Here is a 55951-nt window from a genome sequence, read left to right as displayed (position 1 = left end):
TCAAGGCCGGCACGCAAAACGTCTTCACGCTGGACGACGACCGCACCGGCTCGCTGCTGGACCGCGCCGCGCACTGCAGCGACAAGCATGAAGCCGTGGCGCGCAAGGCCGACGACCTGGCCGCCATCCTCTACACCAGCGGCACGACGGGCCGCAGCAAGGGTGCGATGCTGACGCACGGCAACATGCTGAGCAATGCGCTGGTGCTGAAGGACTACTGGGGCTGGAAGAAAGGCGACGTGCTGATCCACGCCTTGCCGATCTTTCACGTGCACGGCCTCTTCGTCGCCATCCACGGCGCGCTGATCAACGGCAGCAAGATGATCTGGCTCTCGAAATTCGACCCAAAGCTGGTGGTGCGGAAATTGCCCGAGGCCACGGTGTTCATGGGCGTGCCCACGCTGTACGTGCGCCTGCTGGCCGAGGCGGGCCTGACCCGCGAGGCCTGCCGCAACATGCGCCTCTTCGTTGCGGGTTCGGCCCCCTTGCTGATCGAAACCTTCAACGAATGGCAGGAACGCACCGGCCACACGATCCTGGAGCGCTACGGCATGTCCGAAACCGTGATGCTGACCTCCAACCCGTACGAGGGCGCAGAGCGGCGCGGCGGCACCGTGGGCTTTGCGCTGCCCGGCGTCAGCCTGCGTGTGCAGGGCGATGACGGCCAATCCCTGCCTGCCGGCGAGATAGGCGGCATCCAGGTCAAGGGGCCGAATGTCTTCAAGGGCTACTGGCGCATGCCGGAAAAAACGAAAGAAGAATTCACGGCGGACGGCTACTTCAAGACCGGCGACGTCGGCAAGATCGACGAGCGCGGCTACATCGTCATCGTGGGCCGCAGCAAGGACCTGATCATCAGCGGCGGCTACAACGTCTACCCTGCGGAGATCGAGGGCTACATCAACGACATGCCGGGCGTGGCTGAAAGCGCGCTGGTCGGCGTGCCGCACCCGGATTTCGGCGAGGTTGGCGTGGCCGTGGTGATCGCCAAACCCGGCGCCTCGCTGGAAGCCGGCCAGATTGTGGGTGAGCTGAAATCCAAACTGGCCAACTTCAAGATTCCCAAGCAATGCTTTGTGGTCGGCGAACTGCCGCGCAACACCATGGGCAAGGTGCAGAAAAATCTGCTGCGCGAACAGTACAAGGGCCTGTTCGCCTGAGAGCAGCTTTTACGGCGCGAAGTCGTCGACCTGGATCACCCGGTCGGCCGCGCGCAGGTAAGCCAGCGCCAACTCGGGCCGGCTGGAGGCCTGCGCGGCGCGCTCCATGGACTGGCTGCGGCGCACGGCCTTGTTGAGGGTCACCGTTTCTTCACCCAGTTGCGCAGCCAGGGCCAGCGCATCCATCAGGTCGCGCAAGCCGCCGCCGGCCGGCGTCGCCAGGTCGGGGCACAGGCGCTTCACAAGCGCGTTGTTGGTGCGCAGCAGTTTGGCCAGTTCCAGCAATTGCACGTCGCGCACCGGCGCCAGCCGCGTGCTGCGGTTGAGTACCAGCGAACCCACCACCCGGCGCAGCGGCGAGGGAAAGTTGGCATACAGCGCTTCCAGCGCATTGCCGGCTTCGTCGAGCTGCATGCGGATGGCGGCCCTTGCCACCGGCAGCATGTCCGCGTCCTTTTCCATCGTGTAGCGCCACACGCAGGCGCTGGCCATGTAGAGGTGGGCCAGCACGTCGCCCAGCCGGGCCGACAGCAGTTCCATGCGCTTGAGCTTGCCGCCCAGCAGGCCCATGGCCAAGTCGCAGGTGAGTGCGTACTGGCTGCTCAGGCGGGCAATCAGCCGGGCTTCCTTTTCCAGGCCCTCGGGCGGCGTGCCCAACAGCGGTGCGCCCGCGATGCTGTGCCAGAAATTGCGCAGCAGGTGCCCGCCGTGGCCTATCAGCGCCTGGCCCAGCGCTTCGGCGTCCTTGTCCTGCACGGCCTGCATTTCCTTCATGACGTAGGGGTGGCAGCGCACCGCGCCCTGGCCGAAGATGATCAGCGAGCGTGTCAGGATGTTGGCGCCTTCCACGGTAATGGCGATGGGCGCGCCGCGGTAGGCCACGGACAGCAGGTTGGACGGCCCCTGGATGATGCCCTTGCCGCCCAGGATGTCCATGCCGTGATTGACGGCGCGCCGGCCGGCTTCGGTCAGATGCACCTTCAGGATGGCGCTGGCCACGCTGGGCTGCTCGCCGTGGTCGAGCGCGGCGGCCGTATAGCGGCGCGCGGCGTCCGTGGCGTAAAGCTCGCAGGCCATCCCGGCGATCACGCCGGCAATCGCGTCAAAGCGGCCTATGGGAAGGCCGAACTGCTCGCGCACCTGGCCGTAGCCGTTGGCCACGAAGAGCGAGGTTTGCTGCATGGCCGCGCCCAGTGCCGGCAGCGAAATCGCGCGGCCGGCAGCCAGGCACTCCATCAGCATGCGCCAGCCATGGCCGACGCGGGGCTCACCGCCTATGACCCAGTCCATGGGGATAAAGACTTCGCGCCCCTCGATCGGGCCGTTCATGAAGGCGGCGTCCATGGGGCGGTGCCGTCTGCCGATCTCCATGCCGGGCTGCGGCACCGGAATCAGCGCGCAGGTGATGCCCAGGTTGCGCTGACCTTCGGGGAGGCTTTCGTCAATCGCGTTGAAAGCCAGGCCGACGACGGTGGCCACCGGCGCCAGGGTGATGTAGCGCTTGGAGAAATTCACGCTGAAGCCGCGCACCGTGGCGCCGTCGATCTCGCGCTCGACCAGCACGCCGCTGTCGGGGATGGAGGCCGCGTCGGAGCCCGCATACGGTGAGGTCAGCCCGAAGCAGGGCAGGTCGCGGCCGTCGGCCAGGCGCGGCAGGTAGTGTTGCTTCTGCGCAGGCGTGCCGTAGCGCAGCAGCAGTTCGGCCGGGCCCAGGGAGTTGGGCACCATGACGGTCACGGCCGCGGAGATGTTGAGCGTGGCGATGCGTGTCACCACGGTGGCATGGGCGTAATGGCTGAAGCCCAGCCCGCCGTGCTCTTCGGGAATGATCATCCCGAAGAAGCGGTGCTCTCGCAGGTAAGCCCACACCTCGGCGGGCAGGTCGCCGGCCTGATCGATAGCGAAATCGTCCAGCATGGCGCACAGTGCGGTGACTTCCGTGTCGAGAAAGGCCTGCTCCTTGCTTGTCAGCACATTGGGCCCGGCGGCGAGCAGGGCGTCAAAGTCGGGGCGGCCGGAAAACAGCCGGCCTTCAAAACCGACGGTGCCCGCTTCCAGTGCGGCCCGTTCGGTGTCGCCCATCACAGGCAAGGCCTGGGCAAAGGGTTTCATGGCGGCTTGGCCTAGCCAGTGGGCAAATCCCATGTTGTCTCCGAAGGGGAAGTAAAGATGGTTCCAGCGTACGCAGTGCCCAGCCCGGCGCCTAGTGCCGCCCGGCCCGTCTGGCTGTAGGCGAATTTGCCAGCCGGGGGTGGCAGGCCTCATGCAAAGGCAGCATAAGAAAGGTTCCCGCACTTTCAGCCCTCTTATACAATTGCTCCGGTCTGATTTTTGCTAGTGTTTCCTGGTTTTTACTTCCAAGTTTTATAAGAGGAGTTGAGGACATTATGAAAAAGCATCTTGGGTATTGGGCGTTTTCGGCCATGCTGGTCGCGGCACTGACGGCCTGCGGTAAAAAAGAAGAGGCGCCTGCCGCTGCGGCCCCGGCCGCCGCCGCAAGCGCACCGGCCCCGGTGGCCGCCGAAGAAAAGGTTCTCAATGTCTATAACTGGCCCGACTACGTCGCCAAGGACATGATTGCCAATTTCGAGAAGGAAACTGGCATCAAGGTCAACTACCAGACCTTTGAAAACAACGAAGCCCTGCACGCCAAGCTGGTGGCCGGAAACACGGGCTACGACATCGTCGTGCCCGGCGCCGTGTTCGCCAAGCCGCAGATCGACGGCGGCCTGCTCGCCAAGCTCGACAAGACCAAGATCGCCAACTACGGCAACCTGGACCCGGCCATCATGGAAAAGCTGGGCACCATTGACCCGGGCAACGCCTACCTCGTGCCCTGGGCCTGGAGCTTCACCACGGTCGGCATCAACAAGGCCAAGGTCACCAAGGCCCTGGGCTCCACTCCCATGCCTGCGAACGCCTGGGAACTGGTGTTCAACCCGGTCTACACCGCCAAGCTCAAGTCCTGCGGCATCGCCTACCTCGACTCTCCCACCGAAGTGCTGCCGCCGGCCATGCACTACCTGGGCAAGAACGCGTACTCCAACGACCCTGCCGACCACAAGGCGGCCGCCGAAATGCTCGCCAAGGTGCGCCCGCACATCCGCATGTTCTCCAGCACCATGATTGACGACCTGGCCGGCGGCAAAGCCTGCGTGGCGCTCGCCTGGGCCGGCGACATCAACATCGCCCGCGGCCGCGCCATTGAAAACAAGAGCGGCAACGACGTCGAAGCCCTGCTGCCCAGCACCGGCGGCCTGATCTTCTTCGACACCCTGGCCATCCCCAAAGATGCCAAGCACCCGAACAATGCGCTGGCCTTCATCAACTACTCGCTGCGCCCCGAGGTGTCGGCATCGCTGACCAACGAACTGGGTTACGCCACGGCCAACAAGGCCAGCCTGGCCAACGTCAAGCCTGAAATTGCCCAGGACAAAGCCGTGTTCCCCGACGCCGACAACCTGAAGAAAATGGTCTCCCCGGCCAGCTTCAGCAACGAAGCGCGCGAGTCCATGAGCAATGTCTTCACCGCCTTCAAAAAAGGCAAGTGAGTTTTTTGCTGTCTTGAACCGACGTTAGTGAGTTCGAACCCGGCTGTGCATGCAATGCGTTGCGTGCGCAGCTTTTTTTCATCTTGGTGAGACGACGGGAAGCGCTGTTCATGAACCTGCCCCTATCGCCCGGTGATGGCTATTTGCGGACCGACCAGCTGGTCAAGCGCTTTGACGGCGTGGCGGCGGTCGACGATGTGTCGCTGTCCATCCACAAGGGCGAAATCTTTGCTCTGCTCGGCAGCTCCGGCTGCGGCAAATCAACCCTGCTGCGCATGCTGGCGGGTTTTGAAAAACCGACCTCCGGCGCGGTCATCCTCGACGGCGTGGACATCGCGTCCTTTCCACCTTACGAGCGGCCCATCAACATGATGTTCCAGTCGTATGCGCTGTTCCCGCACCTGACGGTCTGGGACAACATTGCCTTCGGCCTCAAGCGCGAAGGCATGCCCAAGGCCGAAATAGCGGCGCGCGTGCAGGAGATGCTCAAGCTGGTGCAACTCGAGGCCTTTGCCAAACGCAAGCCGCACCAGCTTTCGGGCGGGCAGCAGCAACGCGTGGCCCTGGCGCGTAGCCTGGCCAAGCGGCCCCAGCTGTTGCTGCTCGACGAACCGCTGGGTGCGCTCGACAAAAAACTGCGCGAACGCACGCAGTTCGAACTCGTCAACATCCTGGAATCCGTGGGCGTGACCTGCGTCATGGTGACGCACGACCAGGAAGAGGCCATGGCCATGGCTTCGCGCATCGCGGTGATGAGCCACGGCCGCGTGCTGCAGGTCGGAACGCCCAAGGAAATCTACGAGCACCCCAACTGCCGTTTTGTGGCCGACTTCATCGGCAACGTCAACATGCTCGAAGGCGAGCTCACGCTGGACGAAGCCGATCGCTGCGAAGTCACCACCGACCAGGGCGTGGTGAGCGTGGGCCACGGCATCAGCGGCACGCAAGGCATGTCGGTCGCCGTCGCGGTGCGGCCCGAGAAAATTCACATCGCCAAGGCACGGCCGCCCGGGGTCGGCGTCAACCTGTTCACCGGCAAGGTGCGTGAGATCGCCTATTTCGGCAGCTACAACACCTTCATCGTCGAGGCGGCCGGCGGGCGCAGGCTCAAGATTACCGAGACCAACACGACGCGCCATGAAAGCGACACCATCACCTGGGAAGACCCGGTGTTCTTCTGGTGGGACAACTCGGCGCCGGTGGTGCTGACGCAGTGAGCGGCCCGGCATGAACATTCCCTCCTGGCTTCAACTCAACCTGGGGCGGCGTTTCGTCATCGCCGTGCCTTACGTCTGGCTGCTGCTGTTTTTTGTCGCGCCTTTCCTGATCCTGCTGCGTATCAGCGTGACGGACATGGGCAACGGCGTCGACCCGTTCGCGCCGCTGATCGAGACGGTGCAGGGCTCGTGGCACGTCCTGCTGCGCTACAACAACTATGCCTCCATCTTCATCGACAACGCGCAGGACGCCGCGGGCGGCTTCGGCAACACGATTTACATGGAGGCCTACAAGACCTCGCTGAAATACGCCTTGCTGACCACGCTTTTCTGCCTGGTCATCGGCTATCCCTTCGCGTACTTCATCGCCCGTTCGCGGCCCGCGATCCGGCCGGCTTTGCTGATGCTGGTCATGCTGCCGTTCTGGACTTCCTTCCTGCTGCGGGTCTACGCCTGGAAGGGCATCCTGGCCGATCAGGGCGTGCTCAACAACCTGTTGCTGTCGCTGGGCATCATCCAGGAGCCCATGGTGATGCTGTACACCGACGTCTCAATGCTGGTGGGCATGACCTATGTCTACTGCCCTTTCATGATCCTTCCGCTCTACGCCAACTTGGTGAAGATGGACTTCCGCCTGCTGGAGGCCGCGCACGACCTGGGGGCCAGTGCCTGGAAAGCCTTCTGGCTGATCACCGTGCCGCTCAGCAAATCGGGCATCGTGGCCGGCTCCATGCTGGTGTTCATTCCCAGCGTCGGTGAGTTCGTGATTCCCTCGCTGCTGGGCGGCGCCGAAAACATCATGATAGGCCGCGTGGTGTGGGACGAGATGTTCAGCAGCAACAACTGGCCGCGCGCCTCCGCGCTGGCGGTGGTGATGATCTTGCTGATCCTGGTGCCGCTGGCCTTCTACTACCGCTCCAGCAGCGACCGCGATGCGCAGGGAGGCCACTGACATGAACGCCGGCGTGAGAGGCTTTCTGCGCTTTGCGGAAAACAATGTGGGCAAGCTCTGGATGGGGCTGGTCTACCTGTTCCTGTACATCCCGCTGTTTTTCCTGATCGTCTTCTCGTTCAACAGCACGCGACAGGACGGTGTCTTCACCGGCTTTTCGATGCGCTGGTATGAAGCCTTGCTGGCGGATTCGCGCCTGGTCGAGGGTTTCTTCCTGTCGCTCAAGGTGGCGCTGATCACCGGCACGCTGTCGGTGGTGCTGGGCAGCTTTGCCGCCTTCGTGCTGGTGCGCTACCTGCGCTTCACCGGACGCACGCTGTTTTACGGGCTGGTAAACGCCCCGCTGGTCATGCCCGAGGTCATCATCGGGTTGTCCTTGCTCTTGTTCATGGTGGCGGTGCAGCGAACCGTGGGCTGGCCGGACCGCGGCTTCATCACCATCGTGACCGGCCACACCTTGCTGGGCATGGCCTACGCCACGGTGGTGATCCAGTCGCGACTGAGCGAAATGGACCGGACGATAGAAGAGGCCGCCATGGACCTGGGTTGCCGTCCGATGCAGGTGTTCTTCCTGGTCACGCTGCCCAACATCGCACCGGCCCTGGTATCGGCCTGGTTGCTGACCTTCACCTTGTCGTTTGACGACGTGGTGATTTCGGAGTTCTTGTCGGGCCCGGGCGTGACGACCCTGCCACAGGTGATCTTCAGCTACGCCCGCCGCGGCGTGAACCCGTCGATTTACGCGGCGGCGACGATCCTGATCGCGGTAGTGTCGCTGGGCATCATCAGCTACAGCCTCTACGTGATGCGCCGGCAAAAGCGGCTGGACCGCGAAATCAGTGCGGCGGCTCGACCAGAGCAGGCTTTTCCAGACCCCGCCCCGGGAAAGTAGCCAGTACCACGCCGGCCAGCGCGATGCCGAAGGCGCCAACCTGCGTGGGGCTCAGCGTTTCACCCAGCACAAGGACGCCCACGGCGGCGGCGCTGATGGGCAACAGCACCGCGAATACGCCGGCCTCGTTGGCCGGGATGGTCTTGAGGCCGGTCATCCAGAGCCAGACCGTCCAGACACTGGCGGCCAGCGAATAAAACACCAGCAGCAGCCAGACAGAGGCCGGGACCTGGCCGAAGTCAAAACTCCAGGCCATCCACAGGCCCAGCGGGGTGACAAGCACAAAACCCCAGAGGTTGATCAAGGCCGAGATGCGTTTGGGGCTCAGCACCCCGGTCAGCTTCTTGCCTATCACCGCATAGGCGGCTTCGCACAGGACCGCGCCGACCAGCAGCAGGTTGCCCAGCCAGGCGTAGCTCGTGCCCGTTTCCGGCCCTGCGGCTTGCACGGACGGCTGGCTTTTGGACAGTGACACCAGAGCGATACCGACCACGGCGCAGGCCACCGCACCCCATACCCGCAGACCGATGCGCTCCCGCAGAAAGGCCCAGCTCATGAGCGCGACAGCCGCCGGGATGGACGCCATGATGACGCCGGCCGCGACGGCGCTGGTCATGCTGACGCCGAACAGCATGCAGATGGAAAACAGGAAGTTGCCGAGGAAGGATTCGAGAAACAGCAGCCTGCGGGTCGGCCCGCTCATCGGAATTTCGTCGGCGGGCTTTTTCAGCCAGCGCACCATCGCCGCACCGCCTATGCCAAAGCGCAGCCAGGCGAGCAGAAAGACGGGCAGGGCCGCGGCCAGGGGTTTGGACAAGGCCACATAGCTGCCCACCAAAGACATGCTGAGTGCGAGGCAGGCATAAGCCGTGATGCGATTCATTAAACTGGGAGTTCCTGATGCTGAAGGCCCTGCGGCCCGCCGGTGGATTGGACCGGCAGCGCGCGCCGGCGCAGGCCGGAATCATGCCTTAATTTGCAGTACAGGATTGAAGCCCCACAGTTCCCGACACCCAGGATTTCCAAGCGATGCTGTCACCTTCCACCCGCCATGTTTTTGTCTACGGCACCCTGCGCAAGGGGGAAGAGCGCGACATCAACCGTCTGCAACCCACACCCCAATGGGTGGGCCGGGCAAGCGTGGAAGGCGTCATGCATCACCTGGGAAGCTACCCGGGGCTTGTACTGGGCGCGCCGGGCACGGTGCACGGTGAGGTGTACGCCGTCACCGCCGAACTGGAACGGGTGCTTGACGAGATCGAAGAGGTCTGGCCGCAGCAAACCGGTGAATATGCCAAGCGGGAAGTGATGGTGCGGCTGGAGCAAGGCGGGGCTGCTTCCGCCCCTGCAGGGTCGCACGGCGCGGATCGGGAACTGCTGTGCGTTCTCTACGAAATCGCACCGGAGCGCATTGATGGCAAGCCTGTCATCGCCGGCGGCGATTGGGTGCTGCACCGAACCGGCCACGAGCGCTGAGCCTAAGCCCCTCGACCACCCGCACGCGCCTGCGCGCCCGATTTTCTGAGAGCGCTCCCTTGACGGCCGCCACTTGGCAGCGAGCGGCGTGCGCGCAGTCCGGGGTAGCGCTTTATTTCACGATCCAATAAATCCGTTTCACTATGCAAAAATAGCTAATGGTGCGCTGCCGCAATATTTCTCAATATGAGAGATTGAATTTTATATTGTGGTAGTTATTGAAAATGTAGTTGATTTAATTGGATTTAATTTTTGTCTTATATAAGACATAAGAGCTTCCAATGGTCTTGTAGAAGACTTAAAGTGAGTCCATCGCATTCACTTTTTATCTTCTTCATTCACCTCAACCCACGGAGCGCACCATGCCACAAACCCTCACTGAACAACTGAGCCGCGACCAGCAGATTTCCGCCCTGGAAAAAGACTGGGCCACCAACCCCCGCTGGAAGGGCATCAAGCGCGGCTACAGCGCCGCCGACGTGGTCCGCCTGCGCGGCTCCTTCCCGATCGAGCACACGCTGGCACGCCGCGGCGCCGAAAAACTCTGGGACCTGGTCAACAACGAGCCCTACGTGAACTGCTTGGGCGCGCTCACCGGCGGCCAGGCCATGCAGCAGGTCAAGGCCGGCGTCAAAGCGATTTACCTGTCAGGCTGGCAAGTCGCCGCCGACAACAACAGCTACGCTTCGATGTACCCCGACCAGTCGCTGTACCCGGTCGACTCGGTGCCCACCGTGGTCGAGCGCATCAACAACACCTTCCGCCGTGCCGACGAGATCCAGCACGCCAAGGGCATAGACGCCGGCGACAAGGGCTACATCGACAACTTCGCGCCCATTGTGGCGGATGCCGAAGCCGGTTTTGGGGGCGTGCTCAATGCCTTCGAACTGATGAAGGCCATGATCAAGTCCGGTGCCGCCGGCGTGCACTGGGAAGACCAGCTCGCATCGGTCAAGAAATGCGGCCACATGGGCGGCAAGGTGCTGGTGCCTACCGCTGAAGCGATACAAAAACTGGTGGCCGCACGCATGGCGGCCGACGTCTGCGGCGTGCCGACGCTGGTGATTGCCCGCACCGACGCCGAAGCGGCCGACCTGCTGACCAGCGACTACGACGAAAACGACAAGCCCTTCATCACCGGCGAGCGCACGTCAGAAGGTTTCTACAAGACCAAAAAAGGCATTGACCAGGCCATTAGCCGCGCCATCGCTTACGCCCACTACGCCGACCTGGTGTGGTGCGAAACCGGCACGCCCGACCTGGAGTTCGCCAAAAAGTTTGCCGACGCCGTGCACAAGGTGCACCCCGGCAAGATGCTGGCCTACAACTGCTCGCCGTCCTTCAACTGGAAGAAAAACCTCGACGACGCCACCATTGCCAAGTTCCAGAAAGAACTGGGCGCGATGGGCTACAAGTACCAGTTCATCACCCTCGCAGGTATCCATTCCATGTGGTACAACATGTTCGACTTGGCGCAGGACTACGTGAAGCGCGGCATGACGGCCTATATTGAAAAGGTTCAGGAGCCCGAATTCGCAGCCCGCGACCGCGGCTACACCTTTGTGTCGCACCAGCAGGAAGTCGGCACCGGCTACTTCGACGAAGTCACCACCGTGATCCAGGGCGGCAAGTCCAGCGTGACCGCGCTCACCGGCTCCACCGAAGAAGAACAGTTCCACTGAACTGACTCCATTCCAGCGATTACCCAGACGCTTGTGCCTTCAAGGGCGCGGCTTTAGCCCGGACAGGAACATAGGGCCTGTCCGGGCTTTTTTGAGGCTGCTTTTTCGCGTAGAGTGCGGTTTGTTACAAAAACAGGCTTTAAACATCAACAGGAGGAGGTTGCCGTGTCGGATTCAACCGTGGGTTTCAAGCGTATTCCTTGCCCCGATTGCGAGGGGTCCGGCGAACTGCGCATTGAAAGCGAGAACATCAACGAGCACTTTGAAGTTGAAAAGCAGACCGTCATCACCGAATGCCCGCGTTGCCTGGGCCTGGGATTTTTACCGCCGGGTTCGTCGTAGCCGAGCTTTTGCGGCCTCCGTCAGGCCCTTCTATATAGTCGGCCGCAACCTGCCGTAAAATACGCACATGCAATCAATCAAACTGGAAACAGGAAGGATCGTTCGGGTTATGACACCGCGAACTACGCCCTCGTCCGTTTTCTGGAGTCATCCAGGGCGCTAGTCCGCACCCCTTGGTGATTGTTAGCTACACAATTCATAGCTTAAATCCAAATTCCCCATCAAAGCGCGGCATGTTCCGCGCTTTTTTGTTTTGTTTTTCCATTTTTGCCCCTAAAAACTCATCCCCATGATTCAGATCACGCTCCCCGACGCTTCCAAGCGCGAATTCCCCCAGGCCGTCACGGTGGCCGAAGTCGCCGCCTCGATAGGCGCCGGCCTGGCCAAAGCCGCCTTGGGCGGCAAGGTTGACGGCAAGGTCGTCGACACCAGCTACGTGATAGACAAGGACAGCGCACTGTCCATCATCACGGCCAAGGATGCCGATGGGTTGGACATGATCCGCCACTCCACGGCCCACTTGCTGGCCTATGCCGTCAAGGAACTGTTCCCGGATGCGCAGGTCACCATCGGTCCCGTGATTGAAAACGGCTTCTTTTACGACTTTTCGTACAAGCGCCCGTTCACGCCGGAGGATTTGGTTGCGATTGAAAAGCGCATGACAGAGCTCGCCGCCAAGGACGAACCGGTTACACGCCGCGTGTTGCCGCGCGACGAAGCCGTGGCGCACTTCAAGAGCATAGGCGAGCACTACAAGGCCGAGATCATCGCCAGCATTCCCGCCAACGAAGACGTTTCGCTGTACCGCGAAGGCGCTTTTGAGGACCTGTGCCGCGGTCCTCACGTGCCCAGCACGGGTAAGCTCAAATTTTTCAAGCTCATGAAAGTAGCCGGCGCCTACTGGCGCGGCGATCATCGCAACGAAATGCTGCAGCGTGTTTACGGCACGGCCTGGGCCACCAAGGACGAGTTGCAGCAGTACCTGACGATGCTGGAGGAAGCCGAAAAGCGCGACCACCGCAAGCTCGGCAAGGAGCTGGACCTGTTCCACATTGACGACCATGCGCCCGGCCTCGTGTTCTGGCATCCCAAAGGATGGACGATCTGGCAGGGCGTGGAACAGTACATGCGCAAGGTCTACCAGGACAACGGCTACCAGGAAGTCAAGGGCCCGCAGATCATCGACAAGACGCTGTGGGAAAAAACCGGCCACTGGGACAAGTACCGCGACAACATGTTCACGACCGAAAGCGAAAAGCGCGAATACGCGCTCAAGCCCATGAATTGCCCCGGCCACATCCTGATCTTCAAGCAGGGCATCAAGAGCTACCGCGACCTGCCGCTGCGTTACGGCGAATTCGGCCAGTGCCACCGCAACGAGCCCTCGGGCGGGTTGCACGGCATCATGCGCGTGCGCGGCTTCACGCAGGACGACGGCCATATTTTCTGCACCGAGGACCAGATACTTAAAGAGTGCGTGGACTACACCACTTTGCTGCAGAAGGTCTATACCGACTTTGGCTTCAAGAACATCATCTACAAGGTCGCCACACGTCCCGAGGCGCGCATCGGCTCGGACGAAAGCTGGGACAAGGCTGAGAACGCGTTGATGGAAAGCCTGCGCGCGTCCGGCTGTGAATTCGAAATCGCGCCCGGCGACGGCGCGTTTTACGGCCCCAAGATCGAATACACGCTGAAAGACGCCATCGGCCGCCAGTGGCAGTGCGGCACCATGCAGGTTGATTTTTCGATGCCGGAGCGCCTGGACGCCGAATACGTGGGGGAGGACGGCAACCGCCACCGCCCTGTGATGCTGCATCGCGCGATTGTGGGCAGTCTGGAGCGATTTATCGGGATTTTGATCGAGGAACATGCCGGCGCGCTGCCGACCTGGCTGGCCCCGGAGCAGGTTTCGGTGCTCAATATCACCGATTCCCAGGCCGAATATGCCCGGGAAGTGGCCAAAACGCTGCAAAATCAAGGGCTTAGGGTCAACCTTGACCTGCGCAATGAGAAAATTACGTATAAAATACGGGAGCACTCGATGAAGAAGCTGCCTTACATCCTGGTCGTGGGCGACAAGGAGAAAGCAGCCGGAGCCGTTGCAGTGCGCGCCCGAGGCAACAAAGACCTTGGAGTGATGCCCCTTGATGCATTTGCCCAGCAAATTGCCTCTGACATCGCACAAAAAGCCTGAACCGCTGGAGAATTCACCCGAATTCACCGGCACTAAAGCTTCTCGTCCCTGTAGGACGGGCGCAAGCCGCTATAGCTTTTATAGCAAGAGTTAAAGGACAGAACCATCGCTACTGAATTTCGTGACCGCCGTCACCGTGAAGAACGCAAGCACCGCTTGAACCGTGAAATCATGGCCCCCGAGGTACGCCTGAGCGGGCCGGACAACGAGCCTTTGGGCATTGTCAGCATCACGGAGGCCTTGCGCCTGGCAGGTGAGGCCGACGTGGACCTTGTTGAAATCTCCCCCACAGCGGTTCCGCCGGTGTGCAGGTTGATGGATTACGGCAAGTTCAAGTACGCCGAGCAGAAAAAGGCGGCGGAAGCGAAGTCCAAGCAAAAAGTGATCGAGATCAAGGAAGTCAAATTCCGGCCCGGCACTGACGATGGGGACTACAACATCAAATTGCGCAACATCAAGCGCTTTTTGGAAGAAGGCGACAAGTGCAAGATTACCTTGCGCTTTCGCGGCCGTGAAATCACGCACCAGGAACTGGGCCTCGCCCTCCTGGCACGTATTCGCGATGAGTTGGCGGATTTGATTGTGGTGGAGCAGTTCCCCAAGCTTGAAGGCAGGCAGATGGTCATGATGATCGCGCCGGGCCGCAAGAAACCCGGCGGCAAGCCGGCGGCGGAAACTGCGGCGGCACCAGCCCCTTCGGCTGCGGCCTGAGGGTAGTTAAGGAATACAGGCTTGCCGGAGTTATCCGGCGGGTCTTTAAGGAGGATGCCGCAAGGCATTTCCAGTGAGGAGCGGCGACAAGCCTTTCTTCCGAAAGCGCCGGAGTCAAACCCGTCGCAACCAGCGAATGCCGCAAGGCTTCGCCGGCAGTGGCAAGGGTCATACCTCGCCGCTACAAGTGGCTCGGGGCCATCAAGTCTGCGGAAGGTTCGCAGCGCCTCACGAGCACAAATGAAAAGGAGCATTCACATGCCCAAAATGAAGACCAAGAGCGGCGCTAAAAAGCGTTTCCGCGTTCGTCCGGGTGGTACCGTCAAGCGCGGCCAAGCCTTCAAACGTCACATCCTGACCAAGAAGACCACCAAAAACAAACGCCATCTGCGTGGTGCGGTGACTGTTCATGAGACCAATATGGGTCACATGGCACAGATGCTCCCAGGCCAGGGCATTTAATTAACGACGAACAAGGAGTACACACATGCCTCGCGTCAAACGTGGTGTAACGGCTCGCGCCCGCCACAAAAAAGTTTTAGCCCTTGCAAAAGGTTTCCGCGGTCGTCGCGGCAATGTCTTCCGTATCGCCAAAGAAGCGGTAATGAAGGCTGGGCAATATGCCTACCGTGACCGCCGTACCAAGAAACGCGTGTTCCGCCGCCTGTGGATCGCCCGTATCAATGCTGCAAGCCGTTCGTTCGGCTTGACCTACAGCCAGTTCGCCAACGGCCTGAAGAAAGCCGGCATCGAGATCGACCGCAAGGTTCTGTCCGACATGGCCATCCATGACAGCGCCGCTTTTGGTGCCATCGTTGACCAGGTGAAAGCCAAGCTGGCCGCCTGATTTTCAGGCCAGGCGGTGTTGACACTATCCAATCAATAACTGCCGACGCAAGAAAATAAGGGCTGGAGCTTGAAAAGGCTCTGGCCCTTTTTCATGGCCCTTTCCGCAGTGCTCACGGCTCACCCGTATGGTGGGAGTGCTGCCGAAAGCGCCTTCGCTGTTTTGTATTTCGAACAAGAGAACACATGACTCAACCTGATGCCCTCCAAGAACTGGTCAGCAGCGCCCAGGCCAGTTTTGCGCAGGCCAATACCCCCGCCGACCTGGAAAACGCCAAGGCGCAGTTCCTGGGCAAGGCCGGCCGCGTCACCGAATTGATGAAGGGCATGGCGGCCCTCAGCGTCGAAGAGAAAAAATCGCGCGGCGCCGCCATCAACCTGGCCAAGCAGGCCATCGAAGCCGCGCTGAACGAGCGCCGCCAGGCGCTGGCCGATGCCGAATTGCAAAAACAGCTGAAAGCCGAGGCGCTCGACGTGAGCCTGCCCGGCCGCCATCGCACGCAGGGCGGCCTGCATCCCGTGTCGTTGACGCTCGAGCGCATTGAAGGCATTTTCGGCTCCATGGGTTTCGATGTGGCCCAGGGCCCCGAGATTGAGACCGACTGGTTCAATTTCACTGCGCTCAATACGCCGGAAGACCATCCCGCGCGCTCCATGCACGACACCTTTTACGTCGAAGGCGGCACCGAGGCCGCGCCCAACCTGCTGCGCACGCACACCAGCCCCATGCAGATCCGCTATGCGGTCCAGCATGTCAAGAAACACCGCGCGCTCATCGATGCCGGCGGCCGCATGCCCGAGATCCGCGTCATCGCGCCGGGCCGCACCTACCGCGTCGACAGCGATGCCACGCATTCGCCGATGTTCCACCAGTGCGAAGGCCTGTGGATTGGCGAAAACGTGAGCTTCAAGGACCTCAAGTTCGTCTTCACCGATTTCTGCCGCACCTTCTTTGAAAGCGACGACCTGGTGCTGCGCTTTAGGCCCAGCTTTTTCCCCTTCACCGAGCCCAGCGCCGAGATCGACATCCAGTTCCAGACGGGCCCGCTCGCCGGCCGCTGGCTGGAAGTTGCCGGCTCAGGCCAGGTGCATCCGAACGTGGTGCGAAACATGGGCTTGGACCCCGAGAAATACATCGGCTTTGCCTTCGGCATGGGTCCTGACCGCCTGACCATGCTGCGCTACGGCGTCAACGACTTGCGCCTGTTCTTCGACGGCGACATCCGCTTCCTCTCGCAGTTCCAGTCCTAAGCCACAAGAACAAGAAAAACAGGTATCACCATGCAATTCCCTGAATCCTGGTTGCGCGAATTCTGCAACCCGCCGATCGGCACCCAGCAGCTCGCCGACACCCTCACCATGGCCGGCCTGGAGGTCGAAGAACTCAAGCCGGTGGCGCCGCCATTCACCAAAATCGTCGTCGGTGAAATCAAGGAAGCTGTCCAGCATCCTGACGCCGACCGCCTGCGCGTCTGCCAGGTCGACGTGGGGCAGGGCAGCCTGCTCAACATCGTCTGCGGTGCGCCCAACGCGCGTGTCGGCATCAAGGTGCCTTGTGCCCTGGTCGGCGCCGAGTTGCCGCCCGGCGAAGACGGCAAGCCCTTCCTCATCAAGGTCGGCAAGCTGCGCGGCGTGGAAAGCCAGGGCATGCTGTGCTCGGCGCGCGAGCTCAAGCTCTCGGAAGATCACGGCGGCCTGCTCGAACTGGCCGCCGACGCGCCGCTGGGCCAGGACATCCGCGAGCACCTGCGCCTCGACGACACCTTGTTCACCCTCAAGCTCACGCCCAACCTCGCGCATTGCCTGAGCGTCTACGGCGTTGCGCGTGAAGTCGCCGCGCTCACGGGCGCGCCGCTCAAAGTGCCGGCCTTTCCGGCTGTGGCCTCAACCGACGCCACGAAGCTGCCCGTGAAGATCAGCGCGCCCGACCTGTGCGGCCGCTTTTCGGGCCGCGTGGTGCGCAACGTCAACACCAAGGCCGCCACGCCGCAATGGATGGTTGACCGTCTGGCCCGCTGCGGCCAGCGCAGCGTAACGGCGCTGGTGGACATCTCCAATTACGTGATGTTCGAGCTGGGCCGCCCCTCGCACATCTTTGATCTCGACAAAATCCACGGTGGGCTCGACGTACGCTGGGGCAAGCCCGGCGAGACGCTCAAGCTGCTCAACGGCAACACCGTGACCGTTGATGAAAAAGTCGGCGTCATCGCCGACGACGCACAGGTGGAGTCGCTGGCCGGCATCATGGGCGGCGACGCGACCGCCGTGTCGGACGACACGAAGCATGTCTACGTCGAAGCCGCCTTCTGGTGGCCCAAGGCCATTGCCGGCCGTTCGCGCCGCTACAACTTCTCGACCGATGCGGGCCACCGCTTCGAGCGCGGCGTTGATCCCGGCCAGACCGTGGAACACATCGAGCGCATCACGCAACTGATCATCGACATCTGCGGCACGCCGAAAACCGCGTGCGGCCCCATGGACGACCAGCAGGTCAATGTACCCAAGGCAACGCCTGTCACCCTGCGCGTGGCGCGCGCCGCCAAAGTGATCGGCATGCCGCTCACGCAGGCGCAGTGCATGGGCGCGCTCCAGCGCCTGGGTCTGCCGGTGGAGCAGGGCGAAGGCACCCTGACGGTCACGCCGCCCAGCTTCCGCTTTGACCTGCAGATCGAGGAAGACCTCATCGAAGAAGTAGTGCGCATGGTGGGCTACAAGCAATTGCCCGACACGCCGCCGCTGGCGCCCATCACGGCCCGGTTGCGCGCCGAAGCCGAGCGCAGCCCGTTTGCCGTGCGCCGCGCGCTGGCGGCACTGGGTTACCAGGAAACCATCAACTTCAGCTTTGTGGAAGAGCGCTGGGAGCATGAACTCGCCGGCAACCCCAATCCCATCAAGCTGCTCAACCCGATCGCCAGCCAGATGAGCGTCATGCGCTCCTCGCTGCTCGGTTCTCTGCTGCAGGTCCTCAAGTTCAACCTGGACCGCAAGGCGCCCCGCGTGAACGTGTTTGAACTGGGCCGCGTCTTCCTGCGCGACGCCCAGGTGCAGAACACCGACACCACCGTGGCGGGCTTCAACCAGCCCATGCGTGTGGCCGGCCTGGCTTACGGACCGCGGGCCGCGGTGAACTGGAGCCAGAGCGACAAAGCGGTGGATTTCTTCGACATCAAGGGCGATGTCGAGGCTTTGCTCGCGCCGCTCCAAGCTGTTTTTGTGCCGGCCTCGCATCCCGCCATGCACCCCGGCCGCTGTGCCAGCGTGTCGGTGGGCGGCAAGGCGATAGGCTTTGTGGGTGAACTCCATCCGCAGTGGCGCCAGGGCTACGACCTGGCCCAGGCGCCCTTGCTGTTCGAGCTTGAACTCGACGCGGTGCTGCGACGCCCGGTGCCCGAATTCAAGGCGGTCAGCAAGCTGCAGCCCGTGGAACGCGACATCGCCGTCATCGTGCAGGAAAGCGTGACACACGCCGCGCTCATGGGGGCGATTCACGGCGCAGCCACGCGAGGCCTGCTCAAGGGTGCCACGCTGTTTGACGTCTACAGGCCGCAGCAGGCCAGCGCCAGCATGCAAATGGGTGAAAAAAGCCTGGCCGTGCGCTTGGTCCTTTCCAGCGACGCCGCTACACTGACCGACGAGGAGATTGAGGCGGCCGTTCAGGCGGTTCTTGCGAATCTGCAGGGCCAGCTCGGGGCACGTTTGCGTGCCTGAAGCTCCCACGAAAATTTCCCAAAATAAAAACGCCAGGAGCACTGCCGCATGGAATTTTCTGTAGAAAGCCTGGAAACCCCGGCACTGACCAAAGCTCACCTTGCCGAATTGCTGTTTGAACAGATCGGGCTCAACAAACGCGAATCGAAAGACATGATCGATGCGTTTTTTGACCTGATTTCCGACAGCCTTGTGGACGGCAATGATGTAAAAATTTCCGGCTTTGGTAATTTCCAGATCCGCACCAAGGCGCCGCGCCCTGGGCGAAATCCCCGCACCGGCGAAGCCATCCCCATCCAGGCCCGCCGCGTGGTCACCTTTCATGCCAGCCACAAGCTGAAAGACCAGATCCAGGGCGAAAACGCGGCTGAACAGAGCAGTCAGTAGATTTTCGTTGTCGAATCCTTTTTTATTACACCGCGACTGCGATTTGGTAACGCGGTGTCAATTGTGTGACGGAACAACACATTTCAAAAAACCCAAGCAACTCTTTGCGCTAACTTTCTACTTAGAGTAGATTTAGAGGTTCCCTCCTTAGCGCATTGATTTAATTGGAGAAAACTCTTCCACCCATTCCGGCGAAACGTTACTTCACCATCGGTGAAGTCAGCGATTTGTGCGGCGTCAAACCTCACGTGCTCCGTTATTGGGAGCAGGAGTTTACGCAGCTACGCCCGATGAAAAGGCGCGGCAACCGCCGCTATTACCAGCACCATGAAGTGCTCATGATCCGCCGTATCCGCGACCTGCTCTATGACCAGGGCTTCACCATCAGCGGCGCGCGCAACAAACTCCAGGAAATCGTCCAGATAGAACGCGACAAGCGCCGCAACGGCGAGGTCATGCTTGAAGGCGTTGAAGTACTCGAGGGCGGCGACTCGCTGCTTGAAGGCGGCGATTCGGTACTCGACGATTTTGAGGACTCGACGGACCACTCCGACTTTGAAGACAGTGAGGGTTCCGACCTGCCCACCGGCACTGCGGCGCAGCAAAGGCTGCAACTTGTGCGCCGCGAGTTGTTCGAAATCCGCGATCTGCTCGGCAACAACCTCTGAGAAGGGCATCGCGGCAGGTTATAATCTGAGGCTTGTCGGTGTGTGGCGCAGCCTGGTAGCGCACTTGCATGGGGTGCAAGGGGTCGAAGGTTCGAATCCTTTCACACCGACCATAAGAACGTCCAAGGGCGTCCGGTTTAATACACCGGACGCCCTTTTTCATTGGGGCCGCAGGGCAATTGATGTCCGTGGGGCGCACACTGAAATCCAGTGACAAGCCCAGGACCGTCAGCAGATACGGAGCAAAGAACCTGGCCGCTCTGCGCAAGAAGCGATGCGGCCCTGGCCGCGGGCGCATCCACTTCGCAACCCCTTTAGAAGGCGGACTGCAGCAGCGTTTCGTAGTCCGCCCGTTTCATCGGCCTGGGGTTGGTCTTGTGGGCGTTGTCTTCCAGCGCTGCCCCTGGAATGCTTTCTAGCTGCGGCCAGTTGAGGCCCAGTTCGCTCAGCCTGGTCGGGATGCCCAGCCGCGACACCAGCGCGCCCACGGCTCCGGCCAAATCCGCACCCGCGGGCAGGTTGGCCTGGTGGCACATCTGATCGGCCTTGCGGCCCAGCGTCCCGACGTTGTAGGCCAGCACATGCGGCAACAGGATGGCGTTCAGCGTGCCGTGGTGATGGCCCAGGGCGCCCAGCGGGTGCGATAGCGCATGCACCGCACCCATGCCCTTCTGGAAGCACAGCGCGCCTTCGAGCGAACCCATCATCATGTTCCAGCGGGCTTCGGCGTCGCTGCCCGTGGCAAACGCGCGTTCCAGGTTGGCGAAGATGCGTTGCATGCCATCCAGCGCGATCGCATCGGCGGGCGGGTTGACCACCGGAGAGCAAAAGGTTTCGATGCAATGCGACAGTGCGTCCATGCCGGTGGTGGCCGTGATGCCGGCGGGCAGGCCCAGCGTCAGTTCAGGGTCGCAGATGGCTGCGGTGATGATTTCCGGGCAGCGCACGCCGGCCTTGATGCCGTTGTCGAAAATGATCACCGCCGAGCGGCCGACTTCGCTGCCTGTGCCTGAGGTCGTGGGCATCAGGATCAGCGGCGGGGCATTGACGATGGTCTGCGGCGCGGCATGCCGGTTGCAGTAGTTCCAGAGAGGCGGTGCATTGCTTGCCAGGATGGCGATGGCCTTTGCCAGGTCCAGCGCCGCGCCGCCGCCTATGCCCACCACGCCGTCGCAGCCGGTCGCCCGGTAGAGGGCGGCGCCGGCCGCCGCTGCCGCTTCGGTGGGGTTGGGCGGCACGTCATCAAAAACCGGCAGGCCGTCCGCATTCTCGACAGCCTCCACCGCCTTGGCGAAAACGCCTGCGGCGCGCACGCCCTTGTCCGTCACGAACAGTGGTTTTTTCACGCGGGCCTTGGCCAGCTCGACCGGCAGGGTGCGCCGAAAACCGTGGCCGAATTGCACGGCTGTGCCGAATAGAAGTGTGGTCATTTAAAGGATGCAGGAAAAGGTTTCAAAGCGGGCCGAGGTCGGCGCCGGATGAGCGCTGGGTGACGGACTTGGTCACCAGGTAGGCGTCCAGCCCTTCGGTGCCGCCTTCAGAGCCGTATCCGCTTTCCTTGACGCCGCCGAAAGGCGATGCCGGTGTGGACACGGTGTAGTGGTTGATGCCGACCATGCCGGCTTCCAGCAACTCGCCGATGGCGGTGGCGCGGGCCAGCGAGCGTGTCATCGCATAGGCCGCCAGGCCAAAAGGCAGTCCGTTCACGCGTTCGGCGACTTCTTCCAGCGTGTTGAACGGCGCGATGGGCGCGATCGGGCCGAAGGGTTCGTCCTGCATGATGCGGGCGCTTTCAGGCACGTCGGAGAACACGGTGGGCGCAAAGAAATAACCGCGGCTGCCGATGCGCTCACCGCCGCATTCAAGCCTGGCGCCGGCGGCCAGCGCATCGGCCGTGATGGCTGCCATTGCATCCAGGCGCCGGCTGTTGGCCAGCGGGCCCATCTGCATTGTGGTGTCCATGCCGTCACCCACACGCAGCGCACGCGCTGCTTCTGCGAAGGCCTTGACGAATTGCGGGTAGATGCCTGCCTGCACATAAAAGCGCGTGGGGCTGGTGCAGACCTGGCCCGCATTGCGGAACTTGGCGGCCACTGCCTGCTGTGCGGTCTTGACGGGGTCCACGTCGTCAAACACCACCACCGGCGCATGGCCGCCGAGTTCCATAGTGGCGCGTTTCACGCCCTGCGCAGCCAGCGTCAGCAGCAGCTTGCCGACGGGAGTGGAGCCGGTAAAGGAAATCTTGCGGATGATGGGCGATGCGATCAGGTGCGCGGACACCTGGCGGGGTTCGCCGTAGACAAGGCTCAGCACATCCGGCGGAACACCGGCTTCATGGAATGCCTGCACGATGAGGGCGGCCGTCAGCGGGGTTTCTTCGGCCGGCTTGAGGATCAGTGAACAGCCGGCGGCGAGCGCGCCCGCGATCTTGCGGGCCGGCGTCAGCGCGGGGAAGTTCCAGGGGCAAAAGCTGGCAACGGGCCCTATCGGCTCGCGGCGCACCAACTGGTTGACGCCCGGGGTGCGCGGCACCAGCAGCCGGCCATACGCGCGCGTGCACTCTTCGGCCATCCACTCGATGTTGTCCGCGCAAGCGGCCACTTCGCCGAGCGACTCGGCCAGCGGTTTGCCTTGTTCAAGCGTCATGGCACGGGCAATCTCGTCCTTGCGTGAACGGATGATGGCGACGGCTTTGCGCATGACCGTGGCGCGGTCATAGGCCGAGGTGTTTTTCCACACGGTGAATCCGCGGGCGGCTGCGGCCAGCGCCTGGTCCAGGCCGGCCGGATCGATCAGTTCGACCGTCCCGATGATTTCTTCGGTGGCCGGGTTGAGCACGTCTGCCGTGCGCATGCCGGGGCTGGACCAGCGCTTGCCGCTGATGATTGAAAACGCTTGTTCCATGGGATCCCGTCAGGGTTGGGTGAGTCGAGAGGGAGAGAGAGCGAGCGAGGGGGCCCGGCTCAGGCCGCGCGCAGCCGCACCAGTTGCTTGCCGATGTTGGAGCCGCCCAGCATGTCGATAAAGGCCTGCGGAGCGTTCTCCAATCCGTCGGTGATGGTCTCGCGGTACTTCAGCCGTCCGGCGCTATAGGCGCTGGCCAGTGCTTGCGTGGCGGCGGGCCACAAGTCCTTGTGGTCCGACAGCACAAAACCGCGCAGGGTCACGCGCCGGTTGAAGACCTCGCGCAGGTGTTTCACGCCGTAAGGCTCGGTCGCGTTGTACTGCGACACCAGGCCGCACAGCGGAATGCGCGCGAAGTTGTTGAGCCGCGGCAACACGGCGTCCAGGATCGGGCCTCCGACGTTGTCAAAGTACACGTCCACGCCTTCGGGCACGGCCCGGGCCAGGTCCTCGACAAAGGTAGGGGACTTGTAGTCGATGCAGTCGTCAAAGCCGAACTCTTCCTTGACCAGCTTGCATTTGGACGCACCGCCGGCAATACCGACCGCGCGGCAACCCTGGAGCATGGCAAGCTGCCCGACCACGCTGCCGACCGCGCCGGACGCGGCCGACACCAGCACCGTTTCACCCGCTTGCGGACGGCCGAAGGTCATCAGGCCGACCCAGGCGGTGATGCCGGTGGAGCCCAGCGCACCCAGGTAGGCGGTGGCCGGCGCCGCTGCCAGGTCAATCTTCTGAAGGTCGGAGGCTGTGGCCGCGCTGTAGTCCTGCCAGCCCAGCCGGCCAACCACCCAGTCGCCCGCCGCGAAACCGTCAATCCGGCTGTCGACGACCTGGCCCACGGTGCGGCCCACGAGCGTCTCGCCGATGGCCATCACGGGCGCGTACGAGTCCTTTTCTTCCATGCGCATGCGGATGTACGGGTCCACCGACAGGAAGTCGTTGCGGATCAGCGCCTGAGACGGGCCCACCGACGGCATGGGTGTGGTGACCAGCGAAAAGCAGTCCGGCGTGGGAACGCCGTTGGGACGCCTGGCGAAAATAATCTGGCGGTTGGTATCTGGAAGCGTCATGGTTTTTTGGGGAATCCTGCTTTTTAACCGAGTGTGATGTTGGCTTCGCGGATGACTTTTTCGAGCACCTCGCGCTGCTGGGCCAGAAAGCTTGCGAACTCTTGCGGTGTGCTGGCCACCGCCACGGCGCCCAGTGGCGCGAGGATGGTGGTCAGGCCCGGATCGCGCGCGGCCTGCGCCACGGCCTGCTGCAGGCGCGTGATGACGGCTTGCGGTGTTCCGGCCGCGGCAAACAGCGCAAACCAGTCGTCCATGTCGTATTTGGGAAAGCCGCGCTCGGCCAGCGTCGGTACATCGGGATAGGCCGGGTTTCGCTGCGCGCTGGTCAGCGCCAGGATGCGCGCCTTGCCTGCCGACACGGCGCCGCGCGCGGTGGACGTGGTGATCAGTGCCGAGTCGATCTGCCCGCCCATCAGGTCGCGGGCCGCATCGGCCCCGCCGCGGTAAGGCGTGTGGATCAGCTTGACGTTGGCGCGCTGCTGCAACAGCGCCAGCGCGAGGTGGCCCATCGCGCCTGAAGGTGGCGTGCCACAGGACACGGCGCCGGGATGGGAACGGACGTAGTCAAGGAATTCTTCGACCGTCTTTGCCGGAAAGTCATTGCGGACGACCAGGGCTTGCGACACCTTCACGGCCATGGTGATGGGCACGAATGCCTTCTGGTAATTGAAGGGCAGGTCCTTCACCAGCATGGGGTTGGTGAGCTGGTTGGCGGCGTCCCAGATGAAGGTGTACCCGTCTTTCGGCGCGCCGAGCACGGCATTGGCCGCGACAACCGCGTTGCCGCCCGTGCGGTTGTCAATGATGATGGACTGCGCCAGGATATCGCCAACCTTGGTGCCCACGGCACGCGCCGCAGTGTCGGCGGCGCCGCCGGCCGAGAACGGCACGACAAACTTGACCGCGCGTGCGGGCCAGTCGCCCTGGGCAAAAACGCCGGAAGCGGCAAAAGGTGCCGCCAGCGCGATACCCGTCGCGCCTAACAGTCGGCGGCGACCCAACAAAAAAGTGGGGTGTGTTGGCTTTGTTGGCTTGTATGAATCCATGTCTTGTCTCCAGTGATTTGTTGAATCGAAAATTATTGTTCTGTCTTACGGAACATTGTTCTATAATTCTATCCAGGCATTAACGCCTGTCAAGAGGGGCTGCACGGGTGCGGATGCCTGACTGCGCATCGCTCAACCTGGGGAGGGCGCCTCACGGCCCCAACGGACCTTGGGGTCAGACCCGGCCTTTCAGGCCCGAGGCCACAGCCAGCACTGCCTGGATATGTTTTTCGTCGTAGCGGCTTTTTGGCATGGTCAGCGTCAGCGCGCCGCCCAGCGTGCCATCCGCCTTGAACACCGGGGCGGAGATGCCCGCGACTTCCGCCAGGCGGTCTCCGGTGGCTGCGTGGTAGCCCTGGTGGCGAATCCGGTTGTACAGCGTCTGCTCGGCTTCCGTGCCCGTGCGCAGGGCCGGTGCGCCAAAGGCATTGAGCACCCGCGCACCGGTGCCGCGGTCGGCGGGCAATACGTCGCCTGCCTTGATGTGGTCGCGCACCGGATGCGGCGAATCCACGCGGTAAAGGCAGAGCCGGGCATTGCCCTGCCGCACGTGATAGGCCGCGCTTTCCTCTGTGAGGCGGACCAGTTCGCGCAGGGCGGGCAGGATCACCCTGTCAAGTGAAAACGAGGACGCATACACCGCGTGCAGGCGGGCAATCTCGGGGCCGAGCGTGTAGCGGCCGTCCTCCAGGCGCTGCACGATGCGGCCGTGCTCCAGCGATGCAAGCAGGCGCAGCACGGTGCTTTTGTAGAGCAGGGTGCGCTCGGCCAATGTTGACAAGGTGAGTGACTTGTCGCCTTGGCGAAAGGCTGCCAGCAGCGACAGCGCGCGGTCTACCGCGGCAGCGCCGCCGGGTGCCGCGTCGGCGTCGGCAATGGATTCGGTCTGGGCTTTGCGCGGCATGGATAAACCTCTTTCAGGCGGTGGAAAAACGCCCCGAACTTGACAATTTCGGGTTGTCGAACGATCATTCTGACAGAAAGAACATAATTCTAAAAATATGAATCCATCCGATAATTCCATCCTGGTCAGCGAGGTCGGCCCCCGCGACGGCTTGCAGTCGGTCAAGGCGACCATGCCCACCGCCGACAAGATGCGCTGGATCACCGCGCTTTACGACGCGGGCCTGCGCGAGATTGAAGTGGCCTCGTTCGTGCCGGCGAAACTGTTGCCGCAAATGGCCGACGCGGCGGAGGTCGTGCGCCACGCCCTCACACTGCCGGGGCTGACCGTCATGGCGCTGGTGCCCAACCGCCGCGGCGCCGAAGCGGCGCTGGCCGCCGGCGTGCACAAGCTCACCGTGCCGGTGTCGGCCAGCGCTGCGCATTCACTGGCCAACGTGCGCAAGACGCGGGAAGAAATGGTCGAAGAAGTGCGCGCCATCTCGGACCTGCGCCGCGCCGTGGCGCCGCATGTCAGGCTGGAAGCCGGCATCTCGACCGCCTTCGGCTGCACGCTGCAGGGCAAGGTGCCCGAGGACGAAGTCATCCGGCTGGCGGCCCAATGCATTGAAGCCGGCGCCGACGAATCGGGCCTGTCCGACACCGTCGGTTACGCCAACCCGGCGCAGGTGCGGCGCCTGTTCAGGCGCCTGCGCGCCGAGATCGGCGGCCATGCCGGCGCGGCCCACATGCACAATACACGCGGCTTGGGCCTGGCCAACTGCCTGGCGGCGTATGAAGAAGGCGTGCGCACTTTCGATGCGTCGCTGGGCGGCCTGGGCGGCTGTCCTTATGCGCCGGGCGCGTCCGGCAACGTCGTCACGGAAGACCTGGCGTTCATGTTTGAAGCCATGGGCGTCAGCACCGGCGTCGATCTTGAAAAACTCATGGCGGCGCGTTTGCCGCTGATCGCCGGGCTGCCGGGCGAGCCGGTCTATGGCATGACACCGGAAGCGGGCCTGCCCAAAGGATTTGTACAAGGAAACATGAATGTCTGAAGCGGTGAAATCGAGCGGCTCCGAAGAACAGGCACAAGGCGAAACTCCGCCGAAATCCTTGCCCTACGCCGGCATCCGGGTGGTTGAGTTCACGCACATGGTGATGGGCCCGACCTGCGGCATGCTGCTGGCCGACCTGGGTGCCGAGGTCATCAAGATTGAGCCACTGGCCGGTGACAACACCCGCAGGCTGATCGGTTCGGGCTCGGGCTTTTTCCCGATGTTCAACCGCAACAAAAAGAGCATTGCGCTGGACCTGCAAAAGCCCGAGGGCCGCGAGCTCGCGCTCAAGCTGATCGCCACTGCCGATATCGTGAGCGAAAACTTCAAGCCCGGCACCATGAAAAAACTGGGCCTGGACCATGCCACGCTGTCCAGGCTCAACAAACGCCTGATCTACGTGAGCCACAAGGGCTTTTTGCCCGGCCCCTACGACCACCGAACCGCGCTGGACGAGGTGGTGCAGATGATGGGCGGCCTGGCGTACATGACGGGCCGCGCCGGTGATCCGCTGCGCGCCGGCACCAGCGTCAACGACATCATGGGCGGCATGTTCGGCGCCATCGGCGCCATGGCCGCCCTGGCTGCCCGCGAAAAAACCGGTGAAGGCCAGGAAGTGCAAGCCGCCCTGTTTGAAAACAATGTCTTCCTGGTGGCCCAGCACATGATGCAGTTCGCCGTGACCGGCCAGCCGGCCGCGCCTATGCCCAGCCGGATTTCAGCCTGGGGTATTTACGATGTGTTCACCGTCAAGGGCGGCGCGCAGGTTTTCCTGGCGGTCGTCAGCGACACGCAATGGGCGGTCTTCTGCGAAGCCTTTGGCCTGGCCGAACTCCGTGCCGACCCGCGCCTGGCCACCAACAATGATCGTGTGCGCGCGCGCGAATGGCTGATGCCCCTGCTGCGCTCGCACCTGGCCGACCACGACGCGGCCGAGCTGAGCGCCGTGTTCGAGGCCAACGGCTTGCCCTTCGCGCCCATCACGCGGCCGCAAGACCTGTTCGACGACCCGCACCTCACCGCCACCGGCGGTCTCGCGCCCATCACACTGAGCGACGGCCCCCGGGCCGGCACGACGACACCCACGGTGCTGATACCCCTGACCCTGGGCGGCGAACGCCCGGGCATTCGCATGAGCCCGCCGCGGCTGGGCGAGCACACGCGGGACTTGCTGGCGGAGTTGGGATATGGCGACGAGGCGATTGCGGCATTCCAGGCTCAAGATATCGCGCGGTAACCTGAATCAGGCCCACGCTCACAGATAAGCCTTCACCCGGTGTGCCTTGCGCGATGCCGGCGCTTCACACAGCACCGAATGAATCCGCGCGGCCCCATCCCGGCTCAGCGTGCCGCGCTCCAGCCCCATGGGCACGGTGCGCAGCGCGAGGTCGCGGTAGAGCGCTTGCGCATCGGTAGAGAGGTCGTGCAGCGCATCCAGGTGCTTGGCGACCGTGCCCACGTCGCCGCGTGCCACGCAGCCGCCCATGCCTTTGGCCAGCCCCGCGTCCTTCACGGCGGCGACGGTGCCGGCCAGCAGCGGCAGCAGGGCGTCCAGCGTTTGCTGCTCGGTCCCGCCGAAAGATTTCCAGAGCAGTGATGCTTCGCGCAGCAATGCGATCAGGAAGGGGCCGACGTAGTAGGCGGACGCGTGGTACAGCGCCCGGCTGCCTTCGGGCACCTGAAAGGGTACGCAGCCGAGCCGGGTGGCGATCTCGCCGAGCTCCGCCGCGAAGCCGCCATCCGCCGCCGCGATGCCGACGGTGCAGCCCGGCAAGCCGCGCAAGGCGACCTCCGGGTTGGCGAACATCTGCAGGGGATGAAAACCGCCGGTCTGGGCGCCGTCGTGCCTGGCCTTGCGCAGCGCAGCCAGCCCGGTGGCGCCGCTGCAATGCACGACGCGGTGCCGAGGCGACCACCGCAGTGACTGCACGACGGGTTCGATTGCATCGTCGGCTACGGTGATCCAGATGAAGTCGCAGCGGTCGATGACTTGCTGCGCCGCGTGGCAAGGCTTGGCACCGGGCACTTCGCCCGCGAACCGTTGCAGGGCTGACGGGTCGCGCGACCATGCCGCCGAAACGCGGTAGCCGGCATTCGCCAGCGCGCGGGCCAGCGTCCTGCCAACCCTGCCGCAGCCGATAAAGCCCATGGTGAGGTCTTGAGTGCGCATGGTCAGCTCCTGTAGGAAGAATCGAGGCGATCGAGCTTGCGCAGCAGCGCGGGCCACTCAAGGCCGCCGTAACCGCCATGTCGGGTGCTTGCGGCGGCGTTCAACACCGGGTTGGTCTGCGACTCGTTGGCGAGCGTGATCTCTTCGCCCGAAAAACAGCTCACCGTGTTGGCAATGGCCGATGTCGCCGGATGGTGGATGGCCCGGTTGCAGCCCAGGATGTCCACCTGGATGCGGCAGGCGTTCTCCAGCCAGTACATGGTGTTGAAGGCTTGCGCGATGCCGGCGCCGCACACCAGCAGGCCGTGGTTGCGCAGGATGAGGACGTTGTGCGGGCCCAGGTCGCCCACCACGCGGCCGCACTCGTCGCCGTTGATCGCCGGGCCTTCGAAGTCGTGGTACGCCACACACCCGTGAAAACGCATCGCGGTCTGCGACAGCGGCAGCAAGCCCTCGCTCAGCGCGCTGACGGCCGTGCCGGCGCGGGTGTGTGTGTGCACGATGCACTGCACGTCAGGGCGCGCCACGTGGATGGGCGCGTGCAGGTAAAAGCCCGCGACGTTGACGCTGTAGCCGTGGTCGGGTTGCAGCAGCGTGTTGCCTTGCACGTCGATCTTCACCAGGCTGGAGGCCGTGATCTCCTCATAGAGCATGCCGTAAGGATTGATCAGGTATTGCCCTTCGCTGCCCGGGATGCGCGCGCTGACGTGGTTGTAGATGAGGTCCGTCATGCCGTAAACGGCGAGCAGGCGGTAGCAGGCCGCGAGGTCCACGCGCGTGGCCCATTCCACGTCGCTCACATGGCCGCGAAGCTCGGCCTCGGGGAGCGTGAGCACGGCATTCATCAGGGCCTCGCTGGCGGCAGGATCAATGGCGCACCACGGCGGCGCGCCGCACGATGGCGGGCAGCGCCTGCGAATCGGGCAGGGCGCCGAACACATGCATGCCGCCGCCTGCCAGGCGTGATTCGATGAAAAGCTCCGCGGCATCCGGCGTGGAATGCGCCAGCATTTCACCCGCCTGCAAGGCCAGCGCGATGCGCGTGACCAGCATGCGCGCGTGGCCGTCGTGCGGATAGGCGAGGGTCAGGCGGCCGGCGAGATCATCGGTAAAGCGGTCGTAGATGGCATTCGCGCCCTTGTGCATTCGCAGCTCTTCGACGAGGGCGTCGCGGCAGCGGCTGTCCTTGTCCATGGCGCGCAGCACGTCCATGCACATCATGTTGGAGGTGCCTTCCCAGATGGAGTTGAGCGGCGCCTCGCGGTACAGCCGGGCCACCGGGTTCTCCATGATGAAGCCGTTGCCGCCGTGGGCCTGCACGCATTCGTAGACAAAAGCCGGTGCGCGCTGGCAGTTCCAGAACTTCATGGCCGGCGTGGCGACGCGCGAGAGCAGGCGTTCATGCTCGCTGGACTCCATGCCGTCCGCCGCGCGCGCCACACGCAAGGCGCCCAGCATGGCCGCCTCGCTGTCGATCGCCAGGTCGGCCAGCACGTTGCATTGCATGGGCAGCTCGGCCATGGGCTTGCCGAAAGCCGTGCGTGTCTGCGCATGGTTCAGCGCCAGCGTCAGGGCCTGCCGCATCAGGCCGGCCGAGCCGACCGCGAAGTCCAGGCGCGTCAAATGCGCATGCGAAAGGATTTCGCGTATGCCCCGTCCTTCCTCGCCCACCAGCATGGACCAGGTGTCGCGGTACTCGATCTCGCTGGAGGCGTTGGAGCGGTTGCCGCACTTGTCCTTGAGGCGCTGGATGAAAAAATTGTTCTGGCTGCCGTCCGGCCGGAAGCGCGGCACAAACAGGCAGCTCACGCCCGAGCGGGTTTGCGCCAGTGTGTAGAAACCGTCGGCCACCGGCACCGAGCAAAACCATTTGTGGCCGGTGATGCTGTAGATCTCGCCGTCCGCGCCGCTGCCCACGAACTCGGCCGTGGTCTGCGTTTGCCGCAGGTCGGAGCCGCCTTGCTTTTCAGTCATCGCGTAGCCGATCACCGCGGCGCGTTTTTGCTCAAGCGGCAGGCGGCGCGGGTCATAGTCCGCGGCCAAAGTCATGCGATGCCATTTCTCGAAGGGCGCTTTGCCCGTGAAACCCGCCACCGCCGCATAGGCCATGCCGGTCGGACAGCCCACGCCGTTCTCGACCTGGTTCCAGAGATAGCTCAGCACGGCGCGCGCAAAGTGGCCGTTGCCGTTCTGCGTGGTCCAAGCCAGGCTGTGCACCTCATGGCCGAAGGCTGCGGCCATCAACTGGTGCCAGGCCGGGTGGAACTCCACCCAGTCGATGCGCTGGCCGAAGCGGTCGTGGGTGCGCAACTGCGGCTCGAATTCATTGGCCAGGCGAGCGGCGTCCTGCAGGCTTTCGTCGCCGGCCAACGCACCGAGTGCACCGCATTTTTCGGCGGCCCAAGGAGCAATCTTCATCACAAGGTCGCACAAGGCTTCGTCATCGTCGAAGGCATTGAAGCCGCTGGCCTGAGCAGCCTGGTTGAGGACCTCGTGCGTTGCCGCCGCGTTGGGAGGCAGTGCCGTGAAGGGCGGTTCGTAAGGTTTGTTCATGGCGCATCCTTCGAAATCAACTTGAGCTTGGGGGCCGCGTGGCGAAACAGCATGCGCGCCGCCAGGCTGGCAGTGGTCTGGGCGATGGATTTGGCCGAGTCCGAATCGGGCACAGCCTCGGGCGCCAGCGGCCCGACCAGCGCTTCCATGAAGGCGCCTGTCACGCACGAGGCCGCCACGCCGGGGTCTACCTCGATGAACTCACCGCTGGCGATGCCTTGTACCACCAGCCGCGCGATCTGGCCGCTCAGCGCCGCCCGGTATTGCAGGCGCGCCATGTCGATCTCGGGCTCGCAGGGTTCGGCGATCAGGGCGTAAGCCAGCCGGCGCCCGCGCATTGCCCGCAGCGAGAAGCTGTAGATCGCGTCGACCAGGCGCTGCGCGGCGGAACCTTCGGAGTCGACGATCTCCCGGACCACGTCGACCTCGCGCTGCGAGACCAGCGCGAGCACCTGCGCATACAGGTCCGCCTTGGAGTCAAAGTAGCGGTAAACGCTGCCGGTGGCCACGCCGGCCTTGGCGGCAATGAGGGCGATCTGCGCGTCCTTCCAGCCGCTCAGGGCGACCGTGTCGCGGGCCGCTTCCAGGATGGCGGTTTTGGTCGCCTGGAGCCGTTCGATACGGTGGTTTGCTGCGGGCATAAATTTGTGAATTTGAATTCATTAAAAGTGAATTGAAATTCATATTAGGCCAATTTTCGGCCCATGGCAAGCGCCCCTGTCGCCGGCGTCGGAGAAATGGGGAAGGCGCGTCAGGCCACCGGCGCAACGCCCCGCACCGCCCGGCGAAGCGCTGCGCGCGCCAGCAGGCGCGTCGAGTCCAGCGTCGGCAAGGGCGAGTTCGCGTCGCTCATGATCAGCGGGATTTCCGTGCAACCCAGCACGACGGCGTCGCAGCCCTCGCTTTTCATGCGCGCCATCACCTGCTGGAAATACGCGACCGCCTGGGGCGTGAAGACGCCGCACACAAGCTCGTCCATGATGATGCGGTTGACCTCGTCGCGCTCGGTATCGGTGGGGCGCAGGTAGTCCAGCCCGCGCGCGCCGAATTTTTCGGGGTAGACCTCGCTGTTCACCAGCCAGCGCGTGCCGGTGATGCCGACGCGCTGGTAGCCGCGCTGTGCAGCCTCTTCCGCCACGACTTCAGCGATGTGCAGCCAGGGCAGGGGCGAGCGCGCTTGAACGTGCGCAAAGGCCTGGTGGATGGTGTTGTCGGGGCAGACCAGGAAGTCGGCGCCCGCCGCCGCGAGCTTGTGGGCCGAGGTCAGCATGATGTCGCCGACGCCGCGCCAGTCGTCGCGGTAAATGCAGTCCATGTAGTCGGAGAGCGAGGGCGTGTGCATGGACACCTCGGGATGGGCGTGCGGACCGAGGAGTTTTGCGCCTTCGGTGCAAATGGTCTGGTAGCACAGCGCCGCGCCTTCCGCGGAGCAGCCGACGATGCCGATGTGTTGGGGTTTGGGTGTGGGGTTCATAAGTCGTTGTGATTTACGTTAACGGGCAAGCCCGGTTGCCGGTTTGGCAGCAGGCTTGTTGATGGAGTTCACCAGAAATTCAATCAGATTGCGTTGGGCTGTATTGGGAGTTCCGGGCGACGAGATCAAAGCCAGCTCCGTGGGTGGAAGCGGCGGAAATCCGTCGGCCTTGCCTAGCGCGCGATGCTCCGGCAAGACCGCCGTCGTGGGCAGCACGGTGATGCCCAGGCCCGAGGCGACGGCGGCCTGGATGCCGGTGAGGCTGTGGCTGCCGAACACCACGCGCCAGCGCTTGCCGATCTTGTCGAGCGCGCGGATGGCGCGTTGCCGGTAAACGCAGCCTTGCGGAAACACGGCCAGCGGCACTTCTTCTTCGCCGAGCATCGCCGCCCTGCCTGCTACCCACACGAGGGATTCGGGCCACGACGCGATGCACTCCCCGCTGCCCGGCTCGCGTTTGACCAGCGCGATGTCGATCTCGCCAAGGTGCAGCTTGTGGTGCAGGTCCGTGCTCATGCCGCTGACGGTATCCAGCCGCACGCCCGGATGCAGGGCCAGGAAGTCCGACAGCATCGCCGCCATCCGCTGCGCATTGAAGTCTTCGGGCACGCCCACACGCACCGGCGTCAGCGCCGTAGGCGCCGACAGCACGTCTTCCGCCTCCTGCGCGATGGCGAGCAGGCGGCGCGCATAGGCCGCGAGTATCTCGCCATGCTCGGTGGGGCTGATGCGTTTGCCGGTCCGGTCGCGAACCAGCAGGGCGCGGCCGACGTTTTCCTCCAGCTTGTTGATTTGCTGGCTGACGGTGGACTGTGTGCGATGCACGCGTTCGGCAGCCCGCGTGAAGCTGCCCTCGTCGACGACGCACACCAGGGTTTTGAGGAGTTCGAGATCCAGCATGAGAGGCTTATTCGTAAATCAACTGATATTGTCATGATAATTTAATTTGCAAATATCTGGCGGGAATTGCACAGTCTCCGGCATGACCCTTGAAAACACACCCAAGCCGGACTGGCTGACCTTTGATTGCTATGGCACCTTGATCCAGTGGGATGAAGGCCTGCGGGCGGCGGTCCAGAAAATCCTGCGGCTCAAGGGCGCGCCCGACGTCGCCCCCGCAGACCTGATCGCCTTGCACGACCGGTACGAACACCAGCTTGAGCAGGAAAAGCCGCACCGCTCGTTTCGCGAGGTCTCCGACCAGTCATTGCGCATGGCGCTGGAGGCCTTGGGCTTGCACAGCGACGCCGGGGACGGCCGCATCCTGACCGACGGCATAGGCGCGATGCCGCCCTTTCCCGAGGTCGTCGGCACGCTGCGGCAGCTCAAGGAACTCGGCTTCAAGCTGTGCATCGTCTCCAACACCGACGACGACATCATCTCGGGCAACGTGGCGCAACTCGGCGGGACCATAGACCGCGTGATCACGGCCCAGCAAGCCGGCGCCTACAAGCCGGCCAGGCGCCTGTTCTACTACGCGCACGCGGAACTGGGCGTGGGCAAGGACGACATCGTGCACATCTGCGCGAGCCCCCATCTCGACCATGCCGCGGCGCGCGACATGGGTTTTCGCTGCGTGTGGATAGACCGCGGCGTCAGGGCCCCCTTGCCGGACTACACGCCCGATGCAACACTGTCCACGCTGGATGAAGTGCCGGGCCTGTTCCGCAAGCTTGGCTGGTAACGGTTGATTGCTAAACGCGAAGGAGATTTTTAAATGGCCCATTCCCTCACAGTGGCTGCACCTGCGGCATCGGCATCCGCAGTGAAAAGCAGGCGCGTGGACCTGTCTTCCGACGCCGTGCAGCAAACCCGCATGGAGCTTGCCGCCTGCTTCCAGCTTGCGGCGAGGTTCGGTTTTGAAGAAGGCATCTGCAACCACTTCTCCGCACTCGTGCCGGGCCATGACGACCTGTTCTTCGTGAACCCCTTCGGTTACGCCTTTCGCGAAATCACCGCATCGCGCCTGCTGGTTTGCGACTTTGACGGCAATGTGCTGGACGGCGAGGGGCAGCCCGAAGCGACCGCGTTTTTCATCCATGCGCGCCTGCACCGCTTGCAGCCGCGCGTTCGTGTTGCCTTTCACACCCACATGCCCAACGCCACCGCGCTCAGCATGCTGGAGGGCCCGCCGCTGCTATGGCTGGGGCAGACCGCCCTGAAGTTTTATGGCCGCGTCGCCGTTGACGAGCACTACAACGGCCTGGCGCTCGACAACTCCGAGGGCGACCGCATCAGCGCCAACCTGGGCGATGCCGATGTGGTATTCCTGAAGAACCACGGCGTGATCGTGACCGGCCCCACGGTGGCGGAAGCCTGGGACGATCTTTATTACCTTGAGCGCGCGGCCGAAGTCCAGCTCAAGGCGATGAGCACCGGGCGGCCGCTGCGCAGCATTCCCCATGAAGTGGCACAAAAGGCCTATGAGCAGATGCGGGTGGGCGACCCGGCCAGCGCACGGGCGCATCTTGACAGCATGCTGCGCCTTCTGAAGGAAGAGGGCGTGCGGCTTTAAGCCGGCTCGGGCACCGGTTCGGCCGCCGCGGGTTGCCCGGCATCGGCTTCGCCATCGCCCAACTCGCCGCCCAGCGCATCCAGCACGTCGGGAATCAGCGAGGCCAGCTCGCCGGTGATGATGGCCGCGTCGGTGTCAAAACCGTCGTCGTCCTTTCCGCTGTCCTGCACGCCGTCCAGCACCACGTCAAGCAGCTTGAGTTTTTTCAGCTGCGCGGTTTCGGTGAGCACAAAAGACACGCGCTCGTTCCAGGTCATGGCGAGCTGCGTGGGCAGCTTGCCGGCGGCGATGTGCTGGGCCACCTCGTCGATGTCCAGCGTGTGGCGCGAATAACGCACGGTCGCCTTCTGGTCGTCGGGCGTCTTGAGTTCGCAGTCGCGGTCCACGGTGAAGTTGTAAGGCGCTTCGCGCGTCGACAGCCAGTGCGACATGGCGGCGGCGGCCGACATCTGCGTCTGGATGGGGCTGGCCTTCAGGCCGGGCAGGGCGCCGGGGATTTCGCTGAGCGCTTCTACCAGGTAGCTGATGACCTTGTCGGCGCCCGTGAGGTTGCCGGAATCGACGACCAGGAATTTGTTCACCGGGTCTATCCACAGCGTAGTGGTGGATCGTTTGGTGAAGGCGCGCGGCAGCAGGTCCAGCATGACTTCCTGCTTGAACTCTTTCTTGATCTTGGCGCCCACACGTTCGCGGCCGGTTTCCTCTTTGTATTTTTCAATGCGTTCGTCCACCGCGGCCTTGACGGCGGAGGAGGGCACGGGCCGGCGCTCAGTGCACAGGCGCGCGATCACCGAGCGGCCCACGCCTTCGAGCAGCACGGTGCTCTTGTTGCCGCGCGGCGGCACCCAGCCGCTGGACTCGGGCTCGGTCGCGCCGCAGGGCACAAAACGGTGGGACTGGAAAATTTCTTCGAGGGCCTCCAAGGGCGGCAACACAAAATCTTCGGCAATGCGGAAAAAGATCGCGGTATTGAACATGGATTCCGGGGAGTATGGGAGGAGAAAGAGCCCGGCTGCGAGGCCGGGTGAGAGCGGAGCCCTTGGGGGCGATTCGCGGGTATGCGGGAAATTCTACCGGGGACGGCTGCGCGCGCGGCCGGCGTTTATGTGATATCCACCGTGTGGATGCCGAAGACGCCTTTGCGCCTGTCTTCAAAGTAATGTTCCAGGGTTTCCTTGACCGTCCTGAATGCGATCTCTTCCCAGGGAATTTCGGCTTCGGTGAACAGCCGGGCCTCAATAGTTTCATGGCCGGGGTCGAACTCGTCGCTTAAAAGCCGCGCGCGGTAAAACAGGTGGACCTGGCCGACGCGCACCACGTTCATCACGGTGAAGAGGCCCAGCATTTCAAAGCGGGCGCCGGCCTCTTCGTCGGTCTCGCGGGCCGCGCCCTCAGCGGTGGTTTCGCCCATTTCCATAAAACCCGCGGGCAGCGTCCACTTGCCCCAGCGCGGCTCGATGTTGCGTTTGCAGAGCAGCACCTGCGCGCCGTCCTCGCCCCAGACGGGCACGGTGCCCACCACATTGAGCGGGTTTTCATAGTGGACGGTGTTGCAGGCCGGGCAGACCGCGCGCTCCTTGGTGTCGCCGTCGTCCGGCAATCTGTAGGCCACGGCGGTGCCGCAGACACGGCAGTGTTTCAGGGGAGGGCGGTGCATCGAATGAGTGTAGCGGCTTCGCCCGGCCGAGCCCGCCACAGGGATGGGGCCGCCAGCCGATTTGCTATGAAAACAATAGCTGCCGGGGGCCGTCCTTGCGGGGCTATCCGCTTATTTGAGCGAGGAGTAGTTGAGCGGTACCCAGGTGTAAGACTTGCCGCCTGCTTTGCGTACATGGCCCAGGCCCGGGAAGGCGATGTGGGCGCCGCCGACCAGGTAGCCGCCCTTCGCGGCGGCGGCATAGGCTAGGGCGCGCTCTTTGGCGGCCGGGACCGAGTCGCTGTCGAAGGTGATGGTGACGGCGGGCTCGTCGAACTGGACGGCGGCCACGTGCATCAGGTCGCCCCACAGCATCAGCTTCTCGCCCTTGCTTTCCACCACATACACGCTGTGGCCGGCGGTGTGGCCGTGGGTGGGTTGCGCGCTGATGCCGGGCATGAGCTCGGTGCGGCCTTCAAAAGGCTTGAGTTTGCCGGCGGCCACATAGGGCTTGAGCGAAGCCATGGCGCCCTGGAAGAAGCCTTGTGCCTCCTTGGGCGCGGCGTTCATCCTGGCCTCGTCCAGCCAGAAGTCGGCATCGGCCTTGTCCACGCGCACGATGGCGTTGGGAAAGGCGGCGGCGCCGCCCGACAGCAGGCCGCCCACATGGTCGGGGTGAAGGTGGGTGATGTAGATCTCGTCGACCTGCTCGGGCTGGTAACCGGCCGCCTTGAGGTTGGCCTGCAGGCTGCCCAGCGTGGGGCCGAAGAGGCCGGCGGCGCCGGTGTCTATCAGCACCAGCTTGCTGCCGGTGTTGACGAGATAGGCATTGACCGAAGTCTCCACCGGGCTGGCCAGGAAGGAGCGCTTGAGGGCGGCATCGACCTTGGCCGGCGTGGTGCGGGTCAGCAGGTCTCTCACCGGCAGCTTGACGGTGCCGTCCGACAGCGCGGTGACTTCGAAGTCACCCAGCATGAGGCGGTAATAGCCTGGCGCTTGGGTCTTGACCATGGGGCCGGCGGCGGAGGCGCCGAGGCTGAAGGCGGACAGGCCGGCGAACAGGGCGGCGGCGGCGAGTTTTTGAAGAGGACGCAACATGAGGGACTCCCTTGCTTGTGAATGGAACGGGCCGCCTGCCGCTGTAGCCAGTGAAGCAGGCGTAGCCGTAATGTAGGGGCGCGGCGATTTTTCTGCCGAAGGTCCGGCACAGAAGTCCGTTGCGGCGTAAGCCGATTGTGTGGCGCCCACACTCCAGTGTCCGGTCAACGCCTGTCTTCTGAAACAAACGGCCGTCCGGGCCTGCTTTTGTTCGCCTGCCGGCCGGCCAGGCCTAAAAAAACCGGGATGAACCCGGTTTTTTTTATTGGATGCGCACCGAGCGCGGACTGCCGCTCAGGCCTTGGTCGTCTTGGTGTGCTTTTCGATCAGGCTGCGCGCCGTGTCGAGCAGCTTCTTGCCGTCGAAGCCCTTTTTGTTCATGTCTTCCACCCATTCGACTTCCACCGTGCGCGATTTGCGGCGGAATTCCTGGGCTTCGGCGGCGCTCACGGTGTAAATCGTGTTGCCGCGGTCGCTGGCGGTCTTGCGGCCGGGGACGTCGTTGCCCTGCTGCACCTTGCCCAGCCAGGCCGAGGTGGCCATGCCGGAATTGTTGTCGATGACCTTCTTGAGGTCGGGCGCCAGCGAGTTGTACTTGGCCTTGTTCATGGCCATCACAAAGGTGGTGGTGTAGAGGCTGCCGCCGGCGGGGTCGAACTCGGCGTGGAACTTGGTGAGTTCGTTGACCTTGACCGAAGGCACGACCTCCCAGGGAATCACGCAGCCGTTGATGGTGCCCTTGCTCAGCGCGTCGGGGATTTGCGGCAGCGGCATGCCGACCGGCGTGGCGCCCAGCACGCCCATGAGCTTGGTCACCTGGCGCGTCGGCGCGCGCAGCTTGAGGCCGCGCATGTCGGCGATGGACTTGACGGGTTTGTCCACCGTGTGGATCACGCCGGGGCCGTGCACCTGCAGCGCCAGCACCTGGGTGTCCTTGAATTCATCGGGCGCGACCGTCTGCACGTATTCCCAATAGGCCTTGGACGTGGCTTCGGCATTCGACATCATGAAGGGCAGCTCGAACACCTCGATGCGCGGAAAGCGGCCGGCGGTGTTGCCGGGCAGCGTCCACACCACGTCGACCACGCCGTCCTTGGCCTGGTCGTAGAGCTGCACGGGCGTGCCGCCCAGCTGCATGGCCGGGTAGCCTTCAAACTTGATGCGCCCGCCCGATTCTTTTTCGACCTTGTCCATCCAGGGCTTGTGCATGGCCAGCCAGACGTTGGACGAGGGCGACATGAAGGTGTGGAACTTCAGGGTCACGGCCTGCTGGGCCAGGCCGGAGAGGGCCGGGGCGCCCAGCGCGGCGGCGGCGCCGGTTTTGAGAAGGGTTCGTCGCTGAATCATGGCGTGTCTCCTGTGAACAATGTGGCTAACCAATATGGCTAACTTAAGGCAAGCGGGTGGGTTTGGGAAGCGGTGAAAGCCCTAGGCCTGCGGGCGCGGGCCTAGCTGATGTACTTCACGAGCCACAGCGATATGCCCGGGAAAAACAGCAGCAGGGTGGTGCGCAGGGTGTCACTGATCAGGAAGGGCATGACGCCCTTGTAGCTTTCGCTGATGGGCACATCCTTGGCCAACCCGTTGACGACGTAGACGTTCAGGCCCACCGGCGGCGCCAGCATGCCGAAGCCGACCGTCATCAGCACCATGATGCCGAACCAGATCGCGGTGGACTCCTTGGCCATGCCGAAGTCCAGGGCCATCACCATGGGGAAAAAGATCGGGATGGTCAGCAGCAGCATGGACAGCTCGTCCATCACCGCGCCCAGCACCACGTAAAACAGCAGGATGGCCGTGACCACCATCAACGGCGACAGGCCCCAGCCGCCGACCACGCCGGCGAGCTGGTTGGGCACCTGGGTCAGGGCCAGCGCGGAGTTCATCAGGTCGGCGCCTATGAAGATCAGGAAGATCATGGCCGAGCTTTCGGCGGTGGCATAAAAGCACAGCTTGAACTTGGCCCAGGTGATCTCGCGCTTGAGCAGGGCGGCCACAAAGGTGGCCGCCGCGCCCACGGCCGCGCCTTCGGTGGGCGTGAACCAGCCGCCGTAGATGCCGCCGAAGACGATCAGGAAAATGACGGCGATGGGCAGTATGCCCAGCAGGGAGGCCAGCGTCATGGGTGGCCTGTCCTTGTCCACCTCGGGGGCCTGGCCGGGCACCAGCCGCACGTAGATGGCGATGGCCACCATGTAGCCCAGCATCGCGATGATGCCCGGCACCATGGCCGCGGCAAACAGCTTGGCGATGTTCTGCTCGGTGAGGATGGCGTAAATCACCAGCGGCACCGAAGGCGGTATCAGGATGCCCAGCGTGCCGCCGGCCGCCAGCGTGCCCGTGGCCAGCCGGCCCGAGTAGCCGTGGCGTTTCATCTCGGGCAGCGCCACGCCGGTGATGGTGGCGGCCGTGGCCACCGAGGAGCCGCAGATGGCGCCGAAGGCCGCGCAGGCGAGGATGGAGGCCATGGCCAGCCCGCCCTTGAAGCGCCCCATCACACCGGCTGCGAAACCGAAGAGTGCGCGGCTGATGCCGCCCTGTGTCGCGAAATGCCCCATGAGGATGAACAGCGGGATCACCGACAGGTCATAGCTGGCAAAGCGCGCGAAGGCCTGGGTGTTGAGGAAGCTGGAGAACGGGCCCCAGCCGGTCTGCATCACATAGCCGATGGCGCCCGCGGCGAACATGGCGACCGCGATGGGCACACGGATGGCCATGAAGACCAGCATGATGCCGAAAATGACGAGGGCCAGCGTGATGGAGTTCATATGTGCGCCTCCAGCTCGTCCAGCGCGTCGTGCGCATCATGGGGATCGCCGAAGCCGAACAGGGATTGGTAAACACCGATCACACAGGTCAGCACAAAGGGTGGAATCATGGCGGCGTACACCGTCCACTCCGGAAAGCCCAGGATCTGTGTTTCCGAATGCGTGTTGTAGGAGTTCAGCCCGCCCAGCACCGTCCGCCAGGCCAGCAGGCCGAAGATCAGGCCCAGCAACAGTGCGCCGAAGCGGTCCAATTTGTCGTTGGACGCCCGGCTGAGTTTGGCCGTGAAAAAGTCCACGATGATGTTGCCGCGCTGGATCTGGCAAAAGGGCATGAAAAGCGCGATGGCCGCGCCGGTGACCACGCCGGTGAGTTCAAAGTCGCCGACCAGGGTGGCCCCCAGCAGGTTGCGGCCTATCAGGCTGGCGCAGGTCATCAGGGTGATGGCCGTGAGCAGCACACCGGCCAGAATGGCGCAGAGTTTTGCAAGGGACTGCAGGATTTTCAAGAAGGGTCTCCGAAAGGCAGAACGGGTCTCGGGAACGCCCCCAGGCCGCATGGGCCGATTATCAGAATTGCGGCTTCATCCGGGCAGGCGGCTTACCCGGAGAGGCCCGGGTATTTGCGCGGTGATTAAAACAGATGCGCGTTCATCGCGCAAACCGCCGGCCCAAAAAAAACGGCCGCGCAGGGCGGCCGTTTGTCCTTGTTCATGCTGCCGTCCCCGCTGCGCGACAGGCGCGGGGACGCAGCTTGATGCGCTTTCTGTGCTTACGCGACCTTGACGGTCAGCGTGCCCAGGCCGGCCACGCTGCCGACCATGGTGTCGCCCGAGACCACCGCCGCCACGCCTTCAGGCGTGCCGGTGTAAATCAGGTCGCCGGGCTGCAGTTCCCAGGCGGCCGACAGGTGCTCGATGGTTTCGGCGACGTTCCAGATCAGCTTGGAGACGTTGCTGCGCTGGCGGTCCGTGCCGTTGACCTGCACGTACAGCTCGGCGTTGTTCACGTCGCCGGCCTGGGCCACGGGCGTGATGGGGCCGATGGGCGCGGAGTGGTCATAGGCCTTGCCGATGCACCACGGCCGGCCCTGCTTTTTCATCTCGCCCTGCAGGTCGCGGCGCGTCATGTCCAGGCCGACGGCGTAGCCGTAGATGTGCTTGTGCGCATCGGCGGCCTTGATGTTCTTGCCGCCGGTGCCTATGGCCACGACCAGCTCGATCTCATGGTGCAGGTTTTTGGTCAGGCTCGGGTAGGGAATGGTGCCGGTGCTGCCGGTGTCGACCGCGACAATGGCGTCGGCCGGTTTCAGGAAGAAGAAGGGCGGCTCGCGGCCGGTGAAGCCCATTTCCTTGGCGTGTTCTTCGTAGTTGCGGCCCACGCAGTAGATGCGGTGAACCGGAAAGCGCTCCTGGGTGCCGACGACGGGAACGGACACCGTGGCGGGTGGGGTGATGACAAAACTCATGACAACCTTTCTTCTCTGTGTATGCCCAGGGCTTGGTGCACCGGGCGGTCTGAAAAACTGAACAGCACACAACCATGCGCCGATCGCAATTGCGCAGTGTGCCACGACGGAATCACAAAATGGTCGCGCGGGCCGAATTCGAAAACTTCGGTTTCGCCGTTGCGCTCGATGTGAACGGTGCCCGTTCCCTCGACCACGCTGAACACGGCGCCGTCGGTCTGGCGCCAGGGCTTGCCGGCAAAGCCGGCCGGCAGGCGCTGCATGAAGGTCGCCATGGTCGGCATGGGCGAGCCGCCGGTGGCCGGGTTGACGTAGCGCAGCTTGACACCGTCCCAGGCATCGATGTCGGCATGCGTTTCGAGTTGGTGCAGGGTCTCGCGGGTGCGGTCGTAGGGGTAGCTGAAGATGGGCGAGGTCTGGCCGAAAGGCGCGTCGTAGCGCATGGGCAGCATGTTGGCGCCGTAGCGGTGGCTGCTGATGCCCAGCGGCTTGGTGACTTCCTGCTGCCTGGCGCCGCCGTTTTCGGCAAAGCCTGCGTCGAAGAAACGCAGCATGGGGATGTCCAGTCCGTCCAGCCAGACCACCGGGGTGTCGGATTCGACACGGCCTTCATGGCCGTGGTCGTGCCAGGTCCAGCTCGGCGTGATGATGAAGTCGCCGGGTTTCATCTGCGTGCGTTCGCCGTCTACCGCAGTGAAAGCGCCATGGCCTTCGACGACGAAGCGCAGCGCGCTTTGCGTGTGGCGGTGGCTGGGCGCGATTTCGCCCGGCATGATGACCTGCAGGCCCGCGTAGAGCGACTGCGTGATGCAGGACTGCCCGCGCAGGCCGGGGTTTTCCAGGATCAGCACGCGGCGCACCGCTTCTTCGGCGGTGATCAGCTGGCCCGACTGCATCAGGAAGGGGTGCACGTCGGCGTACTTCCAGAGCGCCGGCTTGCAGGGCGTGCTGGGCGACTGCGGCACCAGTGCGTGCAGCACTTCCCACAGCGGCGTCATGCTGTGCGCCGAGATGGCATCGTAAAAAGCCTTGCGCGCGGCGCCGTTGGGCGCTGCGGGCTTGCCTTGGGTGGGAGGGGGCGTCATGTCCATGGTGGGTGTCCAGTCTCTAGGGTTTTTTTAAAGATCGCCGTCGTTGTCGTTGTCGAAATACACGCCGTCCCGCGTAAGCAACTGCTGAAGTTGCTTCACGTCGGTCTCTGCAAAAGTTGGGCCCGCGCCCGGCATGGCTGCCGCCGTGCCCGCCGCCTGGCCCATCACAAAACAGCCGCCGCTGGCGCGCGCGGCCGACTGGCCTTCGTGCGTCATCGAGGCGCAGCGCCCGGCCACCAGCAGGTTGGAAGCGCCCTGCGGCACCAGCATGCGCCAGGGCAGATCGTTGTAGGCGCGGCCTTCGGCCGCATCCACATTGCGCGGGAACTGCCAGTCGATGCGGCCGTCGGCATGCAGCTCCATCGGCCAGGCATTGATGCCGATGGCATCGTCAAAGCGGGCCGACGAGAGGATGTCTTCGCCGCTCAGCGCATACAGGCCCTTGATGCGGCGCGTTTCGCGTATGCCGACCTGCGGTGCGATGTCCACGATGGCGGAGCCCGCAAAGCCCGGCACTTCGTTGCGCAGGAAGCGGAAGTATTCGGTGATCTGGCGCCGGCCTTCAAGTTCGCCTTCGCTCAGTTGCCGCGCATCGGTGGCGTCCATGGCCGTGCCCTGGGCGTTGCGGATCTGCGTGACGTTGGCGCGCCATTCGCTGGGGTTTTTCTGCGGCCTGAGGATCGCGCCTTCGCGCGGAAACTGGTAGCGGCCCGGGTTGCGCGCCTGGCTCTCCGCCATCAGGGTGTTGATGGCCTTGAACTCGCCCACGGCGGCCAGGGCGCGCTCGGCGTCGACATGGCCGACGCGGAACATGGTTGACGGAAACAGCGCGCTGCCGTGGCCGTCGCCCAGTTCGAAAGGCACGCCCGCGAAGTTCGCCACGTCGGCGTCGCCCGAGCAGTCGATAAAACGCGCCGCGCGTATCGCCTGCCGGCCGGACTTGGTTTCCACCACCAGGGCGCTGATGCGCTCGCCCTCCATCACCACGGCCGCGGCCCAGGCGTGGAAGAGGATGTTCACGCCGGCGGCCACCAGCAACTGGTCGGCCGCGCATTTGTAGGCCGACACGTCATAGGAGCGCACGCGTATGCGGCCCTGCATGCCGTCCTGCGGCGTGTTGAGGCCGCCCAGCGCGTTGATGCGTTGCAGCAGGTCGTCGGCAACGCCGCGCACGACCTGCCGCATCTGGCCGTTCTTGCGGCCGTAGAGGCCCGCGAAATTCGTGACACCGCCGGCCGTGCCCATGCCGCCCAGGAAACCGTAGCGCTCCACCAGCAGGGTACGCGCGCCGTGCCGTGCGGCGCTGGCGCTGGCGGCCAGGCCGGCCGGCCCGCCGCCCACGACGACTACGTCGAATTCGCCGTAAACGGGGAGGGTGCGTGCAGGCTCAGTGATGGAGGGCATGGCTGTCTTCAACTGCCTACTCCAGCTTGATGCCGCGCGACTGGATGATGCCGCCCAGTATGGCGGCTTCTTCCTTCACGCGGCTCTTCAGGCCGTCGGGCGAGGTGCCCACGGCCTGCCAGCCCTGGTTGAACAGTTTTTGCCGTGTCTCGGCATCACGGATGATGCGCGGCACTTCCTGCGCGAGGCGCGCCTGCGCGGCTTTGGAGAGATTCGCCGGGCCTATCAGCGCCGTCCAGACCTCGAGGTTGACATTCGCCACGCCGGCATCGGCCAGCGGCGGCACGTCGGGCACCAGCGAGGAGCGCCCGCCGGCCAGGCCTATGGCCTTGAGCTTGCCCGAGCGAACGTGCGGCATGGCCACACCGGGCGGGATCAGTGCCATCTGGATCTGGCCCCCCAGCATGGCGGTGACCACCTGCGGATTGCCGGCAAAGGGCACGTGCACGGGCGTGAGGCCGGGTACGCGGCTTTTGAGCAGTTCCATGCCCAGGTGGGCCACCGAGCCGTTGCCGACCGAGCCGTAGTTCCAGCGGCTGCCGCCCTGGCGCGCGGCCGCGAAGAAGTCAGCGCCGCTGGGTTCATTGGCCGGCGCCACCAGCACCAGCGGCGCGGTGGCCAGCAGCGAGATCGGCGTGAAGTCTTTCGCCGGGTCGTAAGGCAGCCTGGGGTAGAGCAGCTTGGCGGAGGTCAGGTTGCCGTTGATGACGACGCCCAGCGTGTGGTCGTCGGTAGCCTTGGCGACCTGGTCGGCGGCGATGTTGCCCGATGCGCCCGGTTTGTTGTCGATGATCACCGGCTGGCCCAGCGCGCGGCTCAGCGGTTCGGCCAGCGTGCGCGCCGCCATGTCGGGTGTGGAGCCGCCGGGAAAGCCCACGAGGATGCGCACCGGCTTTGTCGGCCAGGCGGCTGCGGCGGACTGCGCGCAGGCAGCAGAAGACACAGCGACGAGTACGGCGGAGAACAAGGCGAAAGACACGGTGGAAATAGGCTTCATCACAGTCCCTGAGGCTATAAAACCCTTATTGGAACAGTTTGGACGGCTCGATTCCGTCGTACATCCACTTCAGGCCCGCGAAGCCCGCGCTTTCGGTGCCGCTCTGGAACATCTGGTTGCGCAGTTCGCGCTGCACGCCGGCTGCATGGTAAATATCACCATAAAAACGCGCGGTCAGCTGCACGCGGCCGGTGCGCAGGTAGCGGGCCTGCTGGTATTTCTGGAAGGCCAGGGGCAGGTCGCCGCGGGTGTGGCGCAGCGCTTCGCGCATGACCACGGCATCTTCGATGGCCTGGCCGGCGCCCTGGGCCAGGTACTGCAGCATGGGGTGGGCCGCGTCGCCCAGCAGCGTCACGCGTTTGTCGGTCCAGTTCTTCACCGGCTCACGGTCGCATAGCACCCACATCTTCCAGGTCTCTATCTTGCCCAGCAGTTCCTTGACCTGCGGGCAGGCGTCGGCAAAACGCCCGGTCAGCTCGGCGGTGTCGCCAAAGGTGTTCCAGCCTTCGTCGTACTTGTTGCTGTGGAACACGGCCACCAGGTTGAACAGTTCGCCCCGGCGCAGCGGGTAGTGCACCAGGTGGGTTTTTTCACCGCCCCAGAGCAGCACGTCGTCGCTCCACAAATGGGCCGGGACGTCCTCGCGCTTGAGTACCGCGCGGTAGGCGATGTGGCCCGACACGCGGGGCTTGCCGTCGCCGACCACGGCCTCGCGGATGCGGCTCCACATGCCGTCGGCGCCTATCAGCGCGCTGCCTTCAACGACTTCGCCGCCTTCAAGCGTCACGGTCACGCCGTCGGCGCTCTGGTTGAACGACTCCACCTTGGCGCTGGTGCGCAGGGTGACGTTGGGTTGCGCGCGGCAGGCGTCCAGGAAAACCTGGTGCAGATCGGCGCGGTAAATCACGCCATAAGGGAAACCATAGGTCGCGCGGGCGACGTCGCCCAGCGGCACGCGCACGACTTTTTCGCCGGTGCGCACGTCGTTCATGCCCAGGCCGGGCGGGAAGAAGGCCACGCGGTTGATGGCTTCGGTCAGGCCCAGGTAATCGAACATGCGGAAGATGTTGGGGCCCAGCTGGATGCCGGCGCCGATTTCACCGAAAGTCGCGGCCTGCTCGAACAGTGTCACGCGGTGGCCGTCTTGCGCGAGCACCATGGCCGCGGCCAGCCCGCCAATGCCGCCGCCCGAGATGAGGAGTGGGAGTGGGGATGTTTGTGCCATATATGAGAGGATGGATGTGGGGTTTGAACCGGAGGGAGCAGGGGCTGAAACTGGGCTTTATGTGTTAATGATAAGTATACTTATTATTCCTGTCCCTAGTAGATACCCTGAATTGCAAAGCGGGCCGTTAAACTCCGCACATGGCAAAAACTTTTAATTTCAGCGAAGCCCCTGGACACCTGATCCGCCGCGCGCAACAGCTAGCCGTGGCGATCTTCATGGAGGAAACGGCCGGTTTTGACGCCACGCCGGTTCAGTTCGCCATCCTGAACGCCCTGATGGACGACCCCGGCGAGGACCAGATCACGCTGTCGGGCCGCGTCGCCTTCGACCCGGCCACCTTCGGCTCGGTGATAGGCCGGCTGGAGGCCAAGGGCTGGGTCAAGCGCGAAGCCGACCCGTCGGACAAGCGCCGCAAGCTGCTGTGGACCACGCCCGAGGGCGAAAAAGTCGCGCTGCAGATGAAGCGCGCCGTCGGCCGCACCCAGCAACGCATCCTGTCGCCGCTGGACGAGGACGAGCGGGTGCAGTTGAACCTGCTGCTGGCCAAGCTGGTCACCGGCCACGAGAACGACGGCCGCTAGGGGTAGTGCCGGGCTCGCCAATAAAAACGGGGCTTTTCAGCCCCGTTTTTGTTTGATTCCGAAATCTCAGTCCGATTTGGCCAGCAGATCGAAATGCTCCACTGTGGGCGGGCCCGCGAAAAACGGCCCGACGATGGCGCGCCAGTCGGCAAAGGCCGGCGACTGGCGGAAGTCGACGGTGTGGTTCTCCAGCGTGCCCCAGAAGATCTGCAGGATGTAGCGCTCGGGGCTCTCAATGCCCTTGTTGACCGTGAAGCCCTGGAAGCCCTTGGCCTTGGAAATCACTTCGCGGATGCCGCGCTGGATGGCTTCGTCAAAAGCGGCCTGCTGGCCGGGCTGGATGCGGATGTCGGCGAGTTCGAGAATCATGAGAAGAGCTCCTTTTGGTTTGATGTCTCAGTATTGGGTAGCCGGCAACTCTACCGTCAATCCGTCCAGCGCGGGTGTGAGTGTGATCTGGCAGCTCAGCCGGCTGGTGGCGCTGCGCGGCGCGGCGGTGAATTCCAGCATGCCCAGTTCCTCGCCGTCGGGCGGCGGCAGGCTGGAGGCGTAGGGCTCCCGCACATGCACATGGCAGGTGGCGCAGGTCAGCAGGCCGCCGCAGTCGGCGGCGATGCCGTCTATGCCGGCCGAGACGGCGGCTTCCATCAGGCTTTTGCCGGGTTTGCCTTGGGCCTCGGTGGCGCGGCCGTCGGCCGAAATGAAATGAAGGGTGATCATGAGGTGGGGTGATGCCGTCAGATGCGGCTGAAGTATTCGCGCCTTTGCCAGTCGTCCTTGTCCCCGGCGTCGGCGTGGCGGTCGATTTCGGCCTGCTTGATGCGGGTGAGGTAGCTGACGAAAGTATCGCCGAAGGCGGCCGTCAGCGCGGCGTCGGCTTTGAGCGCTTCCAGCGCTTCGCCCAGGCTGGTGGGGATTTTGTCGGCGCTGCCACCATAAGGCGCATCGGTGGCCGGCGGGGCCTTGAGGCGGCGTTCCATGCCGTCCAGCCCGGCATGGATTTGCGAGGCCAGGTAGAGGTAAGGGTTGGCGGCGGGCTCGCCCAGGCGGTTTTCAATGCGCGTGCTGTTGTCCTTGCACTGGCCGACCACACGCAGCATGGCGCCGCGGTTGTCGCGGCCCCACAGAATCGATTGCGGCGCCAGCGCGTTGGGCCGGAAGCGCCCGAAGCCGTTGATGGTGGGCGTGCAGAAAGCCGTCATGCCGCGCGCATGTGCCAGCAGCCCGGCCAGGTAATGTTCGCCGGTTTCCGACAGCGTGTACTGCGCGTCCACCGGCGTTGTGCCGGCTGCGGGGCTCTCCCGCCTGAACAGGTTGGCGCCGGTTTGCAGGTCCACCAGCGACTGGTGCAAATGCCAGCCGCTGGACATGATGTTGGGGAAGGGCGGCCGGCACATAAAGGTCGCGTGGTAACCGGCGCGCCGCAGTGCCTGTTTCACCGCACTGCGGAACAGCACCATGTTGTCGGCGGCCGCCAGCGCGTCGGTGGCCTCGAACACCGCCTCGACCTGGCTGGGGCCGAGTTCGACTTCCAGCGACAGCAGCGGCAGGCCCAGCGCCTGCGCCGTGCGCTGCACGATGCGCAGCGGCTCCTCGGCCATGTCCACCCATTGCTCGGACAGCAGGTGGTAGCCGGGGTGGACCATGCTGACTTCGGGCGGCAGGCCGGGCCAGGCGGCCAGTTCGGGGTCGAGCTGGGGATCGGGCGCGCCCTGGTTGATGCGGTAAATATGGAACTCGATCTCCAGCCCGCACTTCATGCCATAGCCGGCTTCGGCCAGCTTCGCCAGCGCGTTTTGCAGCACGCGGCGCGTGTCGAATTCGACCGGGCTGCCGTCGGGAAACCAGGGCTGGCACTGCAGCCAGCCGGTTTTCGCCGCCCAGGGCAGTTCCTTGAGGCTGGCCGGGTCGGCCAGCAGCATCACGTTGCCGCCGAACTCAAAACCCGGCAGGCCTGCGGCGCCGCCGGCCTCGAACACCTTGTAGGCGGTGCGGTCGGCCGTGTCCTTGAGCAGCAGCGTGCTGACCATGCCCACGCCGTCGGCCAGGGCCTGCGCCGCGGCGGCCGCCACCAGCGTCTTGCCGCGCAGCATGCCGTGCAGGTCGCACCAGGCAAAGCGCACCAGTTCCAGGTCGCTGGCATCGATGCGGCGGATGGCTTCGGCCTGCGCGGCCTGCCTCGCGGCGTCGTGCACGCCGCATTGCGCCGTGAAGCTCATGGCTGTGCGGCGGTGTCGGCCGACGCGGGTGAGGGCGTCTTCGCGTCCAGCCAGGGTGCGCCTTCACGCTTGTCGCGCGCGCGCTGCTGCCACCATTGGGCCCATTCGCCGGCCGGTGCGATGCCGTCCACCGTGTCCGGGCCGGTGATCATCGCGGCTTGCGCGGGGTCGGCGATGCCGGGGGCCACGCCGCCGTTCTGCACGGTCTCTATCGCCTTGAGCAGCACACGCCGGTTCGCCATGATGACCTTGTCGGAGGTGCCCAGGTGCTCGCGCGTGCGGTCCTGGATCGCGCCCATGCTTTCCACCGCCCACTGGTCGTGCACGTTGATGTCTTCCTCGCCCATGCCCAGGTAGGTGGTGCTCAGCTGCTCTTCGGCGTTGAAGCCCCAGCCGTTGTGGCGGCCGGACTTGGGGATGTAGTCGGGCAGCGCGATGAACTGCTGGCGCTGCGCGCGCATGCTTTCGCGGTCCAGCGGGCCGGCAAAACTCGTGAAGAAGGTGTACCAGTAGGTGTTCGTGTCGTCGACCGGCACGTGCATCTGCGTGATGGTCATGGTCTCCGACAGAGGGATCACAAAGGTGGCCGGGAAGATGGCATTGGTCACGCGCACGTGGGTGAGCTTGTCGGTCATGGCGCGCAGCGCGGTCAGCTGCATGCCCCAGGGCTTGTTCTCGAAGCTGATGTCGGGCTGGGCGAACTCGCGCATGATGCGCGTCATCGGCCATTGCTCGCCGTCCTTGCTGCCGGCGCTGGCGCTGCGGAACTGCTTGCCGGCCGGGTTGTCGCCGATCTCGTCCAGCGGGTCGTCCTGCAAAAAGCGGTGCAAAAAGGAAGGATGGGCCGGGTCTATGCCCACCTCAAACGCCTGCAGCCAGTTGGCGTTCCACAGGCCCTTGAAGGCAAAGCTGTGCGTGGCCGGCGCGGTGAAGCAGTCAAACGCCGGGAAGGGCGGTGGCGTGCTGCCCTCGTCGCCCAGCCAGGCGAACAGCACGCCGGCTTTTTCCACAACCGGGTAGCTGCGCTGGCGTATGCGCTCGCACAGCTTGCTGCCCGCGGGCTCGGCCGGGGTTTCCAGGCAGCGGCCGTCGGTGGCGAACTTCCAGCCGTGAAAAGGGCAGCGCAGGCCGCCGCCCTGGGCCGCGCTCTCGCGGCGGCCGAAGGACAGGTCGGCGCCGCGGTGCGCGCAGTCGCGGTCCAGCAGGCCCCAGGCGCCCGAAGCATCCTTGAACAGCACCAGGTCCTGGCCGAGGAGCTTCACGGCCTTGACCGGGCGTATCTCCATGCGCGGGTCCAGCGCCGGGTTGAATTCATCCACCAGCGCGGCGGGCTGCCAGTACTGGCGCAGCAATTTGCCGCAGGGCGTGCCCGGCGTGATGCGGGTCAACAACTCGTTTTGTTCAGCGTTCATGGCGGCCTTGTGGGGTGGCTTGAGGTCAATCTGCGGGTGCACCGTCAAAACGGTATCCCGAAATTAAAATTCAGTGTACATTCACCGCCATGAACTTGCAAGAAACCGTGTTGATGCAGCTGCGCGACCTGATCCTGCGCGGCGAATTTGAACCCGGCCAGCGCCTGGCCGAGCAGCAGCTGGCCGAACGCCTGGGCGCCTCGCGCACGCCGGTGCGCGCCGCGTTGGTCACGCTGGAGCAGGAGGGCCTCGTCGAGGCCAACGACACCGGCAAATACCTGGTACGCCAGTTCACGCCGCGCGAAGTGGCAGACGCCATCGCAGTGCGAGGACACCTTGAGGGTATGGCGGCGCGGCTGGTGGCAGAGCACGGCGTGTCGCGCCAGCTGCAGCTTGATTTGCAGTCCTGCCTGGACGAAGGCGACAGGGCGCTGGCGGCCAACCCGCTGGGCTATGAAAACTACGCGGCCTATGCGGCCATGAACGACCGCTTCCACGCGTTGATCCTGGAGGCCAGCGGCAACCGCGCCTTGCAACGCGCCATCGAACTCAACGACAAGCTGCCCTTCGCCTCAGCCTCGGCCATGCTGCCCATGCAATCCACGCTGGAGCAGGACCGCGACTGGATGCACTACGCGCACCGCCAGCACCACATGCTGTTCGCGGCGCTCAAGGCCGGCGAGGGCGCGCGCGCCCAGGCCCTGGCGGTGGAACATACGGAAGTCGCGCAGATGAATATGCGCATGGCGCTGGAGCGGCGCGCCGAAACCCAGAGCCTGATGCCGGGTTTGCGCCTCGTCGTGGGTGGTTAGCGTTCGCCCAACAACAGTTTCAAGTCCACCGAATCGGCGACGGCCTGGTTGCCGGCATCGCCCAGGTGCAGGTGGTCGCCGGAGTCATAGGCCGGCAATATCCTGAGCGGGTTCAACGGGTCGCGCACCACCGCGTCGAAATCCAGCACCGCGTCAAATTCGCCGCTGCCGCGTATCCACGCATTGATGCGCTGGCGCAGCGCGTCTTTCGCGGGGCTGTAGTAGTTCGCGATCGGCGAGCCCGGCATGGTCAGTGCGCCTTCGAAAGGTGTCAGTGTGGCGCCGACGATGCGCACGCCGCGGCTACGGGCTCGGGTGATCAACTGGCGGTAGCCTGCAATCAGCGCATCGGCCTGCGTGGCCGGCTCATCCGGTTCAAACGTGCTGCCAGGCCAACTGATGTCGTTGATGCCCATGAGCAACACCACACTGGCAATGCCGGGCTGGCTCAGCACGTCGCGGTCAAAACGCGCCAGCGCATTGGGCCCCATGTGGTTCTTGAGCACCCGCCCGCCCGAGATGCCGGCATTGAGCACGGCCACGTTGCGGCCGGCCAGGCGGTGCGCCAGGAAATCGGGCCAGCGCTGGTCGGTGCCCGGCGTGGAGGCTGCGCCATCGGTGATGGAGTCGCCAAAAGCCACCACGCTGCGCGTGCCGGATGCGGCTTCGACCAGCACGGCGCTCAGGAAGAGGCGGCTGTTCACCACGCTGTCGGCTTTGATGCTTGCCGCGCTGGCGACATTGCCCGCCGCGATCTGCGCGGGCTGCAGGCCGTCCCAATGGATGGTGGTGACGGGCGTTGTTTGCGGAAAGTAGAGGCTCACGGCCAGGCGCTGCAGTGGCGCGACGTCCATCGCGACCGGGTCGCTCACGAGCGGCGCGCCTGCGGGGACGGTGACTGCGGTTTGGCCGCCAAAGGTCAGGGCCAGGCCGGGGCCGATGCTGCTTCCCGCAGCATCGCCTGCCGCCGCGATGCGGGCCGCGCCTATCCGCAAGGGTTGCGTGCCGTATTCGTTGGACAGCACGATGCGCACCCGCGAACCGCCCACCCCGGCGCGCACGACCTGGCGCACCGTCTGGTCGCGCAGGCTGGCGGGAAGGCCCACCGGCAAGACAAAGTCGCTGCCCCAGACGGGCTGGGGGCTCGCTGTCCAGCCCGGAACCCAGGTGCCGGTATCAGCCGCTTGCGCCCGCGGCATGAAACCGGCGCACAGCAGTGTGATGGAGAGGGCGGATTGAAGCACGCGGTGTTTCAGGAAGCTGTTCATCGCGATGGCCCTCAGCAGGCGGCAACGACGGCAGGCAGCTCAGGCTTGTCGCGCGACAGGCTGTACAGCGTGACGGCGATGCCCGCAACGGTGATCAGCGCGGCCAGCCAGCTCAGGCCGCCCAGGCCGAAGGAACTGCTGACCACCAAGCCGCCCAGCCAGGCGCCCAGCGCATTGCCCACGTTGAAGGCGCCTATGTTGAGGCTGGCCGCCAGGTTCTGGCCCGCGCCGTGCGCCTGCTGCAGCACGCGCATCTGCAGCGGCGCCACCGTGGCGAAGGAAGTGACACCCAGCAGCCCGACGAAGAGCACCGTGGCCACGGGCGAATGCAGCACAAAACCCATGGCACCCAGCACCAGCGCCATTGCGCCCAGGGTGAGCAGCAGGGACATGCGCAGGCCCTTGTCGGCCAGGCGGCCGCCCAGCAGGTTGCCGATGAAGATGCCGCCGCCGAACACCAGCAGGATGGGCGACACCGCGGCCTCGCTGAAGCCGGTAAGCTGGGTCAGTATGGGCTGGATGTAGGTGAAGATCGCGAACACGCCGGCAAAGCCGAACACCGTCATCAACAGGCCCAGCATGACCTGCGGGCGCGCCAGCCCGGCCAGTTCCTGCCGGATGGAGCCGTTACCGTTTTCGGCCGCGCTGCGCGGCACAAAAACCGCCAGCACCAGGAAGGCCAGCAGGCCGATCAGCGCCACCACCCAGAAAGTGGAGCGCCAGCCGTAGTGCAGGCCCAGCCAGGCGCCTGCGGGCACGCCGAGCAGGGTGGCGAGCGACAGGCCGCTGAACATGATGGCAATGGCCGAGGCCTTGCGTTCGGGCGCCACCAGGCCGGTGGCGACGATGGAGCCCACGCCGAAGAAAGTGCCGTGCGCCAGCGAGGTGATCACGCGCGCGGCCATCAGGCTGCCATAGTCGGGCGCCAGCGCGCAGGCCAGGTTGCCCAGCGTGAAGATGGCCATCAGCGCCAGCAGCACGGTCTTGCGCGGCAGCTTGCGCGTGGCCAGCGTCAGCACCGGCGCGCCCACCGCCACGCCCAGCGCGTAGCCGGAAATCAGCAGGCCGGCCGAGGCAATGGTGACGCCGAGGTCGGCCGAGACCTGCATCAGCAGGCCCATGATGACGAACTCGGTCGTGCCTATGCCGAAGGAGCCGACGGTGAGGGCCAGCAGGCCTAAAGGAAGTGAGAGGAGTGATTTTTGCGCAGCCATGGATATCGCTTTAAAAACAGGATGCAGCTAGTGTGGAAGCAAAACATTACTTTGACTAGAATGGCCTGAAGACAATGATCTGTGAATTGAATTCACACTAAACCGGGTTCAGGCTCCCTCAAAATACCCACCTATGCCCCGCAACGACGTCAACCGCTCCGGTGAAATGGAGGCCTTTGTCCAGGTGGTGGAAAAAGGCGGCTTCTCGGCCGCCGCGCGCCAGCTGTGCATGACGCCCTCGGCTGTCAGCAAGCTGGTCACCCGGCTGGAGGCCAGGCTGGACACGCGCCTGGTCAACCGCTCCACGCGCAAGCTGCAGCTCACGCCTGAGGGCGCGACGTTTTACGAGCAAAGCACGCGCGTGCTGGCCGACATGGACGAAGCCGAGCGCGGCGCGGCCGCCGGCGCCATGCCGCGCGGGCGCGTGAGCATCAATTCCAGCATGCCGACAGCGCACCGCCTGCTGCTGCCGCTGGTTCCGGCCTTCCATGAACGGTATCCCGACATTACGCTGGACATCACGCTGACCGACCGCGTGGTCGACCTGCTGGACGAGCGCACCGACGTGGCGATACGCTGGGGCGCGCTGGCTTCGTCGCAACTGGTGGCGCGCAAGCTGGGCGACACGGCGCAGGTCATCGTCGGCAGCCCGGACTACCTGGCGCGCCACGGCACGCCGCGTACGCTGCAGGAGCTGGAAGCGCACCAGCGCCTGGCCCACACCTTCAAGCGCAACATGCACTACTGGCCGGTGCGCGTGGACGGGCAAATCCAGCAGTTGCCCATCACCGGCTATGTGCGTGCCAGCGACGGTGAAGCGCTGCGGCATCTGTTGCTGGCCGGCGCCGGGCTGGCCCGCATGTCGATGTTCCACGTCGGCCGCGACATTGAGGCGGGCCGGCTGGTGCCGGTAGCCGAAGAACTCAACCCGGGCGAGCGCGAGCCCATCCACGCGGTGTTCGTCGGCCGGGGCGGGCGCCTGCCGGCGCGTGTGCGCGTGCTGCTGGATTTCCTGGTGGAGCAGGTCACGCAGGAGGTGTTGGATGCCGGCGGTTTGGGGCTGGAGTACCAGTTGCACCAGCCTTGATGTTTTGCTCCCTCTCCCTCTGGGAGAGGGTTGGGGTGAGGGCCAGCGGCGGTAAATAAGTGTGCTGGTCTAATTTCAAAAGACATCCCGATGAGGGAAATCAATGTCTGAGAGGAATAGAAATGACCAAAGCCAAGACCAGGCGATCGTTCGATGCGGCGTTCAAGGTGCAGATCGTCAAGATGATTCGAGAGCAGCACCTGAGCG

At 64.2% G+C, this 55951-nt stretch carries 53 protein-coding genes and 1 tRNA gene (1 of these 54 cut by a window edge); 24 read left to right on the top strand and 30 right to left on the bottom strand.

Going from position 1 to position 55951, the window contains the following annotated elements; genetic code table 11:
* Nucleotides 1-1160, top strand: the 3' portion of a protein-coding gene (locus tag ACLV74_RS19105) for a malonate--CoA ligase (protein ID WP_411880993.1). Its footprint begins 361 nt before the window's first position; 1160 of the gene's 1521 nt are visible here — the last part of the coding sequence; its start codon lies off the left edge, out of view; it ends in the stop codon at nt 1158-1160.
* 9 nt (nt 1161-1169) lie between these two features.
* Here the strand turns inward: ACLV74_RS19105 and ACLV74_RS19100 are convergent, their stop codons facing one another.
* The gene (locus ACLV74_RS19100; RefSeq protein ID WP_411880992.1) at nt 1170-3305 is read right to left on the bottom strand and encodes an acyl-CoA dehydrogenase; all 2136 of its coding nucleotides are present in this window, start codon (nt 3303-3305) and stop codon (nt 1170-1172) included.
* 242 nt (nt 3306-3547) lie between these two features.
* Here ACLV74_RS19100 and ACLV74_RS19095 point away from each other — a divergent pair, with 242 nt between their 5' ends.
* From ACLV74_RS19095 to ACLV74_RS19080, 4 genes are all read left to right on the top strand, one after another.
* Nucleotides 3548-4711: an extracellular solute-binding protein gene (locus ACLV74_RS19095; RefSeq protein ID WP_411880991.1), complete on the top strand. Its 1164-nt coding sequence runs from the start codon at nt 3548-3550 to the stop codon at nt 4709-4711.
* Nucleotides 4712-4821: 110 nt separating this feature from the next.
* Nucleotides 4822-5928 carry an ABC transporter ATP-binding protein gene (locus ACLV74_RS19090; protein WP_411880990.1) on the top strand — a complete coding sequence of 369 codons (1107 nt, stop codon included), beginning with the start codon at nt 4822-4824 and terminating at the stop codon, nt 5926-5928.
* Nucleotides 5929-5938: 10 nt separating this feature from the next.
* Nucleotides 5939-6880 (top strand): ABC transporter permease, encoded by a 942-nt coding sequence (locus ACLV74_RS19085; protein ID WP_411880989.1) that lies wholly within the window; start codon nt 5939-5941, stop codon nt 6878-6880.
* 1 nt (nt 6881) lies between these two features.
* Entirely contained in the window at nt 6882-7772 is an 891-nt protein-coding gene (locus tag ACLV74_RS19080; protein ID WP_411880988.1) for an ABC transporter permease, read from the top strand.
* Here the strand turns inward: ACLV74_RS19080 and ACLV74_RS19075 are convergent.
* On the bottom strand, nt 7717-8655 hold the full coding sequence (locus ACLV74_RS19075) for a DMT family transporter (protein WP_411880987.1): 939 nt from the start codon (nt 8653-8655) through the stop codon (nt 7717-7719). The genes ACLV74_RS19080 and ACLV74_RS19075 overlap by 56 nt on opposite strands.
* 146 nt (nt 8656-8801) lie before the next feature.
* Here ACLV74_RS19075 and ACLV74_RS19070 point away from each other — a divergent pair, with 146 nt between their 5' ends.
* The 12 genes from ACLV74_RS19070 to ACLV74_RS19015 all read left to right on the top strand — a co-directional run bounded on the left by ACLV74_RS19070 (nt 8802) and on the right by ACLV74_RS19015 (nt 19902).
* Entirely contained in the window at nt 8802-9248 is a 447-nt protein-coding gene (locus ACLV74_RS19070; protein WP_411880986.1) for a gamma-glutamylcyclotransferase, read from the top strand.
* A 362-nt stretch (nt 9249-9610) separates the two neighbouring features.
* The gene (gene aceA / locus ACLV74_RS19065; RefSeq protein WP_411880985.1) at nt 9611-10930 is read left to right on the top strand and encodes an isocitrate lyase; all 1320 of its coding nucleotides are present in this window, start codon (nt 9611-9613) and stop codon (nt 10928-10930) included.
* 165 nt (nt 10931-11095) lie between these two features.
* Complete coding sequence (locus ACLV74_RS19060) at nt 11096-11272, top strand: hypothetical protein (RefSeq protein ID WP_411880984.1); 177 nt, start codon at nt 11096-11098, stop codon at nt 11270-11272.
* 289 nt (nt 11273-11561) lie between these two features.
* Complete coding sequence (gene thrS / locus ACLV74_RS19055; protein ID WP_411880983.1) at nt 11562-13469, top strand: threonine--tRNA ligase; 1908 nt, start codon at nt 11562-11564, stop codon at nt 13467-13469.
* Between the two features lie 105 nt (nt 13470-13574).
* The gene (gene infC, locus ACLV74_RS19050; protein ID WP_411881016.1) at nt 13575-14180 is read left to right on the top strand and encodes a translation initiation factor IF-3; all 606 of its coding nucleotides are present in this window, start codon (nt 13575-13577) and stop codon (nt 14178-14180) included.
* A 258-nt stretch (nt 14181-14438) separates the two neighbouring features.
* The gene (gene rpmI / locus ACLV74_RS19045) at nt 14439-14642 is read left to right on the top strand and encodes a 50S ribosomal protein L35 (protein ID WP_007870723.1); all 204 of its coding nucleotides are present in this window, start codon (nt 14439-14441) and stop codon (nt 14640-14642) included.
* Between the two features lie 25 nt (nt 14643-14667).
* Nucleotides 14668-15027 (top strand): 50S ribosomal protein L20, encoded by a 360-nt coding sequence (gene rplT / locus ACLV74_RS19040; RefSeq protein WP_411880982.1) that lies wholly within the window; start codon nt 14668-14670, stop codon nt 15025-15027.
* A gap of 185 nt (nt 15028-15212) precedes the next feature.
* A complete protein-coding gene (gene pheS / locus ACLV74_RS19035; RefSeq protein ID WP_411880981.1) occupies nt 15213-16277 on the top strand; it encodes a phenylalanine--tRNA ligase subunit alpha in 1065 nt (354 codons plus the stop codon).
* A gap of 30 nt (nt 16278-16307) precedes the next feature.
* Complete coding sequence (gene pheT / locus ACLV74_RS19030) at nt 16308-18734, top strand: phenylalanine--tRNA ligase subunit beta (RefSeq protein WP_411880980.1); 2427 nt, start codon at nt 16308-16310, stop codon at nt 18732-18734.
* Between the two features lie 48 nt (nt 18735-18782).
* Nucleotides 18783-19121, top strand: coding sequence for an integration host factor subunit alpha (locus ACLV74_RS19025; protein ID WP_411880979.1), 339 nt, complete (start codon nt 18783-18785; stop codon nt 19119-19121).
* Nucleotides 19122-19285: 164 nt separating this feature from the next.
* Complete coding sequence (locus tag ACLV74_RS19020) at nt 19286-19789, top strand: MerR family transcriptional regulator (protein ID WP_411880978.1); 504 nt, start codon at nt 19286-19288, stop codon at nt 19787-19789.
* 36 nt (nt 19790-19825) lie between these two features.
* Nucleotides 19826-19902: transfer RNA gene (locus tag ACLV74_RS19015), tRNA-Pro, on the top strand.
* Between the two features lie 201 nt (nt 19903-20103).
* On the opposite strand, the gene ACLV74_RS19010 is transcribed toward ACLV74_RS19015, so the two are convergent.
* The 5 genes from ACLV74_RS19010 to ACLV74_RS18990 all read right to left on the bottom strand — a co-directional run bounded on the left by ACLV74_RS19010 (nt 20104) and on the right by ACLV74_RS18990 (nt 25716).
* On the bottom strand, nt 20104-21219 hold the full coding sequence (locus tag ACLV74_RS19010; RefSeq protein ID WP_411880977.1) for an iron-containing alcohol dehydrogenase: 1116 nt from the start codon (nt 21217-21219) through the stop codon (nt 20104-20106).
* 22 nt (nt 21220-21241) lie between these two features.
* Nucleotides 21242-22693 carry an NAD-dependent succinate-semialdehyde dehydrogenase gene (locus tag ACLV74_RS19005; RefSeq protein WP_411880976.1) on the bottom strand — a complete coding sequence of 484 codons (1452 nt, stop codon included), beginning with the start codon at nt 22691-22693 and terminating at the stop codon, nt 21242-21244.
* Between the two features lie 59 nt (nt 22694-22752).
* On the bottom strand, nt 22753-23766 hold the full coding sequence (locus ACLV74_RS19000) for an NADP-dependent oxidoreductase (protein WP_411880975.1): 1014 nt from the start codon (nt 23764-23766) through the stop codon (nt 22753-22755).
* A 23-nt stretch (nt 23767-23789) separates the two neighbouring features.
* A complete protein-coding gene (locus ACLV74_RS18995; protein ID WP_411880974.1) occupies nt 23790-24767 on the bottom strand; it encodes a Bug family tripartite tricarboxylate transporter substrate binding protein in 978 nt (325 codons plus the stop codon).
* A 220-nt stretch (nt 24768-24987) separates the two neighbouring features.
* Nucleotides 24988-25716, bottom strand: a complete 729-nt coding sequence (locus ACLV74_RS18990; protein WP_411880973.1) for an IclR family transcriptional regulator — start codon at nt 25714-25716, stop codon at nt 24988-24990.
* Between the two features lie 97 nt (nt 25717-25813).
* Between ACLV74_RS18990 and ACLV74_RS18985 the strand changes: the two genes are divergently transcribed.
* Together ACLV74_RS18985 and ACLV74_RS18980 are read left to right on the top strand one after the other, a co-directional pair.
* Nucleotides 25814-26752: a hydroxymethylglutaryl-CoA lyase gene (locus ACLV74_RS18985; protein ID WP_411880972.1), complete on the top strand. Its 939-nt coding sequence runs from the start codon at nt 25814-25816 to the stop codon at nt 26750-26752.
* A gap of 97 nt (nt 26753-26849) precedes the next feature.
* Nucleotides 26850-27989 (top strand): CaiB/BaiF CoA transferase family protein, encoded by a 1140-nt coding sequence (locus tag ACLV74_RS18980; protein WP_411881015.1) that lies wholly within the window; start codon nt 26850-26852, stop codon nt 27987-27989.
* An 18-nt stretch (nt 27990-28007) separates the two neighbouring features.
* Here the strand turns inward: ACLV74_RS18980 and ACLV74_RS18975 are convergent, their stop codons facing one another.
* The 6 genes from ACLV74_RS18975 to ACLV74_RS18950 all read right to left on the bottom strand — a co-directional run bounded on the left by ACLV74_RS18975 (nt 28008) and on the right by ACLV74_RS18950 (nt 33849).
* Nucleotides 28008-28922: a Rossmann-like and DUF2520 domain-containing protein gene (locus tag ACLV74_RS18975; protein WP_411880971.1), complete on the bottom strand. Its 915-nt coding sequence runs from the start codon at nt 28920-28922 to the stop codon at nt 28008-28010.
* Nucleotides 28923-28924: 2 nt separating this feature from the next.
* Nucleotides 28925-29767: a class II aldolase/adducin family protein gene (locus tag ACLV74_RS18970; protein WP_411880970.1), complete on the bottom strand. Its 843-nt coding sequence runs from the start codon at nt 29765-29767 to the stop codon at nt 28925-28927.
* Nucleotides 29768-29789: 22 nt separating this feature from the next.
* Nucleotides 29790-31475, bottom strand: a complete 1686-nt coding sequence (locus ACLV74_RS18965; RefSeq protein ID WP_411880969.1) for an acyl-CoA dehydrogenase family protein — start codon at nt 31473-31475, stop codon at nt 29790-29792.
* Nucleotides 31472-32116: a TetR/AcrR family transcriptional regulator gene (locus tag ACLV74_RS18960; protein ID WP_411880968.1), complete on the bottom strand. Its 645-nt coding sequence runs from the start codon at nt 32114-32116 to the stop codon at nt 31472-31474. Before ACLV74_RS18960 ends, ACLV74_RS18965 begins: the two co-directional genes overlap by 4 nt.
* A gap of 110 nt (nt 32117-32226) precedes the next feature.
* Nucleotides 32227-32949 (bottom strand): aspartate/glutamate racemase family protein, encoded by a 723-nt coding sequence (locus ACLV74_RS18955; RefSeq protein WP_411880967.1) that lies wholly within the window; start codon nt 32947-32949, stop codon nt 32227-32229.
* Between the two features lie 18 nt (nt 32950-32967).
* A complete protein-coding gene (locus tag ACLV74_RS18950; protein WP_411880966.1) occupies nt 32968-33849 on the bottom strand; it encodes a LysR family transcriptional regulator in 882 nt (293 codons plus the stop codon).
* 82 nt (nt 33850-33931) lie between these two features.
* Here ACLV74_RS18950 and ACLV74_RS18945 point away from each other — a divergent pair, with 82 nt between their 5' ends.
* Together ACLV74_RS18945 and ACLV74_RS18940 are read left to right on the top strand one after the other, a co-directional pair.
* Nucleotides 33932-34633, top strand: a complete 702-nt coding sequence (locus ACLV74_RS18945; protein WP_411880965.1) for a haloacid dehalogenase type II — start codon at nt 33932-33934, stop codon at nt 34631-34633.
* 33 nt (nt 34634-34666) lie between these two features.
* Nucleotides 34667-35464: an aldolase gene (locus tag ACLV74_RS18940; protein WP_411880964.1), complete on the top strand. Its 798-nt coding sequence runs from the start codon at nt 34667-34669 to the stop codon at nt 35462-35464.
* On the opposite strand, the gene ACLV74_RS18935 is transcribed toward ACLV74_RS18940, so the two are convergent.
* From ACLV74_RS18935 to ACLV74_RS18885, 11 genes are all read right to left on the bottom strand, one after another.
* Nucleotides 35461-36441 carry a recombination-associated protein RdgC gene (locus ACLV74_RS18935; protein ID WP_411880963.1) on the bottom strand — a complete coding sequence of 327 codons (981 nt, stop codon included), beginning with the start codon at nt 36439-36441 and terminating at the stop codon, nt 35461-35463. The two genes, ACLV74_RS18940 and ACLV74_RS18935, sit on opposite strands and share 4 nt — an antisense overlap.
* Nucleotides 36442-36566: 125 nt before the next feature.
* A complete protein-coding gene (locus ACLV74_RS18930) occupies nt 36567-37121 on the bottom strand; it encodes an NUDIX hydrolase (protein WP_411880962.1) in 555 nt (184 codons plus the stop codon).
* 111 nt (nt 37122-37232) lie between these two features.
* Nucleotides 37233-38198, bottom strand: coding sequence for an MBL fold metallo-hydrolase (locus ACLV74_RS18925; protein ID WP_411880961.1), 966 nt, complete (start codon nt 38196-38198; stop codon nt 37233-37235).
* 294 nt (nt 38199-38492) lie between these two features.
* Complete coding sequence (locus ACLV74_RS18920) at nt 38493-39545, bottom strand: TRAP transporter substrate-binding protein (RefSeq protein WP_411880960.1); 1053 nt, start codon at nt 39543-39545, stop codon at nt 38493-38495.
* Between the two features lie 101 nt (nt 39546-39646).
* Nucleotides 39647-40966 (bottom strand): TRAP transporter large permease, encoded by a 1320-nt coding sequence (locus ACLV74_RS18915; protein WP_411880959.1) that lies wholly within the window; start codon nt 40964-40966, stop codon nt 39647-39649.
* A complete protein-coding gene (locus tag ACLV74_RS18910) occupies nt 40963-41472 on the bottom strand; it encodes a TRAP transporter small permease (RefSeq protein ID WP_411880958.1) in 510 nt (169 codons plus the stop codon). Before ACLV74_RS18910 ends, ACLV74_RS18915 begins: the two co-directional genes overlap by 4 nt.
* A 263-nt stretch (nt 41473-41735) precedes the next feature.
* Nucleotides 41736-42431, bottom strand: a complete 696-nt coding sequence (locus ACLV74_RS18905; protein WP_411880957.1) for a fumarylacetoacetate hydrolase family protein — start codon at nt 42429-42431, stop codon at nt 41736-41738.
* A complete protein-coding gene (gtdA, locus tag ACLV74_RS18900) occupies nt 42428-43522 on the bottom strand; it encodes a gentisate 1,2-dioxygenase (protein ID WP_411880956.1) in 1095 nt (364 codons plus the stop codon). The genes ACLV74_RS18905 and gtdA overlap by 4 nt, the downstream gene beginning before the upstream one ends.
* A 27-nt stretch (nt 43523-43549) precedes the next feature.
* A complete protein-coding gene (locus tag ACLV74_RS18895) occupies nt 43550-44926 on the bottom strand; it encodes an FAD-dependent oxidoreductase (protein ID WP_411880955.1) in 1377 nt (458 codons plus the stop codon).
* Nucleotides 44927-44942: 16 nt separating this feature from the next.
* A complete protein-coding gene (locus ACLV74_RS18890) occupies nt 44943-45923 on the bottom strand; it encodes a Bug family tripartite tricarboxylate transporter substrate binding protein (RefSeq protein ID WP_411880954.1) in 981 nt (326 codons plus the stop codon).
* A 25-nt stretch (nt 45924-45948) separates the two neighbouring features.
* Nucleotides 45949-47148 carry a 3-hydroxybenzoate 6-monooxygenase gene (locus ACLV74_RS18885; protein WP_411880953.1) on the bottom strand — a complete coding sequence of 400 codons (1200 nt, stop codon included), beginning with the start codon at nt 47146-47148 and terminating at the stop codon, nt 45949-45951.
* A 140-nt stretch (nt 47149-47288) separates the two neighbouring features.
* Between ACLV74_RS18885 and ACLV74_RS18880 the strand changes: the two genes are divergently transcribed.
* A complete protein-coding gene (locus ACLV74_RS18880; protein WP_411880952.1) occupies nt 47289-47732 on the top strand; it encodes a MarR family winged helix-turn-helix transcriptional regulator in 444 nt (147 codons plus the stop codon).
* A gap of 66 nt (nt 47733-47798) precedes the next feature.
* Here the strand turns inward: ACLV74_RS18880 and ACLV74_RS18875 are convergent, their stop codons facing one another.
* Genes ACLV74_RS18875 through ACLV74_RS18860 form a run of 4 tightly spaced genes read right to left on the bottom strand, consistent with a single transcriptional unit; the run spans nt 47799 to nt 51363 of the window.
* The gene (locus ACLV74_RS18875) at nt 47799-48101 is read right to left on the bottom strand and encodes an antibiotic biosynthesis monooxygenase family protein (RefSeq protein WP_411880951.1); all 303 of its coding nucleotides are present in this window, start codon (nt 48099-48101) and stop codon (nt 47799-47801) included.
* A gap of 27 nt (nt 48102-48128) precedes the next feature.
* Nucleotides 48129-48452, bottom strand: coding sequence for a 2Fe-2S iron-sulfur cluster-binding protein (locus ACLV74_RS18870; protein ID WP_411880950.1), 324 nt, complete (start codon nt 48450-48452; stop codon nt 48129-48131).
* A 17-nt stretch (nt 48453-48469) separates the two neighbouring features.
* The gene (locus ACLV74_RS18865) at nt 48470-49951 is read right to left on the bottom strand and encodes a glutamine synthetase family protein (protein WP_411880949.1); all 1482 of its coding nucleotides are present in this window, start codon (nt 49949-49951) and stop codon (nt 48470-48472) included.
* Complete coding sequence (locus ACLV74_RS18860) at nt 49948-51363, bottom strand: Rieske 2Fe-2S domain-containing protein (RefSeq protein ID WP_411880948.1); 1416 nt, start codon at nt 51361-51363, stop codon at nt 49948-49950. Before ACLV74_RS18860 ends, ACLV74_RS18865 begins: the two co-directional genes overlap by 4 nt.
* Nucleotides 51364-51452: 89 nt before the next feature.
* Here ACLV74_RS18860 and ACLV74_RS18855 point away from each other — a divergent pair, with 89 nt between their 5' ends.
* Nucleotides 51453-52175: a GntR family transcriptional regulator gene (locus tag ACLV74_RS18855; protein WP_411880947.1), complete on the top strand. Its 723-nt coding sequence runs from the start codon at nt 51453-51455 to the stop codon at nt 52173-52175.
* Here the strand turns inward: ACLV74_RS18855 and ACLV74_RS18850 are convergent.
* A complete protein-coding gene (locus tag ACLV74_RS18850; protein WP_411880946.1) occupies nt 52172-53443 on the bottom strand; it encodes an SGNH/GDSL hydrolase family protein in 1272 nt (423 codons plus the stop codon). The genes ACLV74_RS18855 and ACLV74_RS18850 overlap by 4 nt on opposite strands.
* 11 nt (nt 53444-53454) lie before the next feature.
* Complete coding sequence (locus ACLV74_RS18845) at nt 53455-54657, bottom strand: MFS transporter (protein WP_411880945.1); 1203 nt, start codon at nt 54655-54657, stop codon at nt 53455-53457.
* A 133-nt stretch (nt 54658-54790) separates the two neighbouring features.
* Between ACLV74_RS18845 and ACLV74_RS18840 the strand changes: the two genes are divergently transcribed.
* Nucleotides 54791-55744 (top strand): LysR substrate-binding domain-containing protein, encoded by a 954-nt coding sequence (locus ACLV74_RS18840; protein ID WP_411880944.1) that lies wholly within the window; start codon nt 54791-54793, stop codon nt 55742-55744.
* Nucleotides 55745-55951: the final 207 nt, after the last annotated feature.

It is taken from the genome of Polaromonas sp. YR568 (assembly GCF_943369415.1).
Classification (GTDB): domain Bacteria; phylum Pseudomonadota; class Gammaproteobacteria; order Burkholderiales; family Burkholderiaceae_C; genus Polaromonas.
Note: the sequence above shows the minus strand (reverse complement) of the source record. Positions and strands in the feature narration are given on the sequence as shown.

Coding starts and splice junctions, on each gene's coding strand:
- ACLV74_RS19100 (WP_411880992.1), bottom strand. CDS start 3,305: ATGGGATTTGCCCACTGGCTAGGCCAAGCCGCCATGAAACCCTTTGCC.
- ACLV74_RS19095 (WP_411880991.1), top strand. CDS start 3,548: ATGAAAAAGCATCTTGGGTATTGGGCGTTTTCGGCCATGCTGGTCGCG.
- ACLV74_RS19090 (WP_411880990.1), top strand. CDS start 4,822: ATGAACCTGCCCCTATCGCCCGGTGATGGCTATTTGCGGACCGACCAG.
- ACLV74_RS19085 (WP_411880989.1), top strand. CDS start 5,939: ATGAACATTCCCTCCTGGCTTCAACTCAACCTGGGGCGGCGTTTCGTC.
- ACLV74_RS19080 (WP_411880988.1), top strand. CDS start 6,882: ATGAACGCCGGCGTGAGAGGCTTTCTGCGCTTTGCGGAAAACAATGTG.
- ACLV74_RS19075 (WP_411880987.1), bottom strand. CDS start 8,655: ATGAATCGCATCACGGCTTATGCCTGCCTCGCACTCAGCATGTCTTTG.
- ACLV74_RS19070 (WP_411880986.1), top strand. CDS start 8,802: ATGCTGTCACCTTCCACCCGCCATGTTTTTGTCTACGGCACCCTGCGC.
- aceA (WP_411880985.1), top strand. CDS start 9,611: ATGCCACAAACCCTCACTGAACAACTGAGCCGCGACCAGCAGATTTCC.
- thrS (WP_411880983.1), top strand. CDS start 11,562: ATGATTCAGATCACGCTCCCCGACGCTTCCAAGCGCGAATTCCCCCAG.
- rpmI (WP_007870723.1), top strand. CDS start 14,439: ATGCCCAAAATGAAGACCAAGAGCGGCGCTAAAAAGCGTTTCCGCGTT.
- rplT (WP_411880982.1), top strand. CDS start 14,668: ATGCCTCGCGTCAAACGTGGTGTAACGGCTCGCGCCCGCCACAAAAAA.
- pheS (WP_411880981.1), top strand. CDS start 15,213: ATGACTCAACCTGATGCCCTCCAAGAACTGGTCAGCAGCGCCCAGGCC.
- pheT (WP_411880980.1), top strand. CDS start 16,308: ATGCAATTCCCTGAATCCTGGTTGCGCGAATTCTGCAACCCGCCGATC.
- ACLV74_RS19025 (WP_411880979.1), top strand. CDS start 18,783: ATGGAATTTTCTGTAGAAAGCCTGGAAACCCCGGCACTGACCAAAGCT.
- ACLV74_RS19010 (WP_411880977.1), bottom strand. CDS start 21,219: ATGACCACACTTCTATTCGGCACAGCCGTGCAATTCGGCCACGGTTTT.
- ACLV74_RS19005 (WP_411880976.1), bottom strand. CDS start 22,693: ATGGAACAAGCGTTTTCAATCATCAGCGGCAAGCGCTGGTCCAGCCCC.
- ACLV74_RS19000 (WP_411880975.1), bottom strand. CDS start 23,766: ATGACGCTTCCAGATACCAACCGCCAGATTATTTTCGCCAGGCGTCCC.
- ACLV74_RS18990 (WP_411880973.1), bottom strand. CDS start 25,716: ATGCCGCGCAAAGCCCAGACCGAATCCATTGCCGACGCCGACGCGGCA.
- ACLV74_RS18985 (WP_411880972.1), top strand. CDS start 25,814: ATGAATCCATCCGATAATTCCATCCTGGTCAGCGAGGTCGGCCCCCGC.
- ACLV74_RS18980 (WP_411881015.1), top strand. CDS start 26,850: ATGGTGATGGGCCCGACCTGCGGCATGCTGCTGGCCGACCTGGGTGCC.
- ACLV74_RS18975 (WP_411880971.1), bottom strand. CDS start 28,922: ATGCGCACTCAAGACCTCACCATGGGCTTTATCGGCTGCGGCAGGGTT.
- ACLV74_RS18970 (WP_411880970.1), bottom strand. CDS start 29,767: ATGAATGCCGTGCTCACGCTCCCCGAGGCCGAGCTTCGCGGCCATGTG.
- ACLV74_RS18965 (WP_411880969.1), bottom strand. CDS start 31,475: ATGAACAAACCTTACGAACCGCCCTTCACGGCACTGCCTCCCAACGCG.
- ACLV74_RS18960 (WP_411880968.1), bottom strand. CDS start 32,116: ATGCCCGCAGCAAACCACCGTATCGAACGGCTCCAGGCGACCAAAACC.
- ACLV74_RS18955 (WP_411880967.1), bottom strand. CDS start 32,949: ATGAACCCCACACCCAAACCCCAACACATCGGCATCGTCGGCTGCTCC.
- ACLV74_RS18950 (WP_411880966.1), bottom strand. CDS start 33,849: ATGCTGGATCTCGAACTCCTCAAAACCCTGGTGTGCGTCGTCGACGAG.
- ACLV74_RS18945 (WP_411880965.1), top strand. CDS start 33,932: ATGACCCTTGAAAACACACCCAAGCCGGACTGGCTGACCTTTGATTGC.
- ACLV74_RS18940 (WP_411880964.1), top strand. CDS start 34,667: ATGGCCCATTCCCTCACAGTGGCTGCACCTGCGGCATCGGCATCCGCA.
- ACLV74_RS18935 (WP_411880963.1), bottom strand. CDS start 36,441: ATGTTCAATACCGCGATCTTTTTCCGCATTGCCGAAGATTTTGTGTTG.
- ACLV74_RS18930 (WP_411880962.1), bottom strand. CDS start 37,121: ATGCACCGCCCTCCCCTGAAACACTGCCGTGTCTGCGGCACCGCCGTG.
- ACLV74_RS18925 (WP_411880961.1), bottom strand. CDS start 38,198: ATGTTGCGTCCTCTTCAAAAACTCGCCGCCGCCGCCCTGTTCGCCGGC.
- ACLV74_RS18920 (WP_411880960.1), bottom strand. CDS start 39,545: ATGATTCAGCGACGAACCCTTCTCAAAACCGGCGCCGCCGCCGCGCTG.
- ACLV74_RS18915 (WP_411880959.1), bottom strand. CDS start 40,966: ATGAACTCCATCACGCTGGCCCTCGTCATTTTCGGCATCATGCTGGTC.
- ACLV74_RS18905 (WP_411880957.1), bottom strand. CDS start 42,431: ATGAGTTTTGTCATCACCCCACCCGCCACGGTGTCCGTTCCCGTCGTC.
- gtdA (WP_411880956.1), bottom strand. CDS start 43,522: ATGGACATGACGCCCCCTCCCACCCAAGGCAAGCCCGCAGCGCCCAAC.
- ACLV74_RS18895 (WP_411880955.1), bottom strand. CDS start 44,926: ATGCCCTCCATCACTGAGCCTGCACGCACCCTCCCCGTTTACGGCGAA.
- ACLV74_RS18890 (WP_411880954.1), bottom strand. CDS start 45,923: ATGAAGCCTATTTCCACCGTGTCTTTCGCCTTGTTCTCCGCCGTACTC.
- ACLV74_RS18885 (WP_411880953.1), bottom strand. CDS start 47,148: ATGGCACAAACATCCCCACTCCCACTCCTCATCTCGGGCGGCGGCATT.
- ACLV74_RS18880 (WP_411880952.1), top strand. CDS start 47,289: ATGGCAAAAACTTTTAATTTCAGCGAAGCCCCTGGACACCTGATCCGC.
- ACLV74_RS18875 (WP_411880951.1), bottom strand. CDS start 48,101: ATGATTCTCGAACTCGCCGACATCCGCATCCAGCCCGGCCAGCAGGCC.
- ACLV74_RS18870 (WP_411880950.1), bottom strand. CDS start 48,452: ATGATCACCCTTCATTTCATTTCGGCCGACGGCCGCGCCACCGAGGCC.
- ACLV74_RS18865 (WP_411880949.1), bottom strand. CDS start 49,951: ATGAGCTTCACGGCGCAATGCGGCGTGCACGACGCCGCGAGGCAGGCC.
- ACLV74_RS18860 (WP_411880948.1), bottom strand. CDS start 51,363: ATGAACGCTGAACAAAACGAGTTGTTGACCCGCATCACGCCGGGCACG.
- ACLV74_RS18855 (WP_411880947.1), top strand. CDS start 51,453: ATGAACTTGCAAGAAACCGTGTTGATGCAGCTGCGCGACCTGATCCTG.
- ACLV74_RS18850 (WP_411880946.1), bottom strand. CDS start 53,443: ATGAACAGCTTCCTGAAACACCGCGTGCTTCAATCCGCCCTCTCCATC.
- ACLV74_RS18845 (WP_411880945.1), bottom strand. CDS start 54,657: ATGGCTGCGCAAAAATCACTCCTCTCACTTCCTTTAGGCCTGCTGGCC.
- ACLV74_RS18840 (WP_411880944.1), top strand. CDS start 54,791: ATGCCCCGCAACGACGTCAACCGCTCCGGTGAAATGGAGGCCTTTGTC.